This window comes from Streptomyces sp. NPDC050508, from assembly GCF_040655155.1.
GTDB lineage: Bacteria > Actinomycetota > Actinomycetes > Streptomycetales > Streptomycetaceae > Streptomyces.
Genome location: NZ_JBFAJJ010000005.1, coordinates 114,115 through 169,760, shown reverse-complemented (window position 1 = coordinate 169,760; position 55,646 = coordinate 114,115). Strand labels below are relative to the sequence as shown.

The following is a 55,646-nucleotide window of genomic DNA, read 5'->3' as shown; positions in this document are numbered from 1 at the left end:
ACCCGCGCACGAGGGCAACGGTCCCCAGGGGAGCAGCGAGCGGCACCTCCTGGCCTGTGCGACGTTCACGCGCGGAAAGAAGTGGATCCCGTGGGGCACCCGTTCGCCTGTGGACGCCCACGTCCGGTTGCCGCTCGTCGTCGCCCCCGAGGAACTCACGCACTCAGCCCCGGCACAATGTTCCCCATGTCCCGATCCACCACCTGCCCCTGCGGCCTCCCCGACCCCTACGACAACTGCTGCGGCCGCTACCACTCCGGCACCACCCCCGCTCCCACCGCCGAGGCACTGATGCGCTCCCGCTACAGCGCCTTCGTGCGGTTGGACGCGCCCTACCTCCTGCGCACGTGGCATCCGCGGACGCGGCCCGCCGAGCCCCTCGACCTCGACCCGGGGATGCGGTGGACCGGGCTGGAGGTCCTGGAGACGAGTGGCGGGTCGGCGTTCCACTCCGCGGGGACCGTGACGTTCCGGGCCTCGTACCGGGGCGGCGCGGTCCATGAGCGGAGCCGGTTCGAGCGGGTCGACGGGGCGTGGGTGTACCTCGACGGGGAGTTCATCGAGGACTGAGGTGCTACGGCGCCAGGATGTCCAGTTCCTGGAGGGCGCCCACCGTGATCTCCCGGGTCAGCGTCTCCGCGCGGACCGCGTCGCCCTCGCGGACCGCCTCCGCCACCTGGACGTGCAGGGTGACGGCGGCCGGGTCGGGGTCCTCGAACATGACCTCGTGGTGGGTGCGGCCGGCCAGAACCTCGGTGACGACGTCGCCGAGACGGGCGAACATCTCGTTGCCCGAGGCGGCGAGGATCACCCGGTGGAAGGCCACGTCGTGGACGAGGTAGGCCTCCAGTTTGTGGCCGCGTGAGTTGGCGACCATGCCGATCGCGCACTCGGTGAGTTCCGCGCACTGCTCCGCCGTGGCGAACTTGGCGGCGAGGCCCGCGGCGATCGGTTCGACCGCGGAGCGCAGCACCGTGAGTGAGCGCAGTTGCTGCGGGCGGTCGGCGCCGGCCAGACGCCAGCGGATGACCTGGGGGTCGTAGACATTCCACTCGGACTTCGGCCGTACGGTGACGCCCACGCGGCGGCGGGACTCGACCAGGTGCATGGATTCGAGGACGCGGACCGCCTCGCGCATCACGGAGCGGGAGACCTCGAAGTCCTTGGCGAGCTCGTCCGTGCGCAGGACGCTGCCCGGTGGGTACTCGCCCGCGGTGATGGCGGGGCCGAGGGAGTCGAGTACGCGGCCGTGCAGGCCGCGGCCCGGAGTGGTCATGCACTCAGCGTACGGGGCGCGTCACGGAACCAAAAAGTCAGACTTATATGTCACAGACTCTTGAATTCGTCGTACCTAATCGGTTTCAGTGGGTTCGACATCAGGTGTCGACCGAGACAGTGAGGCAGCGATGCGTACCCCCCATGTCGTCGTGGTCATGGGCGTAGCGGGCACCGGGAAGACCACCATCGGTCCCCTGCTCGCGGCCCGGCTCAGCGTTCCGTACGCCGAGGGCGACGACTTCCACCCGCAGGCCAACATCGCCAAGATGTCGGCCGGGCACCCGCTGACGGACGAGGACCGGTGGCCCTGGCTGGACGCCATCGGTTCCTGGGCGCACGGGCGTGCGGGGCTCGGCGGGGTCGTCAGCTGCTCGGCGCTGAAGCGGTCGTACCGCGACCGGTTGCGGGCCGCGGCTCCCGGGGTCGTCTTCGTCCACCTCACCGGTGACCGCACGCTCATCGAGGACCGGATGGCGCATCGGCACGGGCACTTCATGCCGACCGCGCTGCTCGACTCGCAGTTCGCCACGCTCCAGCCACTGGAGGCCGACGAGGCCGGAGTCGCCGTGGACGTCAGCGGCAGTCCGGAGCAGATCGCCGAGCGGGCCACGGCCGCGCTCGCGCAGGTTCCCGAGCCGACCTCCTAGTACCTCCTAGTACCGCTTGTCACCCCAACTCCCCGTATCCGCAAGGAATCCACCGTGACCAGACTCAGCGTCGAGATGCTGGCAGCGGACCCCGTCGAGCCCATCACCTCGGCCGGCCACGCTCAGCTGGGCATCGCCGTACTGGCGGGCATCGCCGTCATCGTCCTGCTCATCACCAAGTTCAAGATGCACGCCTTCCTGGCGCTGACCATCGGCTCGCTCGCGCTCGGCGCGTTCGCCGGGGCGCCGCTGGACAAGGTCATCACCAGCTTCACCGGCGGGCTCGGTTCGACCGTCGCCGGTGTGGGCGTACTGATCGCGCTGGGCGCGATCCTCGGCAAGCTGCTCGCCGACTCGGGCGGCGCGGACCAGATCGTCGACACGATCCTCGCGAAGGCGAGTCCCCGGTCGATGCCGTGGGCGATGGTGCTGATCGCCTCCGTGATCGGGCTGCCGCTGTTCTTCGAGGTCGGCATCGTGCTGCTGATCCCGGTCGTGCTGATGGTCGCCAAGCGCGGCAACTACTCGCTCATGCGGATCGGCATCCCGGCGCTGGCGGGCCTGTCGGTCATGCACGGCCTCATTCCGCCGCACCCCGGGCCGCTGGTCGCCGTGGACGCGGTCAAGGCCAACCTCGGTCTGACACTGGCGCTGGGCGTGCTGGTCGCCATCCCGACCGTCATCATCGCGGGCCCGCTGTTCTCGAAGGTCGCCGCCCGCTGGGTGGACGTCCAGGCGCCGGACCGCATGATCCCGCAGCGCCCCTCCGAGGACCTGGAGAACCGCCCCGGCTTCGGCGCGACCCTCGCCACGATCCTGCTGCCGGTTGTGCTCATGCTCTCCAAGGCGCTGGTGGACATCGTCGTGGACGACCCCACGCACACCGTCCAGCGCGTCTTCGACGTCATCGGGTCGCCGCTGATCGCACTGCTCGCGGCCGTCATCGTGGGCATGTTCACGCTCGGCCGCCCGGCCGGCTTCACCAAGGAGCGGCTGTCCTCGACCGTCGAGAAGGGGCTGATGCCGATCGCGGGCATCCTGCTCATCGTCGGCGCGGGCGGCGGCTTCAAGCAGACGCTGATCGACTCCGGTGTCGGCCAGATGATCCTGGACATCTCCAAGGACTGGTCGATCCCGGCGCTGCTGCTGGCCTGGCTGATCGCGGTGGCGATCCGTCTCGCGACCGGTTCGGCGACGGTGGCCACGATCTCGGCGGCCGGTCTGGTCGCCCCGCTGGCCGCCGACATGTCGAGCACCCACACCGCCCTGCTGGTGCTGGCGATCGGCGCGGGCTCGGTCTTCTTCAGCCATGTCAACGACGCCGGGTTCTGGCTGGTGAAGGAGTACTTCGGCCTGAGCGTCGGCCAGACCCTCAAGACCTGGTCCGTCATGGAGACGATCATCTCGGTGGTCGCCGGCGGGCTGGTCCTCCTCCTCTCGCTGATCATCTAGGGGTACGGGAATGAGTCATCCTCTGTTCGACATCAGTGGCCGTACGGCCCTGGTCACCGGTTCCAGCCGGGGCATCGGACTCGCCCTCGCCCGGGGCCTGTTGGAGGCGGGCTGCACGGTCGTCCTGAACGGACGGGACGGCGAACGGCTCACCAAGGCCGCCGCCGAGCTGTCCGGCGATGTCCACACCGCCGCCTTCGACGTGACCGACGGTCCGTCAGTGGCCGCCGGTATCGCGGATGTTGAGGACCGGATCGGACCGCTGGACATCCTGGTCAACAACGCGGGCATGCAACTGCGCGCCCCGCTCCTGGAGTTCACCGACTCCGACTGGCACCGCATCATCGACACCAACCTCACCAGCGCGTTCCTGGTCGGCCGTGAGACGGCCCGCCGGATGACGGAACGCGGCCACGGGAAGATCATCAACATCTGCTCGTTGCAGAGCGAGGTGGTCCGCCCCGGCATCGCGCCGTACGCGGCCACCAAGGGCGCCCTGAAGATGCTCACCAAGGGCATGTGCGCGGACTGGGGTCCGTCCGGAGTGCAGGTCAACGGTCTGGGGCCGGGCTACATCGAGACGGAACTGACCCAACCCCTCGTCGCGGACGAGGAGTTCAGCGCCTGGGTGCGCAAGCGGACCCCGGCCGGCCGCTGGGGCACCACGGACGACCTGGTCGGCGGAGTGCTGTTCCTGGCCTCGCCCGCCGCGGACTTCGTGAGCGGACAGGTGCTGTATGTCGACGGCGGCATGACGAGCGTGCTGTAGAAAAAGGGAGTCCGGACATGCTGGGTTGTGTGATTCACGGTCAGGACGACCTCCGGGTCGAGGAGTTGACGGTCCCGGAGCCCGGCCCCGGCCAGGCCCTCGTCGCCGTCCGCTACGGCGGCGTCTGCGGCTCCGACCTCCACTACTGGCGCCACGGCGGGGTGGGCGACTTCCGCCTCAAGGAACCGATGCTGCTGGGCCACGAGGTCGTCGGCACGGTCGTGTCCTACGGCCCCGGGGCCACAGGTCCCGTCGCCGGTACGGCGGTTGCGGTGCACCCGGCGACTCCGTGCGGGGTGTGCCCCGAGTGCGTGGACGGTCGGCGCAACGTGTGCCGGGACACCGCCTATCTGGGCAGCGCGGCCCGCTTCCCGCACGTACAGGGCGGATTCGCGGCCCAAGTCGTCGTCCCCGCCGAGCAGTTGAGGCCGGTCCCGGCGGGCCTGGAGCTGCGCCGGGCGGCCCTCGCCGAACCGCTCTCCGTCGCCCTGCACGCCGTGCGGCGAGCCGGGGACGTGACCGGACGCCATGTGCTGGTCACCGGCGCGGGTCCCATCGGCTGCCTGGTCGTCGCGGCGGCGAAGGCGGCCGGCGCGGCACGCGTGACGGTCACGGACCTGCTCCCGGCGGCCCTGCGCTACGCCACCGCGGCCGGCGCCGACACCGTCGTACGGGCCGATGACCTGGACGACTCCGGGTGGCCGTCCGAGGTCGACGTGGCCATCGAGGCGTCCGGGGTGGCAGCCGGGCTCGACACCTGTCTGCGGCTTGTGCGGCGGGGCGGGGTCGTCGTGCAACTCGGGATGTTGCCGCCGGGGCAGAGTCCCTTCGCGGGGAACCTGGTCGTCAGCCGGGAGATCGAGCTGCGGGGCGCGTTCCGTTTCGACACGGAGTTCAACGACGCGCTCCAACTCCTCGCCGTGGAGCCGTCGTTCGACGCTCTGGTCAGTGCGGTGGTGCCGGTGCGGGAGGCGGCGTCGGCGTTCGCGCTGGCGGCTGACCGGAGCCGGTCGTGCAAGGTGTTGCTGGACTTCGGGGGCTGAGCACGGCGACCGGCACTTCGACGAAAGCTTGCAACAACTACGGCTTCCACAGCGGGTGTTCGCGCTTCGCCCAGTCCCGGCTCACCGAACCCGTGCGCAGCCCCGCCCTCGCCTCCGGGTCCCCCAGCGCCATGCCGATGTGGCCGCCGAGGACGATGCCGATCGTGAGGGCCAGCCAGTCGTGGACGAAGGTCGCGCTGGTGCGCCACTGGATCGGGGTGAGGTGGGTGAACCACATGATCAGGCCCGTGCCGAGCATCACCAGCGTGGCACCGGCGATCCAGTTGGCGTAGATCTTCTGGCCGGCGTTGAACTTGCCTGCCGGGCGGGCCGATCGGCGTTTGTCGCGCATCACGGCACCGCGCAGCCAGACCCGGTCGTGCGGGCCGAAGCGGTTGAGGAAGCCGAGGTTGACGCGGAAGCCGCGGGAGACGAGGCCGATCAGGACGGGCACGGGGAGGGCGAGTCCCGCGCACTCGTGGATGCGGACGACCAGGGCGCGGCGGCCGACCAGTACCGCGAACTCCGGGATGTACAGGACCGCCGCCGTCGCCACGCAGACGCCCATCAGCGCGGCCGTGGTCCGGTGCACCCAGCGCTCGGTGCGGCCGAAGCGGCGGACGCGGGCCGACGGCTCCGTCTGCGGGGCGTGGGCTTCAGCTCGTAGGGTCATCGCCGCGTCCGTTCGACTTGCCGACCCAGGCGTCGACGTCGTAGCCCCGGTCCTCCCAGTAGCCGGGCTTCACATGCTCGGTGACGGTGATGCCGGAGAGCCACTTGGCGGACTTGTAGAAGTACATGGGGGCGACGTAGAGGCGTACCGGGCCGCCGTGGTCGTGGCTCACGGGCTTGTCCTGCATGCGCAGTGCGACCAGGATGTCCGAGCGCCGGGCCTGCTCGATGGTGAGGCTCTCCGTGTAGGCGCCGTCGAAGCAGGTGAAGCGCACCGCCCCGGCCTTGGCACGCACTCCCGCGGCGTCCAGGAGCCGGGACAGGCGCACCCCCTCGAAGGGGGTCCCGGGGACCCGCCAGCCGGTGACGCACTGGACGTCCTTGACCAGCCGGGTCTGCGGCAGGGCGCGCAGGTCGGCCAGGGTGTAGGACGTCGGCCTGTCGACCAGGCCGTCGACGGTCAGCCGGTAGTTCTCGGCGCTCTTGTGCGGCACGGACGCGGTGACCGAGTAGTAGCGGAAGCCGCCGCCGTTCGGGAGCAGTCCGGTCAGCCCGGTGGGGTCCTTGCCGGACAGGGCACCGAGGACACCGTCCATGCCTCTCTGCAGCACGGGCGCGGTGACGACGCCGAGGGCGCCCAGGCCGAGGGTGCCGAGAAGGACACGGCGGCCGAGTGGCCGGCCCTCCGCCTTCTCCGGAACCTCGGGCTCGGGTTGTTCAGGGTTCACGCAGTCATTCGAACACCCGCGACCCCGGCGCGACCAGAGATCGCGGGTGCCCGTCAGACTTCCGTAACCACTTCTTACGTGCTTCTCAGAGAGCGAGCGCCACCGACAAACAAGCGCGGGCTCGCTACGGCGTCTCCCCGGCCGCCTTCTCCAGCTGGAACGCCTCGTTGCCGAGCCCGATGCCGGCGTGCGCCTCGGGGTTGCGGGAGCGCAGGAGCAGGCCCTGGGCCAGGCCGACGAGGACGGCGAGGCCGATGATGCCGGGCAGGATCCAGCTCAGGGACGAGCCGGGGCCCGCGCCGACCAGGACGTCGAAGTCCTTGACCGTGTAGACGGCGATGACGACGAGCGCGACACCGGCCAGCGCGGAGGTGACCAGCCGCCAGGCCTGGGCGCCGGCGGCGCCGCGGCGGGCGAAGAAGACGATCACCGAGAGGGAGGCGGCGGCCATCAGCAGGATCACGCCGAGGGCGCCGATGTTGCCGAACCAGGTGAACAGGTGCAGGACCGGTTCGGTCGGGTCGCCGGTGGGCTTGTCGTCGACGACCGCGAAGACGATCACGATCACGGCGGACACCGCGGTCTGGAGCAGCGAGCCGGTGCCGGGGGCGCCGCTCGTGCTCGTCGTACGGCCGAAGGCCGACGGCAGCAGTCCCTCGCGGCCCATGGCGAAGGCGTACCGGGCGACGACGTTGTGGAAGCTGAGCATCGCCGCGAACATGCCGGTGACGAACAGGACGTGGAGCACGTCGGTGAAGGTGCCGCCGAGGCGGGACTCGGTGAGGTAGAAGAGCAGGCCGGCGCTCTGCTTCTGGGAGACGCCGATGATCTGCGAGGGCCCCGTGGCGACGGTGAGCGCCCAGCAGCTGAGCGCGAAGAAGACGGCGACGCCGCTCACGGCCAGGAACATCACGCGCGGCACAAGGATGTGCGGGCGGCTGGTCTCCTCGGCGTACACCGGGGCCTGTTCGAAGCCGAGGAAGGCGGCGATGCAGAAGCACAGGGCGGTGCCGACGCCGGCGCCGCTGAGGGTGTCCGGGTTGAAGGCGTGCAGGGACAGGCCCTCCTTGGCCGGGTCGGCGACGGCCGCGATGTCGAAGACGACGACGAGCGCGACCTCGATGACCAGCAGGACGCCGAGCACGCGCGCGTTGACGTCGATCTTCAGCCAGCCGAGCATGCCGACGACGAGCACGGCGGCCAGGGCCGGTATCCACCAGGCGACCTGGAGGTGGGCGTAGGTGGAGAACAGGCCGGAGACCTCGAAGCCGAAGATGCCGTAGATGCCGACCTGGAGGGCGTTGTACGCGACGAGCGCCACCATGGCCGCGCCGGCGCCCGCGGTGCCGCCGAGGCCGCGGGAGATGTAGGCGTAGAAGGCGCCCGCGTTGTGGACGTGCCGGCTCATCTCGGCGTAGCCGACGCTGAAGAGGACCAGGACGATGCCGAGGAGGACGAAGAGCAGGGGCTGCCCTTCGATGCCCATCACCGCGAATGTGGTGGGCATGACACCCGCGACCACCATGAGGGGCGCGGTCGCGGCGAGCACGGAGAGCAGCAGGCCCCCGGTGCCGAGGCGGTCGGCGCGCAGGGCGCGCTCCTGCCCCCTGAACGTGCTGATACCGCCGTCGTCCGCGGTGGCGCTGCTCGTGCTGGAACTGCCCGTCGTCATGGCGGGAACGTCCTTTCGGGGTCGCTACGGGGGCGTTACGACGTACCGAGCGCGCAGTCGCGTGCGGCACGGAAGGCGGTGAGCGGGTCTCGGTCCGGGTAGGACCACGGGGCCGGGGTCGGGTGCTCCCCGATGCGGTGGAACAGGGCGGCGGCCTCGGCGCCGCGCCCCTCGCAGGACTTGGCGTGGGCAAGGAAGTTGAGGTCGACCAGGCGGCGCGGATGGCCCTCGTGCTCCCACTCCAGCCACCAGTCGAAGGCGGCCTTCATCACCTGCCGGGCCCGGCGTCCGGCCCAGTGTCCGGAGGCGGCCGGGTCGGCGGGTTCCAGGCCGGCCGCGGCCAGCACGCGGTAGCGCTCGGCGTGCGCGACGACCGGCAGGATCGCGAGCGGGGAGTCGGCGGGGGCCTGTTCGGCGGCCCAGTAGGCGAAGTCGTAGACCTCGTGCAGCGGGTCGAGGCCCGCGGTGGCCCGGCGCTCCGCGAGCCGGGCGACCATCAGATGGTGGGCGTGGTGGTGGTCGGCGTGCCGGTGGCGGACCTCGTCGAAGAGCTGGACCACGCCCTCGTCGGTGCCGAGGCTGTGCTCCAGGAGGAGCAGTCCGAGCCACGGTGTCGGATCGTCGGGCAGGCGGGCCGACGCCGTACGGCAGGCCTCGCGGGCCCGGACCGGTTTCTCCTTGCCCGCCAGCGTGCGCTGGACCAGGGCCAGGGCGAGCAGGACGGAGGCGTCGCCGGACTCGGGTTCGGCGAGCAGCCAGTCGCGGGCCCAGGCGGTGGTGTACGACTCCAGGGCGAGGACGGTGACGCGGTGGGCGCGGGCGTCCCAGTCGTCGCCCGTCCGGGCGAGCAGAACACGCGCCGCCTGCCAGCGACCCTGGGCCAACGCGGCACGTGCGGCGACGAGTTCGTGGTCGTCGAGCGCCGCGTCGAATGCCTGGGACGCACGCTTGTGGCGGCGTCCGAGGGGTGGCGGGGGTGGGGACACCCGGGTATTCCTCACGTTCCTCACGCGACGCTGCGGGACATCGGCACGCTATCGGCCGATCACGCACAGCAAACCCTCCACCAATACTTCACGTCAAGTGCCGTACGGCTGTTACGCCTGTCAACTTCCGTTACGCAAAAGGCACTTGTGGCCATATCCCCTACCCGGGGCGGTACGCTCCCAAGCGTTCGCGGGTCATCGGTGTGGCGTACGCCATGGCGCTCGGGCGCGCGGCGGCGGACCATGGCAGCACGGTCCCGCCGCAGCCTCCGATCGTGCCCGAGGTCGTCGGAGCATCGTGACCGGATCGACCACCCGCTTCCGGGTACTCCCAGGGGCAAGCCGGGCCCTGGGGCGCTACAGTCGCCCAAACGCATCCCGTAGCCCGGCCTGACGATCGAGGTACGCAGCGTGTCCCTTCTGGTTCTGATGCTCGCCGTGAGTGCGGCCTGTTGCCTCGGCTTCGGGTTCGTGCTCCAGCAGAACGTGGCCCAGCAGGCACCCCTGAGCGACTTCCTCTCCCCCAGGCTGCTCCTCGACCTGATGCGGGTACCCCGCTGGCTCGGCGGCATCGGCCTGATGATCGCGGGCATGGTGCTCGGCGCGATAGCGCTCAGCAACGGCGAGGTCTCCCTCGTGGAACCCCTCCTCGCGACGAACCTCCTCTTCGCCCTGGCCCTCTCCCGCAAGCAGACCCGACAGCCCCTGGGCCGGCAGGGCTGGGCGGGCCTCGCACTCCTGGCGGGCGGCGTCACGACCTTCATCGTCGCGGGCGAACCACGGAGCGGCACAGCCGTCACCGACCCCTTCCGCCACTGGCTGATCATCGGCGTCATGGTGGGCCTGGCCCTCCTCCTCACGACGTACGCCAAACGCTCCCGCCTCAGCTCGGGCCCAGTCCTCCTGGCCCTGGCGGCAGGCCTCCTCTACGGCGTGCAGGACGCGCTCACCCGGGTCAGCGGCCAGCGCTTCACCGAGGGCGGCCTCACCGAACTGGTCACGGGCTGGCAGCCGTACGGCGTGCTGGCGCTCGGCGTGACCGGCCTGGTCCTCGTCCAGAGCGCCTTCGAGACGGCTCCCCTACGCATGTCCCTGCCGGCCCTCACCGCGGCCCAGCCACTCGCCGGGATCATCTGCGGGGTGGGCTTCCTGGGCGACCGCCTGCGCGCCGACACGGGTGCGCTGGCCTGGGAGGCGGTGGGCCTCGCCGGGATCGTCGTAGGCATCCTGCTCCTGGGCATGCACCCGGCGATGCCGCGCGGCACGACGAAGCCGAGGCCCGCACCGGCCCTCCAGCCGCACTGAGGCCCTCGGCCCCACCGCTCGCCGGCCCCTGTTTCATGGGGGCATGAATCCAGCTGACGAGATCCTCGACATCGTCGACGAGAACGACCGGGTCATCGGCCAGTCCCCCCGCGGCGAGGCCTACGCACAGGGCCTGCGCCACCGCGCCGTCTTCATCCAGGCCCGAGACGCCGCAGGCCGCCTCTTCGTCCACCGCCGCACCCCCACCAAACTCGTCTTCCCGTCCCTCTACGACATGTTCGTCGGCGGAGTGGTCGGCGCGGGCGAGTCCTACGACGAAGCGGCGCTGCGCGAGGCCGAGGAGGAACTCGGCGTCGACGGCCTGCCCCACCCCTCCTTCCTCTTCAAGTTCCTGTACGACGACGGCGCCGGGCAGACCTGGTGGTCGGCGGTGTACGAGGTCCGCTGCGAGCTTCCGGTCAGCCCGCAGGTCGAGGAGGTCGCGTGGCACGACTTCCTGGAGGAGCGGGAGATCGAGCGGCGGCTGAATGACTGGGAGTGGGTGCCGGACGGCGTGGCGGCCTACACCCGACTCAAGGCGCACCGGGAAGAAAGGGCCGGATAGGGTCCTGCCCGTGATCGATTTTGCACGGAACGTCCGACTGTGGTTCGCGCCCCAGGAGATCAGCGAGGAGGGCGCCACCCCCGACTACCGCTTCTCACTCGCCAACGAGCGCACCTTCCTGGCCTGGCTGCGCACCGCGCTGGCGCTGATCGGCGGGGGTTTCGCGGTGGACCAGTTCCTGCCGCACCTGCGCTGGGCCTGGCGGGCCGGTCTGGCGCTCGCGCTGCTCGCGGCGGGCGTGCTGTGCGCACTGCGCGCGGTCAACCACTGGGTGCGCTGCGAGCGGGCGATGCGCCGGGGCGAGGATCTGCCGGTGTCCCGCTTCCCGGCGCTCCTGAGCATCGCCGTAGCAGTGGTGGCCCTGGCGATGGTCGTCGTCGTACTCGCCGGATGGGCGGGATGACACGGCCCCCGGCCCAGGACCGCGACCCGGGCCTCCAGCCCGAACGCACCCGACTGGCCTGGCGGCGCACGACCCTGTCGAGCACGGTCGCCGCCGTACTGGCCGCGAAGGCCTCACTGCACAACGGCGTACAAGCCGAAGGCATCATCATCTGCGCCTTGTGCTGCGCACTCTGGCTGGCCTTCCTCACCGTGGCCCACCGCCGCATCCGCACCCTCGCGGCCGGCGACATCCCCCCGCCCCTGGCCCCCCGGCACGCCACCACGGCGGTGCTGTGCACGGCGGCCCTGGCGGTGTGCGCGGCGGTACTCGTGTATTGAGACGCGGAGCCAGAGCCTCGGGATGGACCACGCACCCGCACCCGCCAACGCACGGGAGCGGGTCGTGGCGGTACGGCGCAGCCCGCCGCGTAGCTGGTCCCCACCCCTTCAACTGTGACAACACCGGAGGGGCGCAACCAGCGGCGGGCTCGCCGTACCGCCACGACCCCGACCCCACCACACACCGCGGGCAAAGCACCTCCACCCCGCACCCGCACGCCACGCACCCCGGATCACCCGATATGGGCGATTCCCGTGGCAGCCTGTGCGTCGTCATCGCCCGCACTTCCGAAGGTGAGCACCATGACCACCCTTCACCTGGAGCACTCCTCCCACACCCACTCCCACGGCCCGGACTGCGGACACACCACGGTGCCGCACGGCGACCACGTCGACTACGCGCACGACGGTCATCTGCACCGCGAGCACGGCGGCCACTGGGACGAGTGCGAACCGGGCGGCCACGTCGCCCACCAGGAGCACGCGCACCAGCACGGCCAGGACTGCGGACACGAGAGCGTCCTGCACGGCGACCACGTCGACTACGTGCACGACGGCCACCGGCACGCCCAGCACGACGGCCACTGGGACGACCACTGAGCCGACACCCATGGCCCGGAACGGCCTGGACGCACTGACACACAGCTCCCCGTCGCCCGGCGCGGGGAGCTGTCGGCCTATGGTGGCCCCGGTCACGTTTCACTCCCCTACTGGACGACATACCGACCGGTCGGCATGATGGGTCGAGACGTGTTCCTCCATTCGTAGGAGTGATGTATGAGCCCCGACCACCCGCCCGGACTCGATCTCGACCGGCTGCGCGGTCTGCTCGACCGTGAGCGGCCCGGTCTGGTGAGCGGCGCCCTGTCCGGCCGGCTGATCGAGGGCGGACGGTCGAACCTCACCTACGCGGTCACGGACGGCACCGCGAAGTGGGTCGTACGGCGCCCCCCGCTGGGCCATGTGCTGGCGACCGCGCACGACATGAAGCGCGAGCACCGGGTGATCAACGCCCTGCACCCGACGAACGTGCCGGTACCGAGACCCATCCTCCTGTGCGAGGACGACGAGGTGCTCGGGGCGCCGTTCTACGTCATGGAGTTCGTGGAGGGCACGCCGTACCGCACCGCCGACGAGCTGGTCCCGCTGGGCCCGGAGCGCACCCGGGGCGCGGTGCTCGAACTCGTCGACACGCTGGTCGAGTTGCACGCGGTGGACCCCGCCGAGGTGGGCCTCGCCGACTTCGGCCGGCCCGCGGGTTTCCTGGACCGTCAACTCCGCCGCTGGGGCAAGCAGTTGGACGCCTCCCGCAACCGCGAGCTGGCAGGCGTCGAGGAGTTGCACGCGGCCCTCGGCCGCCGCCTCCCCACCTCCCCCGCACCGGCGGTCGTGCACGGCGACTACCGCCTGGACAACGTGCTCATCGGCGAGGACGACAAGATCAAGGCGATCCTCGACTGGGAGATGTCCACCCTCGGCGACCCGCTCACCGACCTGGGCCTCCTCGTCATGTACAGCATCCCGCTGAAGCTGCCCAACTCCCCCATTTCCACCACCGCTTCGGCCCCCGGCCACCCCGCACCGGCCGAGCTGATCGAGCGGTACGCCGCGCGCTCGGGGCGCGACGTGTCGTCGGTCGCCTGGTACACGGCGTTCGCGTGGTTCAAGCTCGCCGTGATCCTGGAGGGCATCCACTACCGCTACACCCTGGGCCAGACGGTCGGCCGCGGCTTCGACCGCATCGGCGAACTGGTTCCCGTCTTCATCGAGCACGGCCTGACCACCCTTCAGGAGGGCTGATCCACCATGGACTTCGCGTACGACGCACACACCGAGGAACTGCGCGCCAAGCTCCTGGCCTTCATGGACGAGTACGTCTATCCGGCCGAGCCCGTCGCCGAGGAACAGCGCGCCCAGCTCTCGTCCCCCTGGGACACCCCTGCGATCGTAGGGGAGTTGAAGGCAGAGGCCCGCAGGCAGGGCCTGTGGAACCTCTTCCTTCCCGACGCCGAGTACGGCGGCGGGCTCACCAACCTCCAGTACGCACCCCTCGCCGAAATCACCGGCCGCTCCCCGCACTTGGCGCCCACCGCGCTGAACTGCGCGGCGCCGGACACCGGCAACATGGAGGTGCTGTACCAGTTCGGCGACGAGCAGCAGAAGAAGCAGTGGCTGGAGCCGCTGCTGGCCGGTGAGATCCGCTCGGCGTTCGCGATGACCGAGCCGGAGGTGGCCTCGTCCGACGCCACCAACATCACCACGCTCATCGAGCGGGACGGCGACGACTACGTCATCACGGGCCGCAAGTGGTACATCTCCGGGGCGATGAACCCGGACTGCAAGATCTTCATCGTGATGGGCAAGACGGACCCGGACGGCGCCGACATCCGCCGCCAGCAGTCCATGATCCTGGTCCCCCGCGACACCCCGGGCGTCACCGTCAAGCGGGCGATGCAGGTCTTCGGCTACGAGGACCACTCCCACGGCGGCCACGCCGAGGTGATCTTCGACCACGCGCGCGTGCCGGTGACGAACCTGATCGGCGAGGAGGGCGGCGGCTTCGCCATCGCCCAGGCGCGGCTCGGTCCGGGCCGTATCCACCACTGCATGCGGCTGATCGGCATGGCGGAGCGGGCGATCGAGCTGATGTGCCAACGGGCCGTGTCCCGCGTCGCGTTCGGCAAGGCGCTGGCCCAACAGGGCGTGGTCCACAACTGGATCGCGGACGCGCGGGTCGCCGTGGAGCAGCTGCGGCTGCTGGTCCTGAAGACGGCCTGGATGATGGACACGGTCGGCAACAAGGGTGCCCACGCGGAGATCCAGGCCATCAAGATCGCCACCCCGCGCACGGTCGTCGGCATCCTCGACAAGGCGATCCAGCTGCACGGCGCGGGCGGCGTGAGCCAGGACTTCCCGCTGGCCGAGCTGTACGCGAGCGCCCGCACCCTGATGCTGGCCGACGGCCCGGACGAGGTGCACCAACGGTCGCTGGCGCGCCGGGAGTTGAAGAAGTACCTGTAGCACCACGAGGGGCTGGAAGGGTGGTCGCACCCTTCCAGCCCCCGTTTCCCCCGAGGTGAATGGTCAGTTGGGCGTGCTCGCCCTCAGCGTCCAGCCCTGGCGGCAGGTGTGGCCGAAGGTGCCGATGTCGCAGCCCTCGACGGTGAAGACGTAGGCGCCGGTGTTCCGCTCCAGCACCCGGATCCGGCCGGACACCCCGCCGCCGAACTCGCGCTGGGTGCCCCCGGGGTCGGAGGCGCTCGTCCAGCGGACCAGGAACGAGTCGTAACCGTGCTCCGGGGCCGTCGTGCCCCAGTTGAAGTAGGCGTAGCCGCGGTCCTGCCACGCGGCGACAACCATGTTCGAGCCCTGGCGCGGTGACCAGGTGGCGGTGCCGTAGGTGAAGTACTGGCGCTTCCCGGCGTACGCGTTGCCCAGGTACACGTCCCTGGTGCCGCTGGTCGGGCAGCCCAGCCAGCCGGAGGCTCCGCCGAGCGCGTTCCAACGCTGGTTGATGTGGGACTCGTTGACCGGGATGGAGCACGCGGCCCGGGCGGGTGTCTGCGCCGCGGCCGGCACCGCCGCCGTACCGCCGAGGACGAGTAGGGAGCCCAGGGCAACGCCGGTCAGGCGCCGCTTCGTTGACAGCATGGTGTTTCCCCCGTTGGTTCCTGTCGGTCGGTCCGGCGGTGTGCCCGCCGTTCCGCTGCTACGAGCATCACGGCGACGGGGGCCGGGAGTTGAGGGGAAGCCCTCGGGCGGCGCCGGGGACTTCTCCCGGGTGGACCGGGAAGCGTTCCCAGGACACCCGGGCGCCGCGCCCCCACGATGGAGTGCATGGACGACCGCGACGGGCGCACACCGCTACGCACGGCGGCGGCGTACGTGCTGCTGGGGCTGGCGGCACTCCAAGTGGCGGTCGGGGCGGTCGCGTTGGCGGCGGCCGGGGTCTCCGCCGCGGACGTGATCCACTACGACATGGTCGTCGACCTGGCGGTCGGTCTCGCCTACCCGGTCTGCGGCACGGTGATCGCGCTGCACCGGCCGCGCAATCCCATCGGCTGGCTGCTGATCGCCTACGGGCTGGGCCACGCGTTCACGGGTCTGTCGATCGGGCTGGCCGTCGAGGGCCTACGGCTGGGCTGGTCCCCGGAGTTGCTGCACGCGCTGACGACCGCCGGCCGTCACACCTGGATCCTCGGCAGCTCCACGGCGTTCGTCCTCGTGTTCTTCCTGTTCCCCGACGGCCGGCTGCCCGACCATCGCTGGCGCTGGGCCCTGGTCGCCCAACTCCTCTCCTCCCCGCTCGACTTCGCCATCTGGGCGCGGGACGACTGGGGGCTGTTCCGCGGCACACCGGCCCAGCCGTCGTACCTCCCGGTGCCGGACGGCTGGATGCCCGCCCTGCGGGACATCGAGACCGCCAAGGCCTGCCTGGTGCTGGCCGCCGTGTTCGCCGTCATGGCCGTGCGCCACCGGCGCGCCGGAGAGCAGGACCGCCGCCGGCTGCTGTGGCTGATCGCGGGAATGCTCCCGCTGGCGTTGAGCGTGGCCCTGCAGATCTTCGGCTTCCCGGCGGTCTACACGTCGTGCTGCACGCTGTTCCTGCCGACCGCCATCATGATCGCCGTGGTCCGCGAGGAACTGCTCGACATCCGTCTCGTCGTCTCCCGCAGCCTGCTCTACGGCGCGCTCACGGTCGGCGTGATCGTCGCCTACGTCGGCCTCGTCACCTCCGTCCAGTCCCTCCTCAACCCCGACCCCGCGCTGCTCGGCCCGGCACTGATCGCGGTCACCCTCGCCCTCGCCTTCGAACCCGCCCGCCGGCTCCTCCAACGCATGGTCGAGCGCGCCCTGTACGGCGACCGGCACGACCCGGTGCGCGCGGTCTCCCGCATCGGCGAACGGCTGGCCGGCACCGGCGTCGGCGCGGTCCCGGAGGCGGTGGGCGAGGCACTGCGACTGCCGTACGTGTGCGTGGAGTCGAAGTCGGGGGTGACGGACGGGAGTTGGGGCGAGCCGGGGGAACACATCCACGCCATACGGCTCGACTACGACGGCCGGACCGTCGGTGCGCTGGTGATCGGGCTGCGTCCCGGCGAACAACAGCCCGACACCGCCGACCTGGCGGTCCTGGAGCTGTTCGCCGTACCGCTGGCCGCCGCACTCCACGCCACCGACCTCACCCGGGAGTTGCAGCACTCCCGGGAGCGGATCGTGGCCGCGCGCGAGGAGGAACGGCGCCGGATCCGCCGCGATCTGCACGACGGGCTCGGGCCGACACTCGCCGGGGCGGCCTTCCAGGCGGACGCGGTACGCAACCTGCTGACGTTCGATCCGGAGCGGGCCGCGGAGCTGCTCACCGAGTTGCGGTCCGAGGTCGGGGGCGCGGTCGCGGAGGTGCGCCGACTGGTGGACGGGCTACGGCCGCCGGATCTGGACCAGTTGGGGCTGCTGGGCGCGTTGCGGGAGCGTGCGGTGCGGTTGTCCTGGCGGGCGGACGGCACCCCGATCCAGGTCCGGGTCCGGGCACCGGAGCGGTTGCCCGCGCTGCCCGCCGCCGTCGAGGTGGCCGCGTACCGCATCGCGATCGAGGCGCTGACGAACGCGGCCCGACACGCCCGCGCCTCGCATGTGGACCTGCGCATCGAGATCGGTGACGGGCTGCGCCTGGAGGTGTCCGACGACGGTTCGCCGACGGACGAGGAGACCGCGTGGACGCCGGGCGTGGGCATCACGTCGATGCAGGAGCGCGCGGCCGAACTGGGCGGCCGGTGTGTGGCGGGGCGCGGGCGGGTGGTGGCGACGCTGCCGTTGGGAGGGCCGATGTGATGGGGCGAGACCCTGTGACCGAAGTGGCCGAGGACGATGCGGACGCGCTACGGGTCGTCCTCGCCGACGATCACCCGGTGGTCCGTACCGGACTGGCCGCGCTCCTGGAGTCCGTACGGGACGGGACCCCGCGGGTGCGAGTAGTCGGGGTCGCCGCGAGCGGCCGGGAGGCGGTACGGGCGGCGGTGACCCTGCGTCCGCACGTGGTGGTGATGGACATCCGGATGCCCGATCTGAACGGCATCGAGGCGACGCGGGAGATCGGCCGGGTGGCGCCCCGGGTGGCCGTGCTGATGCTCACCATGGTCGAGGAGGACGACTCCGTGTTCGCCGCGATGCGGGCGGGCGCTATGGGCTACGTCCTCAAGGGTGCGGGCCAGGACGAGATCGTCCGGGCGATCCGCGCGGTGGCCGCCGGTGAGGCCATCTTCGGCCCCGGTGTCGCGAGGCGCGTGCTCGGGCAGCTCAGCAGGCCCCCGGACCGCCCTGACCCGTGCCCGACACTCACCCCGCGCGAACGGGACGTACTCGCCCTGATCGCCGACGGCCGGCCCAACTCGACGGTGGCCGCCCGGCTGGGGCTGTCCCCGAAGACGGTCAGCAACCACATGTCCGCGGTGCTCGCCAAACTGGGCGTCGCGGACCGCGCGGAGGCGGCGGCCTGGGCGCGGGAGGCGGGGCTCACCCCACCCCCGGACGCGTGAGGGCTACTACGGCCGCAGCGCCCGCAGCAGCAGATCCGCGAGGTGGTCGGCGACTTCCTGAGGGGTGAGCGGGCCGCCGGGGCGGTACCAGGTGGACAGGTGGTGGACCGAGCCGAAGTGGTAGTCCACGACGAGGTCCGCCGGGGTCGCGGTGGAGAACACGCCCTCGCGCTGGCCCTCTTCGACGAGCGCGCGGAAGCGTTCGTGGTAGCGCCGGCGTTCGGCGCGCACCTGCTTGTTCTTCTCCGGGCTGAGGTGGTGCATGGACCGGAAGAAGATCGACGCGTCGTCGAGGTTGTCGATCGTCGTCACGACGACGTCCGCGGCGGCGGCCCGCAGCCGCATCTCGACCGGCTCGTCGGCGTTCGCGAACACCTCCAGGCGCTCCTGCTGGACGCGCAGCACGCGCGCGTACACCTCGTGCAGGAGGTCGTCCTTGGAGCCGAAGTAGTGGTACAGCGCCCCCTTGGTGACGCCTGCGGCCTCGACGATCTCCTGCACCGAGGTGCGGTCGTAACCCTGCTCGGCGAAGAGCCGGGTGGCGGCGGCGAGGAGCCGCTGCGGGACGGGAGCCCCGTCTCCGTCGGTCGTCCTGGGCACTGCCGCCACCTGCCTTTCCTAGGTGTTCACTCGCTGTCGTACGACCGGGAACGCAGTTCCCGCCGGAGGATCTTCCCACTTGCCGTCTTCGGCAGGTCCGGCAGGATCTCCACCTGGCGCGGGTATTTGTAGGCGGCCAGTCTCTCCTTGCAGTACACGGCGAATTCATCGGGGTCGGTTTCGGCGCCCGGACGGAGACTGATGTACGCCTTCACGGTCTCGCCGCGATACCCGTCGGGCACCCCGACGACGGCCGCCTCGCGCACCGCCGGGTGGGTGTACAGCACGTCCTCGACCTCGCGCGGCCACACCTTGAAGCCGGACGCGTTGATCATGTCCTTCTTGCGGTCGACGACGTACAGCCAGCCCTGCGGGTCCATGAAGCCGATGTCACCGGTGCGCAGCTCGCCGTCCGGGAAGGTCTCGGCGGTGGCGTCGGGCCGCCGCCAGTACCCGGGCACGACCTGCGGCCCGCGCACGACGATCTCGCCCTGCTCACCGAACGGCACCTCGGCACCCAGGTCGTCGACGATCCGTACGACGGTGTCGGGCCCCGGCAACCCCACGGCCAGCGTCCCGGACGCCGGGTCGACGGGCGCCTCCAGGTCGGGCGGTACGGAGGCGCAGGGCGCGGTGCACTCGGTGAGGCCGTAGCCGTTGCGGATGTACGACCCGAAGCCGGCCCGGAACTTCTCCACCAGGGCGGGCGGCACCGGGGCGCCGCCGGAGGAGATGTTCCGGAAGGACGCGAAGTGGTCCGGGGTGACGCCCGGGTGCGCGGCGAGTGCCATGAAGGCGGTGGACGGGCCGACCGTGTACTGCGGCCTGTGCTCGGCGAAGGCGTCGAGCACGACCCCGCCCTCGAACCGGTACACCAGCACCAGCGAGCCCCCACTGACGAGACACGCGCCCAACTGGCACACCATCCCGGTGATGTGGAACAGCGGCGCCATCGCGAAGTACACCGGCGCGTCCGGCAGCCCGAGCCCGGTGCGCTGCCGTTCGGCGTTGTACAGGATGTTGGCGTGGGTGTTGGTGGCGCCCTTGGGGGCACCGCTCGTCCCCGAGGTGTAACTGATCAACGCGATGTCCGCAGGCGCCGGTTCACGCCCGCCGGGCGCCTTGTGCCCCGCCTTGGCGACGGCCACCAGGTCCTCGGCGTCGGCGGCCTGCGGGAGCCGCTCGAAGGTGAGCACGCGCGCGTCGTCGCGAGTCTGGAAATCCAGCTCGCACGCGGTGAGCACGATCCGCACGGGAGACCCGCTCTTCTCGACCGCCGTGGCCGTCTCGCGCAGATACGACTCCCAGGCCCGGTCGGTACAGATCAGCGCGGCCACCTCGCCGTCCCGCAGGACATGGGTGACCTCCCCCGACTTGTACATCGGGTTGACCGGCACGACGATCGCGCCGGCCTTCCAGGCGCCGAGCAGGGCGATCACGAAGTGCGGCGAGTTCTGCAGCAGGACGGCGACCCGGTCACCGCGCTCAAGACCCCGCGCGGCCAGATACCCGGCGACGGAGTCGCTCAGCTCGTCGAACTCGCGATAGCTGAGCCGGCCGTCGAAGTAGGTGAGGAAGGTGCGGTCAGGAGTCTCGCCCACAACCCGACGCAAGGCGTGCACCAGCGAGTCGTCCGGACGGATGGCCCCACGCTGGGCCTCGTTGAGCAGCGCCACCCAGGGCTTGGTGGCGTACAGGGAGTCGGTCACTCTCCGGCCTCCCACTTCTGCTGGATGTGGTTCATGGTGGTCAGCCAGCGGTCGGGTTCACCGGCCCTGGCCTGGTAGTACCCGGCGACCTCAGGATGCGGCAGAACCAGGAAGCGCTCCTCCTCGATCCCCTTCATCAGCGCGTCCGCGACCGCGTCGGGCTCGATGGCGGTCGGCTGGAGCACCAGGTCACCCGCGCTGCCGGTGGCGGCCAGCATGTCGGTGCGGACGCCCTGGGGACAGATCGCGTGGACCTTGATCCCCCGGTGCCGGTACGTCAGCGACAGCCACTCGGCGAAGGCGTACGCCCCGTGCTTGGTGACGCTGTAGGGCGCGGCCCCGATCATGGTGAGCAGCCCGGCCGCCGACACGGTGGACACGAACCGCCCGCCGCCCCGCTCCAGCCACCCCGGGATCAACGCCTCCGCGGCCCGCACATGAGCCATGACGTTCACGTCCCAGGCCAGCGCCCAGACGTCCTCCCCGGCCGCCTCCGACCCACCGGAACCGACCCCGGCATTGGCGCAGTAGATGTCGACGGTCCCACCGAGGGCGTCCCGGGCCGCACCGACGACGGCAGAGGCGTCCCCCGGCACGGCGATCGCCCCGATCTCATCGGCGACGGCTTTCGCACGATCGGCATCAAGGTCGTTCACAACGACCCGGGCCCCTTCGGCAGCGAACCGCCGCGCAAGCGCAGCCCCGATGCCACCCCCGGCCCCCGTGACGACTACCCCGGCACCCTGAACGGCTTCCACCATCGGTCTCCTTCGACTGCGGCTCCACTGCCCCACCAGACTAACCGGTCGGTATGTAACACCGAAAGACCAGATTGCCGTAGGGGCGCGGGGAACGGCGCGAGCAACCACGACCGAGTGGCACCCTACGAACCACCCGCGGCAGCCCATACCGTGCCGACATGCCCCTCACCAGACGAACCCTCCTGGCAGCAACCCCGGCGGCAACCCTCACCCCAGCAACCACCAAACCCCGCACCCTACGCACCGGCTTCGAACAACTGGCCGCACACGACTACGCCCAGCTCAGCGGCCAGCGAACCGGCATTGTCACCAACCCCACCGGCATCACAAGAGACGCCCACCACATCGTCGACGTCATGCACACGAGCCCCCACGTGAACCTCACCGCGGTCTTCGGCCCCGAACACGGCTTCCGAGGCACCGCACAAGCAGGCGGCTCCGAGGGCCACTACACCGACCCGGCAACCAAACTCCCCGTCTACGACACGTACTTGAAGAGCGGTCAGCCACTCGCCGACATCTTCGAGACCGCCGCCGTGGACACCGTCGTCTTCGACATCCAGGACGTGGGCGCCCGCTTCTACACGTACATCTGGACCCTGTACGACTGCATGGAGGCGGCCCAGCTCGCCGGCAAACGCTTCGTGGTGCTCGACCGCCCGAACCCGGTGACCGGCCGCGCCGCCCAAGGTCCGGTCCTGCACCGGGAGTTCGCGACATTCGTCGGCCGGCAGCCGATCGCGCAGGCGCACGGCATGACGGTCGCGGAGCTGGCCCGGCTGTTCAACGGGGAGTTCCTGACAGCACCCGTGCCGCTGGAGACCGTACTGATGACGGGCTGGAAGCGGTCGGAGTTCTACGACGCCCGGTCGCTCCCCTGGGTGCCGCCCAGCCCCAACATGCCGACGCCGGACACCGCACTCGTGTACTCGGGGACGTGTCTCTTCGAGGGCACGAACCTGTCCGAGGGCCGCGGCACCACCCGCCCCTTCGAACTGCTCGGCGCGGAAGGGATCGACGGGCGTTGGGCCGCCGAGGTGAATCAACTCGGGCTGCCCGGCGTGCACTTCAGGGAGGCGTACTTCGCGCCCACCTTCTCCAAGTTCCAGGGCAAGACCGTCGGCGGGGTCCAGATCCACCTCCACGACCGGGCCGCGTACGACCCCGTGCGCACCGGTATCGCGCTGCTGGTGACCGCCAAGAAGGTCTGGAGCGGCTTCAGTTGGCGTTCCGACAACTGGATCGACAAGCTCACGGGGTCGGCCCGGGTGCGTACGGCGATCGATTCGGGCGCGGGCACCGACGAGGTGGTGGCGGGCTGGGAGGAGGAGTTGAGGGCCTTCCGGCGGGTTCGAACTGAATACCTCCTCTACAAGTGAGTCGTGACGTATGGCCAATCTTCACCGGTAGCGGGACGATGCGCCCACATCGCACCACTACGGGGGACGAGGAGGCCGGTCATGGCGGATCCGGCGATGAGCGTGAGCCCTTACTGGGAGCTGACCTTCGACGCCGACGGGGACGTCGACCAGGGTGAACGCGACCGGCTGCTGCACGAGGTGCGGCAGCGCGGGGTCGGTGACCTGATCGTCTTCTCGCACGGGTGGAACAGCCAACGCGCCGGCGCGACCCGGCTCTACAGCCGCTTCTTCGCCCCGATTCCGCACCTCGCGCAGAAGGCGAAGATCGGGTACGTGGGCGTGATCTGGCCATCCATGGAGTTCCCGGACCAGCCGATTCCGAACTTCCCGCGAACGGCCGTAGCCGTGGCCGAACCCGTGACGCCTCCGGCACTCGACGGCGACACCCGGCACGCGCTCCTCGACACCTTCCCCGGCAAGGCGACGGTGATCGACCAGATCGCCCGGATGCTGGACCAACGGCCGTCCCAGGACGCCGAGTTGGAGGAGTTCGGGCGGCTGGTGCGCACGCTGGTGGAGGTGGTGCCGCCCGGGCCGCAGGCGCTGTTCGGCGCGGACACGCTGGCGGAGGGAGTACCGCAGAGCGAGCCGCGGATGCTCGCCGTCGGCTGCACGGCCGAGGTCTGCGACGAGTTCGCGCAGGCGCTGGCGCATCTCACGGCCCCTCAATCTCCGGGCCCTGTAACGGAGTTGGCGCTGCCCGACCCGTGGAAGGGGGCGCGTGAACTGCTGCGGCAGGCGGCCTACTACGCGATGAAGAGACGCGCGGGCACGGTCGGCGAGCGTGGTCTCGGTCCGGTGGTCGGGCAGCTCGCGGCGGTGGCGCCGGAGGTGCGGGTGCATCTGGTGGGGCACAGTTTCGGCGGGCGGCTGGTGTCGTTCGCGCTACGGGGTCTGCCCGAGGGAGTGCGCTCGGTCAAGTCGGTGACGCTGCTCCAAGGGGCCTTCTCCCACTACGCGTTCGCGGCCCGGCTGCCGGACGACCCGCGTACCGGCGGTGTCCTGCAGGGCCAGCAGAACCGTGTCGACGGTCCGCTGGTGTGCTGCTACTCGCACTTCGACTCGGCTCTCGCCACGATCTACCCGCTGGCCTCGCGGATGGCGGACGACGACCGCTCGTTCTCCCCCTTCGACATCGGCCGGGTGCTGGGCGCCAGGTGGGGCGCGATGGGCCACGACGGGGTGCAGGCGGTGCCGGGGACCCGCTCGCTGAGCCTGGCCGACGCCCTGAACTCCCCGCTGCCGACGTCGGGTTGTGTGAACGTCGACGCCTGTGCGGTGGTGTGCCACGGCGATCCGCCGACGGGGGCGCACAGCGACATCGTGCACCCCGAACTCGCCCGGGTGGTGCTGGCGGCGGGCCGGATCGTCCGGCCCGCCGCCGCGCCGGCGTCACCGGTGTGACGTGTACTCCACCACTTGCTGGAAGGTGGGCCGGTTCTGCCAACTGATGTTGTAGTGCTTGATGCCGCCGAGGGTCCGCTGGACGATCGAGTCGGCGCACCACTGGTCGCCCGCCGAGCACAGGGTGTCCCCGGGGTAGACCGTGGACGCGCTCGTGCCCGCCGCGGTCTTCAGGGTGCTGATCAGGATGTCCCGGCAGGCGCTGAGGCTGCCGCCGCCGCAGTATTCCTGGTCGAGGCCGCCCTTCACGGTCTGCCCGAGCACCGCCCGGATGTCCTTGTCGACGTAACTCCACCAGCCGTACTGGAAGGAGCTGCCGGCATGGGCGCCGGTCGGCCCGTGTGCGGCCGACGGTGTCTCGTCGATGTACAGGTTGTTGGTGAAGGCCGTGTACAGGTCGGTGCCGAGGCCCGGTTGGAACTCGGCCTGCACCAGCGCCGGCCACCAGGCGTCCAGGATGCGGATCGCGTCGGCGTTGGCGTAGGTCTTCGAACCGGCCGACGTCTCGGTGCGTTTGGCACCGGCCGTCACCCACGCGGACAGCTTGCTGACCGCCGCGGCTGCCGTGGTGTCGGTCACCGTCGAGCTGTTGATGACCTGGAGCAGTTTGGGCAGGACGTCCTCGGCCCGCAGATCCTCAAGAGAGGCGTCCGACATCGCCTTCACCAGCGCGGTTCTGGTGACACCGCCCGCCGCGACCAGTTTCTTGACGCGGTCTTCCAGCAGATTGCCGCGGTGGACCGAACCGTCGCCCCAGGAGGCGGTGGTGTAGTCGTCGGCCTGTTTGTTGTTCCAGGAGATGTAGTAGTCCTGGTCGATGGAGTTGGGGTGTTCGGACGCCGGTGTGTAGTCGGCGGTGTTGGTGGTCGGGTCCCAGTTCTTCCACTCGTAGGCCGACTGCCCCCACACCGGGAACTCGGCGTCGACGCCGCTCGCGCGGACCGGGTTGTCACCGCTGTTGTAGTACGCGGTGTGCTGGGAGTCGGCGTAGAACCAGTTGAACGTGAAGTTGATGTGCTGGGCCGCGGTCTGGAAGGTCTGCGGACTCTTCACGTAGTCCGGGTCGTTGAGCATCTGGAAGCCGATGATCGAGTCGGCCTCGTGCATGTAGGACGATCTCAGGGTTGTGTAGGCGACCTTTTTCCCGCCGACCGTCGCTCTGTATTCGACCGGCCCGTACTTCGTTTTCCAGACCTTCATCGTGTACGACCCCGCCGCGGTGCCGTCGGCGGTGGTGGGCGTCCAGGCGTTGGCCTGCTGGACCTCGTCCATCGCGGTGCAGGTGCCGTGGAAGAGGTAGTGGTAGTCGTCCGTGCACAGTTCGACGGCGTAGGTGTCGATGATGTCCTGGCCGGACGTGGTCGCGCTCCACGAGTAGTCCTGGCCGCGGCCGAGTTCGACGTACATGCTCAGGCCCGCGAAGGAGGCGCCGCGGGCGCTGATGCCCGGGCCCTGGATCTCCTGGAGCATGAGCAACTGCGGTGCGAAGTAACCGGTTTGCGGGCCGAAGACGGCGATCGGGTGGCCGCTCGCCGTGTATTTGCCGCTCACCACAAGGGCGTTGGACATGCCGCGCTTGGCCGAGCTGAGGGCGGTGGTGGCCGCCGCCTTGGACGCGGCGGTCGCGCTCGCGCTGGCTCCGGTGCCGGTGGCGTCGTAGACGAGTGGCTGCTGGACCACGGAGCCCGCGTCCGGCATGGCCTCGCCCACGGCGGTGGTGGGCTTGGTGGCGTAGGGGAAGCTCTCGCCGTTGTGGACGGTGACCACGGCCTCGGGGTCGTTGCGTTCGCGGAACGACTCCCAGACCTTGGTGCCCTCCTCCACCCCGTACTTGGACTGGGCGGCGATCAGCGACAGGGCGTTGTTGACCTCGCCGCCGCCGCCGGAGCCGAAGAGGGTGCCGATGACGGAGGCCAGCGCGACCAGGTCGGTGATCTTGAAGTGGTCGATCGTGCCGGCGTTGGTGATCGAGTCCTTGTGACCGGTGAGGACGTACTCGCCGGGGAAGTAACGACCGCTGTCCGAGGCGTCGATGTAGGCGTTGATGCCGGCCAGATAGGCGTTGGCGTCGGCGAGGGCCTGCTGGCCGCGGGCGCCGTTGTTGGCGACGGCGTTGTCGATCTGGGACTGCAGATCGGCCTCGGTGTAGGGGGCGTTGCGGTAGAACTCCTGCTCAAGTCCCTGGTTGGAGGCCGCGCCGCCCGCGAAGGTGGTCAGCTGGCCGCGTCCGACGTGCCGGAAGACGTCCATCAGCCACAGCCGGTCCTCGGCGGCTGCGTACCCGGCGCCGTACTCGGTGCCGTAGCGCGTGGTGCCTGTGATGTGCGGCACACCGGTCGCCTTGTCCCGGACGATCGTCACGTCGGTGCGACCACTCGGGCTCTCGGTCGAGGCGACGTTGGCGGCGGGGACCCCGAACGAGGCGTCGTTGAAGAAGGTGTTGATCTTCGCGTCGGTCAGCGTGGAGGCGCCCGTGGCCAGGTTGGCGTAGGGGCCGAGTTGGTCCTCGGCGTGTGCGGGTTCCACTCCGAAGGCCTGGTTGAGGAGGATCTGGGCGAGGGTCGCGTTGCCGTTCTCCCCGGCCGGGAGGATGTCCGAGCACTGGCCGCCGCAGTAGTCGTTCGAGGCGGTCGCCGCCGCGGCCGTCCCCTGGGCAAGGGGAGACAAAAGGGCGGCAATGAGGGCGCATACGGATGCGGCCTTCAGGAACCCGGGGAATCTGCCGGGAGTTCTCAGTCTGTCGAGCAAGTTACGCGGGGTGCGCCGTGGCATGGCAGCTCCTACCGACGAGGGTGTTGCCGGACGTTACCGCCGGTATCCCCGGGATTGAAGATGAACATGCGTCAAGTTTTGGATCGGCACGAGCGGCTTATGGGGGTCATCGGAAATCGGATGGAGCCAAATCGCTTGTCGATACGTCTATTCGGCGACGTCCGTACGACGACGCCGAGGTGACCGAAGTACAGGTGCAGGTGTGACGGAGGTGCAGGGCGATGGCCGGTTTCCGGAGTCTGGCGAGACAGGTGCGAGACCCTCGGTGCGATCTGGCGCTACGGCGCTACTCGCTGCGCAAGTGCCTTGAGCGGTTCGCCCCTTATGGGCACAGGGCTACGTGGGACCACTTGAGCTCCCGGGCCGGTTTCGGACCCGAGGACCGCTCCCCCGACCCGGCGCGGCTCGTGGCCGCACTGGACGAGCTGGAGGAAGCGCGCAAGGTCTGGCTCGCCTACGAGGTCGGGTTCGCCGAACGCCGCAAGAAGGAGAAGCACGACGGGCTGCGCCGCCCGGGCAGCGTGGACGACTGGCACCGGCTGACCTGGGGCGGCTTCGGGGTCGCCTGGTGCGACGACCCACGCCTCCACCCCCATGAACCACTGGCCGAGGTGCTGCGACGGCTGATCGCCGCCCTGGAGCGCGAACCGGGTTCCGTGTGCCCGGTGTGCGCCGGGGAGCGCCTCCTGTGGAAGTACGACCTGGCCCACGAACCCTCCTCGGGCCCGGTCTGCACGGACTGCGGAATCGTCGTACCGCGTCCGGTGCTCACGCCCGAGGCCCTGGCCTACGCCAGGCGCGGACGGCTGCTGATGTCGGCCTGAACCGGGGCAATCGAAGAAGGGCGCCAGGGGTGCGCCGGGGATGCCGCACCCCCTCCATGACATGTGCGTTCACGATTGCCGCCGCAACGGCCGGGGCTGCCGACGGCACTCCGTCGACAGCCCCGGGGATCTACGCGTCAGCGCTCAGCTGGCCTTCCAGACGTCGGAGAAGCTGCCGCCGGAAATCGAGCCCGGCTGGGCCCGAACCGTCGAGCTGCTGCTCTTCGTCATGACGATCTCGGTCGGCGAGTAGGTGTCCAGGTTGCTGCCGTTGGCCTTGGCGCCGGTGAAGTTCACGGTGCCGAAATTGGCGAGGCTCGCGACCGAGCCGCCGACCTCGGGGGCCTCGGCGACGACCTCGGCGGAGGCGTTCTTGAAGCCGGAGGAGCCGGCGTGCGTGGTGGTCTTCGTCCAGCCCTGGGTGGAGTCGGCGAGGGTCATGGTGAAGGTGGACCCGGTGTAGGTCACCGTCGCGGTGAACTTGTCGCCGCCCTTGACCGTGACGCCGGAGTACGCGCTCTCGGAGGCGGGGAGCACCTCCCACCAGGCGCCGTAGGTGGCCGTGCCGCCGATGCAGTCGGCTTCCGTACCGGTCTGCTCCAGCGCGGAGTTGCTGTAGCCGTCCAGGCCGACCCAGAACGAGGAGTACGTGGTGGCCGAGCCGCAGCTGACGGTCGGCTGGGTCCAGGACGTGGTCACCGATGTGTACGCGCCGGACGAGCCCGTGGCCGCGTAGCCGGACCAGTTGGTGGACGAGACGGTGGCGTTGACCTTGCCGGGCTTGGCAAGCCCGTGCAGCGGGTGACTCTCGTGGCTCGCTATGGCCTGGGTGAGCTGGGCCGGAGTGTGCGCGGCGGCGCTCGGGGCGGCGGCGAGCGCGGGGGTGGCGAGGGCCGCGGTGAGGGCGGCGGCGGTGACGAGAACGAACCCGGCGGAAGATCTCGGGGACATGACTCTCCGTCATTCGAGGGGGTGGGGGGACTGCCGTGACGGCAGTGCACAGCAGCTTCCGCTCGTCTTCATGGGCATGGCAAGACGGACAAGCGCCTTCAGTCTTGAGGGAATTGGCGGCGCAACACCCGAGAAATCTGACAGGTTCATTCAAGATTGATCAATCGCCGGGAAAGACTGACCAAACTTCAGGGCTGCGGTCTTCCGCCCCACGACGGCCCTGACTTGAGCTGGAGTACGTGACTTCCAGATCCGAGACGATGCCGTTCCACGAGGCGCTGCGCGCGGCCATCGCGGCCAGCGGGCTGAGCCTGGACCGGATCCAGGACCGGCTGCTGCGCCGCGGGACACCGGTGGCGTCGGCGACGCTCAGCTCCTGGCAGTCCGGGCGCTACCAGCCCGAACGACAACGGTCGTTGGCAGCGCTGACCGTACTGGAGGACGTCCTACGGCTGCCGCCCGGCGCGCTCACCGGACTGCTCGGCCCGCCCCGGCCACGGGGGCGCTGGCTCCCACCGGACACCGACCGCCCCGGCCTCGCCCAGGCCTGGTCGGACCACCGCGACCTCACCACCGCCTTCGCCGCGCTCGACACCCGCTGGGACGACAGCCTGACCCGGCTCAGCTGCCACAACCGCGTCGACGTGGACGCCGACCGCAGCATCCGCTCGATGACCAGCCGCCGCCTGCTGCGCGCCGAGGCCGACGGCGCGGACCGCTGGATCGCCCTGTACCGCCTCGACACACCCGGCCCGTTGCCCCACTTCCGCGTGGCGGCACCGGCGCGACTCGGCACGCTCATCGAACTCCCCGCCGAGGGCCTGGTCGCCGCCGAGCTGCTCTTCGACCGCCGACTGACACGCGGCGAGACCGTGATCGTCGACTACACGGTCGAGCACCGGGACCCACACCCGTACTCCCAGCGCGCCGAGACCACCATCCACGTCCCGATGCGCGAACACCTCCTGGAGGTCCGCTTCGCGAAGGGTTCACTGCCCCGCACGTGCTACTCCTTCCGCACGGCGGGACTCACCCCGCACCCCAACACCCCACGCCCCCGGGAACAACGGCTCCGACTGGACGCATCGGGGACGGTGCATGCGGTGGCGCTGGGGGCGGGGCCCTGTCGACTTGGGATTCGGTGGGTTTGGGGGTGAGGGGTGGATCGGCCGGGGGGCTGAGGGGATTGGCCTTCGTCATCGGCTGCGGCGCTTCCGCGCGGCCGGGGCCGCTCCGGCTCGGGGATCGGCGAATCTGAGGGGGAGAGGCGGGCCAGCGGGGGGGGGCTGAGGGGAGGGGGCCGTCGTCCTCGGTGGCTGGCGCCTCCGCTCGGCCAAGGCCGCTCCGGCTCGGGAATTGGCGGATCTGAGGGTGAGAGGCGGACCGGACCGGGGCTGAGGGGAACGGCCGTCGTCACCGGCGGCAGGCACCTCCGCCCGACCGGCGGCGCTTCGGTTCGGGAATCGGCGGATCTGAGGGTGAGGAGCGGACCGGCCGAGGGCTGACGGGAACGGCCGTCGTCACCGGCGACAGGCACCTCCGCCCGACCGGGGCCACTCCGGCTCGGGAATCGGCAGGTCTGAGGGTGAGAGGCGGGCCAACTGGGGGGCCGAGGAGAGGGGGCCGTCGTCCTCGGTGGCTGGCGCCTCCGCTCGGCCAGGGTCCCTGTGGTTCGGGAATCGGTGGGTGGGGGCGTATGCGGGGGCTCCGGGCGGCGGCCGACGCGAGGGGCTGCCGTCGGCGGCGGGCGGCCCCGCCCGATACCAACCCGGGCGCCGCTGGTGGGCGGTGGTCAGTGGTGGCTTCGGCCTTTGTGCGGCCGGGGCGGATCCCGGGGTGGGTGGGAGTGGGTGCGGACGGTCGTCGGGGCACGGGGCGTTGTCAGTGGGGGGTGGCACCATCGAGGCATGGTGCAGGTCTGTCTCAACGGGGCCCGTGGGGCCGTCGACGGCTGGATGGTGCCGGTCTCGCCGGGGGCGTTGGCCGATGCCGCGGTCGAGGCTGTCGCGGCGGGGGCCACTGATGTACACCTTCATCCCAAGTCCCCTTGCGGGCATGACACGTTGTCGCCGCGCGTCCTCGCGGTGACCCTCGACGCGATACGGGCGAGGGTGTCCGTGCCGGTCGGTGTGACCACGGGCGCCTGGGCCGAACCGGAGCCGGCGGCACGGGTGGAGCGGGTACGTGGGTGGACGGTGCTGCCCGACCACGCCTCGGTCAACTGGCACGAGCCGGGTGCCGAGGAGGTCGCGGCGGCGTTGCTGGACCAGGGCGTCGGTGTGGAGGCGGGCATCTGGTCGGGGACGGACGGGGCCGCCCGGTTCGCCGTGTCGCCGCTCCGCGCCAAAGTGCTGCGTGTCCTGGCGGAGGTGACGGATCCGGATGCGGACACGGCCGAGGCGTCCGCGCGTGCGCTTCTCACCGACCTCCACACAGGTCACGGCCGCCCTGTGTTGCTGCACGGCGAGGACGGCGGTGCCTGGCCGGTACTCCGGCTCGCGGGGCGACTGGGGCTCGCGACCCGAATAGGCCTGGAGGACACGTTGCTCCTGCCGGACGGGCAACGGGCTTTGTCCAACGCTCAGTTGGTCGCCGAGGCGCTCGTCCAGTACGGGTGGGCCCAGCGCTCGTCGTAGGGCAGGGCGAGGAGTTCGGCGCGGGTGGCGAGGTCGGGTTGGCCGTGGGCGCGGAGGCGTGCGGCGCCGGGACCGGCCAGCCACGCGCACAGGTCCGCGACACCGGTGTCCTCGCTGTCGTCGTACCACCAGGTGAACGGGGAGGCATCGGACATCAGGTCGTCGAGCCAGGTGTCGGTGCAGGCGGCGAGGTGCGTGTCGGCGACGGGGCCCTGGACCCATCCGTTCAGGAAGGGGGTCACCGTGCGGGCGATCGTGGCACAGGTCTCGAAGGTGTCGCGGATGCCGTAGGGCGGCCCGGGAGTCGTGAGGGCGTCCTGCCACCAGGTGTGGAGAAAGGCCTCGATCGCGGTGGCCTGGTCGGCCGGCCAGGAACGCCAGTCCACCCAGCTCAACCCATGGGCTCCATGGCCGACCGTACCCAGGGTGCCCTCGGCCATCGCCCGTGCGGCCTGCGGCAGCAGGCGTCGCAGCACGGCCGGGTGGTCGTCGAAGTGGTCGGGCACCTCGAAGAGGTAGTACCGCACCACGTCCAGGGGCACGCGGGTGTACGGCGTGCGCAGATACGCGGTCTCCTCGGGCGCGTGGCAGAAGCCGCAACCCGTCTCGCCGGGGCTGGCGAAGCCGTTGAAGACCGTGTCGATATCCGCGAGGGCGGTGGTGAGCGCCGGCGACAGGGGCATGGATCCCGAAGCTAGCAGCCGCATAATCGGTCGCTCCACCCCTTTCGGACCAGGACAGTTGGGGGCGATGAAACACCGTTGAGGAACCCGAGGAGTCCCGATGTCGACGCTGCGCGTCACCGCCGAAGTGCTGACCGTCCACGAACACCCGAACGCCGACGCCCTCGAACTGGCCCAGGTCGGCCTGTACCGGGCCGTCGTCGCCAAGGGCGCGTACCGCACCGGTGAGACCGCCGTCTACATCCCCGAGCAGTCCGTGCTCCCGGCCGACCTGATCGAGGAGTTGGGGCTGACCGGACGCCTCGCGGGGAGCAAGGCCGACCGGGTCAGGGCGGTGCGGCTGCGTGGTGAGCTGTCGCAGGGCATCGTGTGCCGGCCGAAGGCCCTCGCGGACGTCGATCTGGCCCAAGCCGCCCTGGACGGCACCGACTTCGCGGAGCGGCTCGGCATCGTCAAGTGGGTGCCACCGATCCCGCCCACGATGAACGGTGACGTGGAGTCCGCGCCCGATCTGCTGCCCTGGGTCGACATCGAGAACATCCAGCGGTTTCCCGGCATATTCGAACCGGGCGAGGCTGTGGTCCTGACCGAGAAACTGCACGGCTCGGCCTGCCTGCTGACCTACTTCGCCGAGGACGGCCGCGTACAGGTCTCCTCGAAGGGTTTCGGCGCCAAGTCCCTTGCCCTGAAGGAGGATCCGCGCAACCTGTACTGGCGGGCGGTGCGCGGCCACGGCGTCCCCGAAGCCGCCGCCCGCCTCGCCGAACGACTCGGCGCGCGCCGAGTGGGCATCTTCAGCGAGGTGTTCGGCGCGGGCGTACAGGACCTGACGTACGGCGCCGACGGGCGACACGACACGCTCGGGTACGCCGTGTTCGACGTGTCCGCCGAGATCGACGGCACGGTGCGGTGGCTGGACGCGGCCGAACTACTGGACGGGGAACTGCCGTTGGTGCCGAGGCTGCACGAGGGGCCGTACGACATCGAGCGGGTGCTGGAGCTCGCGAGCGGACGGGAGAGTGTGTCGGGGCGGGGGCTGCATTTGAGGGAGGGGGTCGTGATCCGTCCGGCGACGGAGCGGTACAGCGCCGTGACCGGGGGAAGGGCGGTCGCGAAGGCCGTCAGCCCGGCGTATCTGACGCGCAAGGGCGGCACCGAGTACGAGTGACACGCCGGGTGCCGAGCTCTCAGCCGCACCTTTCGGGACCGGGATCCGAGCCCCGGTCCCGAGGGGTGCGGCCCTTCCGGCGTTCTCCCGGTTCCGTCATCAGCCGTGAACCCGCGCCCCGTTCGCCGACCACGTCGTCCGGGTTGGAGAGGACACAGGTCGCCAGGGACAGGCAGCCGCAGGCGATGCAGTCGGTGAGGTGGTCGCGGAGGCGGTTGAGCTGCTTGATGCGTTCGTCGAGTTCGGAGCGCCAGGTCTCGGAGAGGTGGGCCCAGTCCTCGCGGGTGGGGGTCCGTTCCTCGGGGAGTTCGGCGAGCGCCTCGCGGATGGTGGCCAGCGGGATGCCGACGCGCTGGGCGGCCCGCACGAAGGCGACCCGGCGCAGGGTGTCACGGGTGTACCGGCGCTGGTTGCCCGTGGTGCGGCGGCTGCTGATCAGACCCTTGGCCTCGTAGAAGTGCAGGGCGGAGACGGCGGCGCCGCTGCGGGCGGCGAGCTGTCCCACCGTGAGCTCGTGGATCTTCTCGGGAATCTGGGGCACCCCTCGAACCCTACCCATCCGTCAGCGCCGGTGTTCCGTTGACAGAGGCCCCGTATCCGACCATGCTAAGCAGTTGCTTAGACATAACCAGCCAGCCATGTGGTGCTGGATGACGTGAGAGGCCGGGACATGGCAGAGCCGAGGATCTTCACCTCCGTCGACGACCTGCGGGCGGCGGTCGGTGAGCAGTTGGGGCACACCGACTGGCTGGAGATCGACCAGAAGCGGATCGATCTGTTCGCGGACGCGACGGGCGACCACCAGTGGATCCACGTGGACCCGGAGAAGGCGGCGGAAGGCCCCTTCAAGACGACCATCGCGCACGGCTACCTCACCCTGTCGCTGCTCCCGCTCTTCGGACCGCAGCTGATCAAGGTCGAGGGCGTGAAGATGGGCGTCAACTACGGGACGAACAAGGTCCGTTTCCCCGCGCCGGTGCCGGTCGGCTCCCGGCTGCGCGCCACCGCGGCGATCACCGGCGTCGACGACGTACCGGGCGGCGTCCAGGTGACCGTCGCGTTCACCGTGGAGCGCGAGGGCGGCGACAAGCCAGTGTGCGTGGCCGAGTCGGTGTCCCGCTACTACCTCTGACCAACACCCTTGGCAGGGCGACTACTTGGACCCCACCATCCGCAGTACGAGGTCGGCGTAGAGCGCGCCGACCTCGTCGGGCGTCCGGGGGCCGTCGAGACTGAACCAACGGGCCACGTCGATGCACAGCGACAGGATCGCGAGGGTGGTGCCCTTCACGTCCGGCACGTCGAAGGAGCCGTCCGCCACCCCGTCCTCGACGATCCCGCGCACCTCGGCGTCGACCTGCCGGCGCAGCGCGAGGATCTCGGCGCGGGCGTCCGGGCCGAGCGAGTCGAGTTCGTACTGCACGACCCGCGCGGTGGTGCGTCCACCCGCGTGCCAGCGCACGAAGGAGCTCACGGCGTCGGCGAGCCGCTCGGCGGCACTGCCCTCGCGCCCCGCCGCCGTACGCAGGATGTCGAGGGCCTTCTCGTGGCCGATCCTGCTGATGCGGTGGAGCAGCTCTTCCTTTGTCTTGTAGTGGATGTAGAGCGCGGCCGGGCTCATGCCGGCGCGGCCTGCGATGTCCCGGGTGGTCGTCGCGTGGTAGCCGCGCTCGGCGAAGGCCTCCACGGCGGCGATCAGCAGTCGCCGGGCCGCGTCGGGCGTGACCTCTGCCCAGGCCTGCGGGTCGCCCGCGGTCGTCTCCTCCGCCGTACTCATCGCTCGTGAACCCCTCTCGATGACCCTTGATGACAAGAGCTCCACCATACCGCCGAAGGTGAGCGAGCGCTTAGTCTGCCCGCTCAGAGCTTTTCGAACGGGTTGTAGGTGCCGCGCGCCCCGTCCTGCCGGTCCCTGATCACCTTGGCGAGGGTGAAGGAGGAGGTGACCAGATACAGGACGGCGATCGCGAGGAAGGCCCGCACCCAGGCGTCGGCGTGCAGCTTGAAGATGCCGATGGCGGTCGCCGCGATGGCGACGGAGAAGGACGCGACGGCCTGGCCGTAGAAGGCGGCCGTGTTCTGCGGTTTGCCCGATGCTTCGCTCATGGGGACAAGCGTCCGCTCCTACGGCCGCCACCACATCCGTCCGCGTACTCAGCTGACGTACTCAGAACGCCGAAACCCCCGTCAGCGCACGCCCGATGAGCAGTTTCTGGATCTGGCTGGTGCCCTCGTAGAGGGTCATCACGCGGGCGTCGCGCAGCAGCTTTCCGGCCGGGTACTCGTCGATGTAGCCGTAGCCGCCGAAGACCTGGAGCGCGTTGTTGGCGGCGCGGACGGCGGCCTCCGAGGCGAAGAGCTTGGCTTTGGAGGACTCGGTGGCGAAGGGCAGGCCCCGGTCGATCAGGTCGGCGACCCGCCAGGTCAGCAGTCGGGCCGCGTCCACGTCGACGGCGATGTCGCTGATCAGTTCCTGGACGAGCTGGTGGTGTGCGATGGGCTTCCCGAACTGCTCGCGCTCACCGGCGTACCGGACGGCCACGTCCAGCGCGGCCTGGGCGATGCCGACGCAGCCCGCCGCGACCGACATCCGCCCCTTCGCCAGCGCCGACATGGCGACCGAGAAGCCCTTGCCCTCGGGGGCGAGCATCGTGGAGGCGGGGACACGCACGTCTTCGAGGACGAGTTCGGCGGTGGCCTGGCCGCGCAGGCCGAGCTTGCCGTGGATGGTGCGGCGGGTCAGGCCGGGGGCGTCGGTCGGTACGAGGAAGGCGGAGACGCCCTTGTGTCCCGGGGCGTCGGTCGAGCGCGCGAAGAGGAGTACGACATCGGCCCAAGTCCCGTTCGTGATGAACATCTTGGTGCCGTTGATGACGTAGTCGTCGCCGTCGCGGACCGCCCGGGTGGTGAGGTTTCCCGCGTCGGAGCCGGTGCCGGGCTCGGTGAGGCCGAAGCAGCCGACGTACTCGCCGGAGGTGAGCCCCGGCAGCCAGCGCCGCTTCTGTTCCTCGCTCCCCCAGCCGGCGATCGACTTCGCGACCAGCCCCAGCGACACGGAGACGATCCCGCGCACGGAGGAGTCCCCGCGTCCGAGTTCCTCGGTGACGAGGCAGTACGCGAGATGGTCGCCGCCCGAGCCGCCGTACTCCTCGTCGACGGTCAGCCCCAGGAAGCCGACGCCGCCGAGCTTCTTCACGATCGACCGGTCGACCTCCTCGGCGCGGTCCCAGGCGATGACGTGCGGGGCGATCTCGCGGTCCACGAAGTCCTTGGCGAGCCGCCGTACGGCCTCCTGCTCCTCGCTCAGTCCCAGGTTCATCGCGCGTCACCCCAAGTGAAAGGCCGTACATCGACTGCTGCACATTTAAATTAGCACTGCTAGTTTGACTCTCGCAGCCCTACTATGTGCGCCATGGCCCGACCGCGCAAGCCCCTCCTCAGCACCGACCGGATCGTCGAGACGGCCCGCGTGCTGGTGGACGCGGAGGGCCTCGCGGCCGTCTCCACGCGTCGGCTCGCGGCCGAGCTGGGGGTGAGTGGGCCCTCGCTGTACAACCACTTCCGCACGAAGGACCAGATTCTGGAGGCGGTCGCGGACTCGGTGAGCGCGCAGGTCGATCTGTCGATGTTCTCGGACGGGCGGGACTGGCGTACGGCGCTGCATGACTGGGCCGTGTCCTATCGGTCCGCGCTGCGTGACCATCCGAACATCGTGCCTGTGCTCGCGACCGGGCCTGGGCGGCGGCCGGCGGGGTTGCGGCTTGCGGACGCGGTGTATGGGGCGATGGTTGATGCGGGGTGGCCGCCGGCCCAGGCCACGTCCATCGGGGCGTTGATGCGGTACTTCATCATGGGGTCCGCGTTGGGGTCGTTCGCTGGGGGGTTCGTGGACGACGAGAGTGCGTATGACCCGGCCGACTATCCGCATCTTGGGCAGGCTCATCTTCTTGCTGAGCAGCAGGAGAAGGTGGATGAGCGGGCTTTTGAGGTGGGGTTGGCTGCGTTGCTGGAGGGGTTGGCGGGGCAGTTCTCGGAAGTTGCCGGTCGGTAGGGCGGCTATGGGGGGGTGGGGGCCTCTGTGGTGTGCCGCGTGCAGGTGCGTTGTGGCTGGTCGCGCAGTTCCCCGCGCCCCTACGAGACGCCCCCATGCTTTCAAAGGGACCGGAGGATCGCCTTGGGTAGGTGGGCCGTGACTATCCAGTTGGGGGCGTCTACCACCTCTGTGATTCTCAGGTCTACGGCGACGCTGCACAGGACGTAGGCGTCGATCGGGGCCAGGCCGTAGTGGGCGCCCAGGTGGTCGATCATTGCTCGGGTTGCGTCCTGGGCCGCGCGCATCAGGTCGGGGGCTACGCCCATCGTGGCGTAGTGACCCGCTCGGTCGGTGTCCGTGCGGAGGGGGCCCGTTGTTTCGAACTGGGGGGCCGGTATTCGTCGGCCCTTGTGCAGGCGGATCCTTGCCGCGCCCGAGAGGGACGCCTCGATCGCGCTCACGCACAACTCCCCGTCGCCCTGGGCGGCATGGGGATCGCCGAGGCTGAGGCGGGCGCCGGGGACCTGGACCGGGAGGTAGAGCTTTGTGCCGACCACCAGGTCCTTGCAGTCCACGTTGCCGCCGAAGTGGCCCGGGGGCAGGACGCTTTGGGGTTCGGTGACGTCGGGGCAGACCCCAACTACCCCGCAGAAAGGGCGGATTGGGATGTCCGCCACGTCCAGGAAGTTGGCCGTGTCTCCGGTGGTCAGATCCCACAGGTGGAGGTGCGCGTCGGGGAAGTCCTCGGTGAGCAGACCGAGTCCGGGGAGTACGGCCGTCCAGCCCCAGTCGACCGACCGGAGCTCCAGGAACTCCACCTCCAGGACATCGCCCGGCTCGGCGTCCTTGACCATGATCGGGCCGGCGAGCGGATAGACGCGGTCCCAGTCGAATCCGGCTACCGCCCCGACGGTCGACGTCACGTCGAACTGTCCGTCTGTGGCCTCCGTGAGGTCGAACGCCACGGTGTCGCCGTCCTCGACCTCCAGCACGGGCTCGTGCTCCAACGACCACAGGCGGTGCACGCGCTTCGGTATGGAGTGGTGGCTCATCGGACCGTCCTCACCTGTCGACCTGTTGAGCTGTCGGCACCTGTGCCGGACTCTGCCCTTCCGACCGAGCCGACGTCAAGCCTCATTGGCAATGAATTTAACCCCATAGGCATCTTGCCGGCACCCCGAACGTGGCGTCCGATTTCCGCTGGCTCCGCACACCCGTCGCCGCCTAGCCTCGGGACATGACGAAACCCCTCCTCCGTACCGAACGGGCAGCCGCCGCAGCCGCTGTCGTCACCGTCCTGCTGTGGGCGTCCGCGTTCGTGTCCATCCGGAGTGCGGGGTCCGCCTACTCGCCGGGGGCCCTGGCGCTGGGGCGGCTGGCGAGCGGGGCGCTGGCGCTGGGCGTGATCTCTCTCGTACGGCGGGAAGGGGTGCCGCCGCGGTCCGCCTGGCGGGGGATCGCCATCTCGGGCGTGCTGTGGTTCGGCTTCTACATGGTCGTCCTGAACTGGGGCGAGCAGCAGGTCGACGCCGGTACGGCCGCTCTCGTCGTGAACATCGGGCCGATCCTCATCGCGCTGCTCGGCTCACGGCTGCTCGGTGACGCGATGCCGCCGCGGTTGTTGGCCGGGATGGCGGTGTCGTTCGCCGGTGCGGTGACCGTGGGGCTGTCGATGTCGGGCGGCGGCGGATCGTCCGTGCTCGGTGTGGTGCTGTGTCTGCTCGCGGCGGTCGCGTACGCCGGTGGAGTCGTCGCCCAGAAACCGGCCCTCGCACGGGCGAGCGCGCTCCAGGTGACGACGTTCGGGTGTCTCGTCGGGGCCGTGATGTGCCTGCCGTTCGCCGGGCAGCTCGTCCACCAGGCGGCCGACGCGCCCGTCTCCGCCACGCTCAACATGGTCTATCTGGGCGTCTTCCCGACCGCGCTCGCCTTCACGACGTGGGCGTACGCCCTGGCCCGGACGACCGCGAGCAAGATGGGCGCGACCACCTACGCCGTGCCCGCGCTGGTCGTCCTGATGTCGTGGCTGGCGCTCGGCGAGGTGCCGGGGCTGCTCACGCTGGCGGGCGGGGTGCTGTGCCTGGCGGGCGTGGCGGTGTCGCGGTCCCGGCCGGGCGCGAGGGCGAGGCGGGCTGCGGCGGTGGAAGAGCCGCAGCCCGAACAGGTGCCGTAGCCAAGGGGGTTCAGAACACGACCAGTGCCCGTCCGCCCTTCCCCGCCACCATGTTCTCGAACGCCGCCGGAATCCCGTCCAGTGCGATGCGTTCCGTCACCAGCGCGCCCAGGTCCAGGCGTCCGGCCCGGACGTGTTCGGCGAGCACCGGCAGGTCCTTCGCCGGGTCGGAGTTGCCGTAGACGCAGCCGCTCAACGTCCGTCCCCAGTGGAAGAGTTCGAGGGCGTTGAAGGTGACCTGCTGGTCCTTGCCGCCGATGCCGACGACCGTGGTGCGTCCGCCGCGGCGGGTGGACTCCCAGGCGGTGCGGATGGTGACCGCCCGGCCGACGCATTCGACGGCGACATCCACACCCTGTTTTCCGGTGAGGGTGCGGATCTCCCGGGCCGTGTTCTCGGAGGCGACCACGTAGTCGGTGGCTCCGGCCGCGCGTGCCAACTCCTCCTTCTCCGGGGAGACATCGACGGCGACGATCTTCGTGGCGCCCGCGATCCGGGCCGACTGGAGGGTGGCGAGTCCTACTCCGCCGACGCCGAAGACCGCTACTGTCTCGCCCTCCCGTACCCGCGCCGAGTGGTGGACGGCGCCGTAGCCGGTGAGGACTGCGCAGCCGAGGAGGGCCGCGTCGGTCAGGGGGATGCCCTCCGGGAGGGGCAGGACACAGGACGCCGATACGACCGTCTCCTCGGCGAACGCCGCCACGTTCAGGCCGGGGTGGAGGTCGCTGCCGTCGGCGGTGCGGTGGGCGTAGACGTCGGCGGCGCCGTTGAGGGCGTTGGCGCAGAGCCAGACCTCGCCCAGCGTGCAGGTGTGGCAAGTGCCGCAGGACGGGGCCCAGTTGAGGATGACCGAGGCGCCGGGTGAGACGTGGGTGACGCCCTTCCCCACGGCTACGACCGTGCCCGCGCCCTCGTGGCCGAGGACCGCCGGCACCGGCACGCGCATCGTGCCGTTGGTGAGGGACAGGTCGGAGTGGCAGACCCCGGCGGCGGCGAGGCGGATGCGGACCTGGCCGGGGCCGGGGTCCGGGAGGTCGATCTCGGCGATCTCCAACGGAGCGCCCACGGCTGGCAGTACGGCGGCGCGAACCATGCGAGGCCTCCTGACGGGTCTAGAACTGAAGGGACTTGGTCTGGAGGTACTCGGACAGCCCGTGCGCGCCGAGTTCCCGGCCCACGCCCGACTGCTTGTAACCCCCGAACGGGGCACGGGGGTTGAAGCGTCCGCCGTTGATGTCCACCTGCCCGGTCTCCAACCTCCGTGCGAACGCGACCGCTTCCGCCTCGTCACCGGCCCAGACGGCGCCAGCGAGGCCGTAGACCGTGCCGTTGGCGATGCGCACGGCGTCGTCCTCGTCGTCGTAGCGGAGGATCGAGAGGACCGGGCCGAAGATCTCCTCCTGGGCGATCGTCATGTCGGGGGTGACGTCGGCGAAGACTGTCGGGCTGATGAAGTAGCCCTGCTTGGACGGGGATTCGGGGCCGCCCGCCACCAGCCTCGCGCCCTCCGCGACCCCCTTCTCGATGTAACTGCGCACCCTTGCCTGTTGTTTGGCGTTCACGACCGGGCCGATGCGGTCGCCGTACTTGGCGGCGGCCGTTGCCGCCAGCTCCACCGCCTCGTCGTACTGGTCGCGGTGGACGAGCATGCGGGTCCAAGCGCTGCATGTCTGGCCGGAGTTGGACATCACGTTGCCCACGCCGACGTTGACGGCCTTGGCGAGGTCGGCGCTCGGGAGGATGACGTTGGCGGACTTGCCGCCGAGTTCCAGGGCGACCTTCTTGACGGCGGCACCGGCCGTGGCACCGATCTGCCGGCCCACCGCCGTAGAGCCGGTGAAGGAGACCAGGTCGACGCCCGGGTGCTCGGCGAGGGCCTGGCCTGCGATCGGGCCGAGGCCGGTGACGAGGTTGAAGACACCGGCCGGGATGCCCGCCTCGTCGATCGCCTCGGCGAACAACTGGGCGGTGAGCGGGGTGTCTTCGGCGGGCTTCAGCACCACCGTGCAGCCCGCGGCGAGGGCGGGGGCGACCTTGGCGACGATCTGGTGGAGGGGGTAGTTCCAGGGGGTGATCGCGCCGACCACGCCGATGGGCTCCTGGTAGACCGTCGAGTTGCCGACCTTCTCCTCGAAGGCGTGGGTCGCGGCCAGTTGGGCGTACGAGCCCGCGACCGCGATCGGTACGCCCGCGTGGACAGCCTGCGAGAAGGCGAGCGGTGAGCCCAGTTCGGCGGTGACCGTCTCGGCGATCTCGACCTTGCGGGCCACGAGGACGTCCCGCAGGGCCGCCAGGCGTGCGGCGCGTTCGGCGGGCGGGGTCGCGGCCCAGCCCGGGAGTGCGGCACGGGCGGCCCGTACGGCGGCGTCGACGTCCTCGGCGGTACCGGCCGGGACACGGTCGATCACCTGCTCGTCGACCGGGTTCACCACGTCGATGGTCTCCCCGCTCGCGGCGGGGCGCCAAGCGCCGTCGATGTACATGCCGTCGTGTGCCTTCATCGTGCTGCCTCCCGGGCGTGGCTGCGTCGTCCGCCCCACAAACTAGCGATGTTAGTTTTCCGGCGCCAGAGACCCCGGGTCACAGACGCGCGGAGACCGCACAAGCCGGGGCGCGGACACCTCAGAAATCAGCCAGGGTCCGGTCGTCCACCCGGCCCGCCGCCTCCTGCGGGCCGGCGATGGCGAGGACTGCCCGGTTTCGGGTGAAATGAAAGTTCATGCACCTATCCGTACCGGGCGTCACTCCTCCAGGTCGGGCAGCCGCGCCGGGGCCGGGGAGATCCGTTCGCCGTGCTGGTCGAAGACGAACAGGTGGGCGATGTCGACGAGGAGCGGGACCTGCATGCCGTAGCGGAGTTCGATGTCGGGGGTGGTGCGGACGACGAGGTCGCCGGGGAGGCGGCCCTCGGGTGGCACGGGGTCGGTCTCCGCGTCCGCCGCGTGGTCCAGGACGACCACCGGACCGGCGCGCAGCACGCCCGCGCGTTCCCGCAGCCGGCCCAGGACGCCGCCCTCGCGTCGGCGGCGCCGGACCGGGCGGGCGAGGCGCGGGGCCTCCAACTCCGGTACGACGGCGGGCCGGGAGCCGGTGTTGAAGTGGACGAGGACCTCGTGGCCCTGGAATTCGACGTGCTCGACGAGGCCGCTGATCGCCACCTCTCCGGGGCGGGCGGCGGCGGGCTTGGCGATGCGTACGGCTTCGGAGCGCAGGCCGACGATGACCTCGCGGCCCTGCTGCACACGGAGCAACTGGTGGTCCAGGCACAGGGGTTCGGGCAGCCGGAGGTACTGCTTGCCGAGGCTGATGGTCATCGCACCGTCCAACGGGGCCCGGACCAGGCCGCGCAGGAGGTTGATGCGCGGGGTGCCGATGAAGGCGGCGACGAACACGTTGCGGGGCAGGGCGTACACCGAGCGCGGGGTGCCGACCTGCTGGAGGACTCCGCCGCGCAGCACGGCGACCCGGTCGCCGAGCGACATGGCCTCGGCCTGGTCGTGGGTGACGTAGACCGTGGTGACGCCCAACTTGCGGGTGAGGGAGGAGATTTCGGCGCGGAGGTGATTGCGGAGTTTGGCGTCGAGGTTGGAGAGCGGCTCGTCCATGAGGAACGCGGAGGGGTGGCGGGCTATGGCGCGGCCCATGGCGACGCGCTGGCGTTCGCCGCCGGAGAGCTGGCTGGGGAAGCGTTCGAGGAGGTCCTCTATGCCCAGCATGCGGGCGGTGGCGTCCACGCGGGCGCGCGGGTCCTCGCCGGGGGTCTCGATGCGCAGCGGGAAGCCGATGTTGTCGCGGCTGGTCATGCTCGGGTAGAGGGCGAAGTTCTGGAACACCATCGCCATGTCCCGTTCGGAGGGGGCGAGTTCGTTGGCGTACTCGCCGTCGAGTCTCAGTTCTCCCTCGGTGATCCCCTCAAGGCCCGCGATCATTCTCAGCACGGTCGACTTGCCGCACCCCGACGGCCCGAGCAGGACGAGGAACTCCCCCGGCGCGATGTCCAGCGACAGCCGGTCCACCACACGGGCGCCTCGCGCATAGGTCTTGCTCACATCGTGCAGGGAGATGGCGCGTGTCATGACGAGTGCCCCCGGGGGCTCACTTGGGCGACGGTGCTCCGCGGTCCGATCGCCTCGCACGGGCCGTACGAGGCTTGTGAGTCACGGAAGCTAACGGAATGTGCGCACCCGGGGGAAGAGACCGGACGGGATCGGGCGTGTCGGTCCGGGTGGTGAGAAAACGGACGGTCATCTTCAGCCGGTTCGGGCACGCTCACGGGTCGCGGTGAGGTGGGCGAAGACGACGGTGTTGCCCGCGTAGCCGGTCCTGCGGTCGTAACTGCCGCCGCAGGTGATCAGACGCAACTCCGGGCGCCCGCGGGCTCCGTAGACCTCCCGGTCGGGGAAGTGCGCCTTCTCGTACGTCCGTACCGCGTCGACCGTGTAGACGGCGGTCCGTCCGTCGGCGCGCCGGACCTCGATCAGGTGGTCGGGCTTGAGTTCGCCGAGGCCGGCGAAGACGGCGGGGCCGGTCATGGTGTCGAGGTGGCCGACGGCGACGGCGGTGCCCTGCTCGCCCGGGGAGGGCCCGTCCGCGTACCAGCCCACCCGCTTCGGATCGTCGTCCGGCGGTGCGGACATGCGGTGGCCGCGGTCGAGCCGGAGGGACATGACCGGAGCGTCGACGTCGAGGTAGGGGATGGCGAGGGCGGTCGCGCGGGAGCGTGGGAGGGGGCGGGGTGCGGGTGCCGGGCGGTCGGGGTGCGCCGAGGGCGGGGGTGGCGGTCCGCCGCGGCGGGTCACGGGGCGTGCCGGGGACGGCTGTTGGCCGCCGCGCGCGTCCGTGCGGACGTCCGGGGCCGACGGAGCCGCCGGGGTCGGTCCGGAGGGGTCCGCGCCTCCGGCGCACCGGGCACCGCCGACCATCACCACGACGGTCAGCACGACGGTCCGCGTGAGCCGGTAGGCGCGCGTCCGGTACCAGGGCGGGCGGCGCCGCACCATGCGGGTGGTGGTGCGGCTGGGCGCCTCGCGGCAGTTGCGACCAGCGGGCCGTTGACCGTCCGTGGGCGGTCGCGACCCGTGGCGCAGGCGCACGGTGTCAGCGCCCCGCGCCCCCGTGGGGCGCGGGGCGGTGCTGGAGTTCATCGCATCCGCTCAGGACGCGCCATGGGGACGGCGACGCAGCCGGAACCAGACCACCCCGCCGACCGCGGTCAGGCCCACCGCGGCGGCACCCGCGAGCGGGGACAGGGCCGCGTCCCGGGCCAGCCCGCCGCCACCGGCGGGCGGACCGCCGTTGGGACCGCCCGTGCCGCCGCCCGTGCCGCCCGTGCCGCCCGTGCCTCCGCCGGTGCCGCCTGTGGTGCCGCCGGGCGGCGGCGACGGGCAGTCGACCTGGAAGACCTTGTGCTTGCCCGCGCCGTTCTCGCCGGCGAAGGTCCAGGTCAGCTTGTACATGCCGTTCGGCAGGGTCGCGACGGGCATGGTGTGGCCGGTGCCGGTCGTGAGCGTGATGGAACCGGAACGGGTCGCGCCGCCCGGCATCGACGGCTGGGTCTCGATGGACCAGGTGACCTGTTGGACCGTGTCGAAGTTGAACGCGTCGAGGTAGAAGTCGCAGACCTTCGGCTGGTCGCGCTCGTCGGTGAAGGGCGTGCCCACCTCGTGGATCTTGACGTCGCCGTTGTCACCGGGGGCGGCGACGGCGACGGGCGCACCGAAGGCGACGATTGCCGCGGCGGCGAGAACCGTCCCGGTGGCGGCTCGACGGGGCAGGAATGAGGTCGGCATGAACAGCCCTCCGAATCAGGGGATTATCGTACGAATTGCTCCTTGACCTGATTCCTTGTCACGTTCGACTCGGCGAACGTGGGCGCAGCGCCGTACACACCGTCAGATATCGCTAGATATCGCTCTTCCGGCTCAATGGCGGCCCGGTCCGCCGCACCCCGCCGGAAGCTGCACGCTCCTCGGACGATCGGCCCGGTGAGCGCAGCGCGACCCCGGCCGACAGGATCAGCAGCGCGCCGAGCATCACGAACGGCGCCGCCACACCCGCGACCCCGGCGACGAGACCCGCGGTGGCGGGCGCGGCGACCTGGCCGAGGCGGTTGCCGGTGAGCCGTAGGGCGAGGGCGGTGGAGCGGGCGCCGTCGGGGGCGGCCTGGACGACCGTCGTCATGGAGAGGGGTTGGCCGACGCCGAGGCAGAAGCCGAGGACGGCGAGCATCAGGCCGATGGCCCAGACGGGGACCGGTAGTGCGATGCCCGCGCACAGGACGCCCGCCAGGAGGCAGGTCGCGGTCAACAGTGCTGCCCTGCCCAGTAGTTGGAGCAGTGGGGTCAGGACGAGTCGGCACGCGATGGTGGCCGCCGCGCGGATGCTCAGCAGGACGCCGATCACGGAGGGTGCGATGCCCCGGTGCTCGCCGACCACCGGGAGGTAGGCGGTGAGGATGTCGGTCGCGGACAGCACGGAGAGGCTGACGAAGATGCCCGCGGGTACGCCCCGGGCGCCCAGGATGCTGCGCATGGGCACGCGGTCGCCTTGCTCCGTACGGGACTTGACGGTCGTACGGTCCTCGATGCGCCACAGCGACGTGAACGACACGGCGGCGCCCGCGCCCGCGACGAGGAGGGCGAGCGCGCTGGTGCCGGCCATGTCGGAGCCGCCGATCAGGGCGCCCGCGGCGATGGGGCCGATGAGCTGGCCGAGGGAGGCGCCGATGGTGAAGTGGCCGAAGTTGCGGTCCTGTTCGTGCGGGGCGGACTGGCGGGCGACGAGCGACTGGGCGCCGATCACGAAGCAGAGGTGGCCGAGGCCCATCACGCCGCTCCACATCGCCATCGCCCAGAGGGAGTTGGCGAGTCCGCTCAGTGCGCAGCCGCCGGAGATCAGGACCACGCCGACGGGCAGCAGCGGTGCGCAGCGGCCGTGGTCGGTGCGGCGGCCGAGCGGTACGGCGGCGAACAGCGGGAGCAGCGCGTACACGCCCGCGATGACGCCGATCGCCCGCTCGTCGGCGCCGAGCGCGAGGGCCCGGTAGGAGACGGCGGGGCGAGCCATCGACACCGCCCCCTGCGTGAAGCTGAAGGCGATGACGAGGCGGAGCAGCCAGCCGCGGTTCCTGCCGGGCGCCATGGTGAAGTCCCTTGCCACGTGGGTCAGATGATGCCGAACAGGATTCCTGCCCCGAGGACGACGAGCGATGTCAGGGCCGCCCACTTGACGACGAACCTGGTGTGGTCGCCGAACTCGACCTTGGCCATGCCGACCAGGACGTACACGGCGGGCACGAGCGGGCTCGACATGTGCAGCGGCTGGCCGACGAGGGAGGCGCGGGCGATCTCCAGGGAGGAGACGCCGTGTGCCTGGCCGGCCTCGGCGAGCACGGGGAGGATGCCGAAGTAGAAGCCGTCGTTCGACATGAAGTACGTGAGCGGGATGCTGAGCACGCCGGTGACGAAGGCCATGTGCGGGCCCATGCCGTCGGGGATGTTGTCGACCAGCCAGGTCGCCATGTGGTCGACCATGCCGGTGCCCTGGAGGACGCCGGTGAAGACGGCGGCGGCGAAGACCATGCCGGAGACGTTGAGGACGTTCTCGGCGTGGGCGCCGAGGCGGGCCTTCTGGTCGGGCATGTGGGGGAAGTTGACGGTCAGGGCGAGGGCGGCGCCGAGCAGGAAGAGGACCGGGATCGGCAGCCACTCCATGATCATGGCGGTGAGCAGGGTGACCGTGAGCAGCGCGTTGAACCAGTAGAGCTTGGGGCGCAGGGTCGCGCGGTGGGGGTCGAGGCCCTGGAAGCCCTCGTCGTCCTCCTCGTCGGGCAGTTCGGCGTCCGTGCCGGAACCCGAACCGCCGTTCCGGACCTGCTTGTTGCCCTCACCGCCGCCGGCACCCACGAGCACCGTCTCGGTCTCCGGCTCCTCCACGAGCACCTCGTCAAGCGTCAGCACACCGAGCCGCTTGCGCTCGCGGCGGCCGAGAACGTACGAGAGGACGAAGACACCCAGCAGGCCCACGGCGAGGGCGGGGATCATCGGGACGAAGATGTCGCTGGCGTTGAGCTTGAGGGCGGTCGCGGCGCGGGCGGTCGGGCCGCCCCAAGGGAGCGTGTTCATCACGCCGTTGGCCATCGCGGCGACACCGGTCATCACGACGAGGCTCATCTTCAGGCGTTTGTACAGCGGGTACATCGCCGAGACCGTGATCATGAAGGTGGTCGAGCCGTCGCCGTCCAGGGAGACGATCGCGGCGAGAACCGCCGTGCCGACCACGATGCGCAGCGGATCCGCCTTGCAGAACTTGAGGATCCCTCGCACGATCGGGTCGAAGAGACCCACGTCGATCATCACACCGAAGTAGACGATCGCGAACATGAGCATCGCCGCGGTGGGCGCCAGGCTGGTGACGCCGTCGATGACGTAGTCGCCGAGCTTGCCGCCCTTTCCGACGAAGACGCAGAACAGCGCCGGTATCAGGACGAGCGCCGCGATCGGCGACATCTTCTTCAGCATGATCAGGACCAGGAAGGTCGCGATCATGGTGAAGCCGAGGATGGTCAGCATGAGTGGAACACCTAACGTTCGCCTTTGAACTCCCACCAGGGACGGCAGTCCGATGACGTTAGGTCGCGCAAAGCTGCGTTAACAAGATGTTGACGCGCGAGCAATAAGCGCAAAACTCCAGGTCACAGCGGTGCGGTGAGTGCGGCGACCTCCACGGGCACTCCATTGAGCACCGCGTTGCCCGACAGCGGGTCGAGCTGGCTGCCGTCGAGCAGCTGGTTCACGTTGACGCCCGGATCGGCTGCGGCGTGGTTGAGCCGGGTGCCGGGACGGTCGTGGCCCCAGCCGTGCGGGAGGCTCACCACACCCCGGCGCAGGGCGTCCGTGATCTCGGCGGGCGCGGTCACCTCTCCCCCGGCGCCCTTCACCCGGACCTGCGCCCCGTCGACCACGCCCAGCCGCTCGGCGTCCTCGGGGTGGATGTGCAGGGTGCAGCGGTTGGTGCCGCCGGTGAGGGCGGGCACGTTGTGCATCCAGCTGTTGTTGGAGCGCAGGTGGCGACGGCCGACGAGGACGAGTCCGTCCGCGCGCTCGCTCATGGCCTGCCGGAGCCGGGGCAGGTCGTCGACGATCGGCTGCGGCAGCAGTTCGACCTTGCCGCTGCGGGTCTTGAGCGGTTGCGGCAGGCGGGAGGCGAGCGGGCCCAGGTCGATGCCGTGCGGGTGCGCGAGGAGTTTCTCCAACGACAGCCCGTCCGGTCGTACGCCGAAGCCGTCGCCGTAGGGGCCCAGGCGCAGCATCATGTCCAGCCGTCGCTCGGGGCCGGTGTCGCCGACGAGTTGGGCGGTGACCTCCTGCGGATCGCGGCCGTGGACGGGCGAGTTGGGATCCTTGACGGCCTTGCCGAGGGTCTGGTCGATGACCATCGTGTCGACGGCGGCCGGGTCGGCGCCGTGCATGCCGGTCGCGGCGAGGATCAGCCGGGCGAAGATCTCGGTCTCGGCCATCCGGCCGGGCTCCAGGGGGATCGCGGGGCGGGTATAGCGGACCTGGTTGCGGACGGCGAGGGTGTTGAACGCGAAGTCGTGGTGCGGGCTTTGGGACGGCGGGGGCGGCGGCAGCACCACGTCGGCGTGGCGCGCGGTCTCGTTCAGGTACGGGTCGACGCTGACCATGAAGTCCAGTGAGTCGAGGGCCTTGTCGAGGCGGGCGCCGTCCGGTGCGGACAGCACGGGGTTGGCGGCGACGGCGATGAGCGCGCGGATCGGTTCGCCCTCGGCGGTCGCGGTGTCGATCTCCTCGGCGAGCGCGGACAGCGGCAACTCCCCTTTCGCCTCCGGGTATTGACTCACCCGCGAGTGCCAGCGCCCGAGCGCGAAGCCGCGGCCGGGTCCGGCGGGCCGGGGTGTCCGGTCGGTGGCGGCCTGCGGGAAGAGGGCACCGCCGGGCCGGTCGAGGTTCCCGGTGAGGATGTTGAGGACGTCGACGAGCCAGCTGGCCAGGGTGCCGTGCGGGACCGTGCAGCTGCCGATACGGCCGTACACGGCGGCAGTCGGTGCGGCGGCGAGTTCGCGGGCGAGGGCGCGGATCTCGTCGGCGTCCACGTCACAGGCGTCGGCCACGGCTTCCGGGGTGAAGTCCCGTACGGCCGCGCGGAGTTCCTCGACCCCTGCCACATGCGGGGCCAACTCTCCCAGCTCCACAAGGTGTTCGTCGAAGAGGACATACGTCATCGCGGCGAGCAGCAGGGCGTCGGTGCCGGGGCGGACCGCGACGTGCCGGTCGGCGAGCTTGGCGGTGCGGGTGCGGCGCGGGTCGATGACGGTGAGGGTGCCGCCGCGGGCCTTGAGGGCCTTGAGCTTGCCGGGGAAGTCGGCGGCGGTGCACAGACTTCCGTTGGACTCAAGGGGGTTGGCACCGATGAGGAGCAGGTGGTCGGTGTGGTCGAGGTCCGGCACCGGGATCGCGTTGGCGTCGCCGTACAGCAGGCCGCAGGAGACGTGTTTGGGCATCTGGTCAACCGTGGACGCGGTGAAGACGCTGCGGGTGCCGAGGGCGCCGAGCAGGACGGTCGGGTAGAGAGCGCCGGCCATGGTGTGCACGTTGGGGTTGCCGAGGACGACACCGACGGCGTTCGGGCCGTACCGCTCGACGAGTGGGCGCAGGCCGGCCGCGACCGCGTCGAAGGCCTCCTCCCAGGTGGCCTCGCGCAGTTCGCCGTCCCTGCGCACGAGGGGGCCGCGCAGCCGGTCGGGGTCGCCGTCCACGGCGCCGAAGGACGCGCCCTTGGGGCAGATGAACCCCCGGCTGAACACGTCGTCGCGATCACCTCGGGCGCCGGTCACCCGGGTGCCCTCGATGGTGAGGGTCAGCCCGCAGGTGGCTTCACACAGGGGGCAGATGCGCAGGGCGGTGCGGGACACGGGGCCTCCCAAGGGCTTCGTTGCCTCTTGGCGGCGAGCATACCGACCGGTATGGACGGTGGCGAGGGGGTGCCGGGGGTGACGTCGGAAACTCGCGGCACGTGGACGCCGGGCCGCCGGTCAGTCCAGCACCCGGGCCAGATACGCCCGGAGCAGCTCCCGCGTCTCCCCTATGACCTTCTCGTCGCCCTCCGGAGCGACCCGGAAGGCCAGGTGAACGAGGGCGTCGGCGGTCTCCACGGCGATCAGGAAGACGCGCCGGAGATCTTCGTCGGGCTCGCGGGCGAGGTAGCCGGAGAGGAGGTCGGTGAGGCGGTCGGCGACGCGGGTGTTGGGTTCCGCGTGGCCCGAGCCGATGGGGATCTGGTTGCCGAAGTCGACGAGGGAGAAGCCGGGCGCGGTGCGCTTCATGGCGAGGTACTCGTCCAGAACGGCGTCCACCGCCGCCCGCCAGCCCCCCTCACCCGTCTCCTTCAGGCGCTCGGTGACGCGCTCCGTGTAGCGCTCCAGGTTGCGCTGGGCGAGGGCGTCGGCCATCGCGCGCTTGTTCCCGAAGAAGCGGTAGACCGAGCCGATGGGGACACCGGCGCGCAGGGCCACGGCCCGGGTGCTCAGCGCGTCGTAGCCGACCTCGTCGAGGAGGTCGGCGCAGGCGTCGAGAATCCTGGTCAGCCGTTCGGCGCTCCGCCGCTGCACGGGCGCACGCCGGAGCGATGTCGTGTGGGGCACGGGCCTCATCATGCCTTTCCGCCGCAATCAGGTGAAGCTCGCACCTCAGTACGGATTTGAGTGTCCCTAGCACTCATTCCGGACCCGGTCCGGGCGCCCGTGACACGCGTTCCGGCGGCGCGGCGGATGCCGGTGACGGTGGCGTCCGACGTTCCGATCCCGCTGTCCGTCACTCCGGTACCGCTGTTGGTCGCTCCGGTGCTGCTGCCGTCGGGCGTGGCCTGGGTCGCCGACGCCGTGATGTCCGCCGTGCTCTCCACCGGTTTGCCGTGTACGGCCCACACGGTGCCGTCGTCGGCGTACAGGCGCGCGGTGACGTGATGGGTGCCGTGCGGGACGAGGTCGGCCGCGAGGCGGTACTCGGGGATGCGGAGCCGCGCGACGGTGCGGCCGTCCACGAGGAGGCGGACGGTGCCACGGCCCGCGACCGCGACCGGCTTCACGCCGACGGGCGAGAAACGGAAGTCGTGGACCGTCAGCGTGACGTCCCAGCCGTCGTCGGCGGCGTCGGGCTCCACCTCGATGCCGACCTCCGGGGCGCCCTTCTTGCCCACTTCGCGGTAGTGCCGGCCCTGCTCGTCCGTGTCGTCGAGCACCTTGCCGACCGGTGACGGCGACACCCGGTCGCCCTTCCGCGCATGGGCATCACCGGAGCCGCAGCCCGCCGATCCGGCCAGCAGCAGGGCACAGACCGCGAGCGCGGTGAGAAGTGCGCGCGACCACGACATGCCGGGGAGACTAGAACACCGGTCTGACAGCCGGATCCCCCTGGAGGCTGGTTCTTCGTCTCCCCGAGTCGGATTTTTCGTCTCCGTGGGCCGGATTTTCGGCCGCTCACTCCCCTTCCCCTTGCGCCCGCGAAACCGCAATCCTACGGTGATGCATAGGAATCAGCTGGCTAGGGAGCAGGCATGAGCGGGGACCTACGCAAGACCGCCGAGGGACTGACCTACCTCACCGGTTTCGGCAACGAACACAGCTCGGAGGCGGTGCCGGGCGCCCTGCCCGAGGGCCGCAACGCCCCGCAGCGCGCACCGCTCGGCCTCTACGCCGAGCAGCTCAGCGGTACGGCGTTCACCGAGCCGAGGGCACACAACCGCCGCTCGTGGCTCTACCGCATCCACCCCTCGGCCGCGCATCCGGCGTTCACCCGCGCGGAAAACGGCGGCATCCGTACGGCGCCCTTCACCGAGACGGTGCCCGACCCGAACCGCCTGCGCTGGAACCCGCTCCCCGACCCCACCCCCGGCACCGACTTCCTGGCCGGCCTGTGGACCCTGGGCGGCAACGGCGACGCGACCCAGCGCACCGGCATGGCCGTGCACCTCTACCACGCCGACGCCTCCATGGACCGTGTCTTCAGCGACGCGGACGGCGAGCTGCTGATCGTGCCGGAGCGCGGCGGGCTGCTGCTGCGCACGGAGTTCGGGCTCCTCCATGTGGAGCCGGGACATGTGGCGTTGATCCCTCGTGGGGTGCGCTTGCGTGTGGAGCTGCTGGATGCTTCAGCCCGCGGATATGTGTGCGAGAACTATGGGGCGCCCTTCCAACTCCCCGACCTCGGCCCGATCGGCGCCAACGGCCTCGCCAACGCCCGGGACTTCCGCGCGCCGGTCGCCGCGTACGAGGACGTGGAGGGCCCGGTCGAGGTGGTGAACAAGTTCTGCGGCAACCTCTGGACGGCGACCTACGACCACTCGCCCCTCGATGTCGTCGCCTGGCACGGCAACCATGTGCCCTACGCCTATGACCTGCGCCGGTTCAATGTGCTCGGCTCCATCTCGTACGACCACCCCGATCCGTCGATCTTCACCGTGCTGACGTCCCCGTCGGACACCCCGGGCCTGGCCGGTGTGGACTTCGTCGTGTTCGCCCCGCGCTGGCTGGTGGGCGAGGACACGTTCCGGCCGCCGTACTTCCACCGGAACGTGATGAGCGAGTACATGGGGCTCATCGAGGGCGCCTACGACGCGAAGGCCGAGGGGTTCGTGCCGGGCGGCGGTTCGCTGCACAACATGATGTCGGCGCACGGCCCCGACCGTGAGACCTACGACCGCGCCAGCGCCGCCGAGTTGCGCCCGCAGAAGATCGACGACGGGTTGGCGTTCATGTTCGAGACACGGTGGCCGGTGACGGCGACGACCCAGGCGGCGACCGCCGAGCACCTCCAGCAGGGCTACGACGGCGTGTGGCAGGGCCTGCAGCGGCACTTCCGCCCCTCGCACTGACCCTTCCCCACCGGTTTACGGCCCTTGCACTGATCCCTCCCTACCGGTACGGATGGCCCCGTGACCTCCTTCGCCCCGGACTCGATCGTCCTGAACCGCAAGCTGCCGCTCTGGTACCAGGTGTCGCAGTCCCTGCGCGCCTCGATACTCGGCCGCTCACCCCGGGACCCACTGCGGCTGCCCACGGAGGAGCAACTCGCGGGGCACTACGGCGTCAGCGTGCTCACCATGCGGCAGGCGCTGAAGGAGTTGGAGGACGAAGGCCTGATCACCCGGCACCGCAGGCGCGGCACGTTCATCGAGCCGGACGTCCAGCGGGCCACGCCGGTACGGCTGTTGGGCTCAGTGGACGCGATCGTCGCCCAGCAGTCCGGCATGACGACGGAACTCCTCGACCACGGACCGGTGACCGTGCCGCCCGAACTGGTCGAGTACTTCCCGGACTTGACCGAGGTGGCGGCGTACCACCGCCTCCGCAGCGACGAGAAGACGGGCGAGCCCACCAACCACGCCCGCAACCACATCCGCCCCGAACTGGCCGCCCTCCTCGACCTGGACGACCTGGTCCGCTGGCCGATGACCAAGGTGCTGCGGGATGTCGTCGGCGCGGACATCAGCCGCATCACGGACACCGTGGAGGCCCGCCTCGCCGACCCGGAGACCGCGCGCCTCCTCCAAGTACCGCTCCTCAGCCCGATCCTGCACTACACGGGCATCACCTACGACACACAGGGCAGGGTGCTGGACGTGGCAGTCATCCACTACCGGGGCGACCGTTTCTCCTTCTCGGTCACCCTGGACGCGGCGAACTGACGTCGTCGTACGATGCCCAGCGTGACGCACGACGACGCTCCGCTGCTCGCGGACCTCATGCCGTGGTCCGTCGCACCGATCCGGCTCGGCCGGGGGTGGCCGACGGCACCCGACGCGGCAACCCTGAAAACCCGCTGGGACACCCTGGTGAAGGCCGAAGTCCCGGACCGGGAAGCCCTGTTCGAACCGACGCGCTCACGCACTCTGCACTCGGCGGTGCCCCAGCTCCCCGGCCAGCCGAGCGGCACGGAGAAACTGATCCGGGCCACGGGCCCCTGCCCGGAACCGATCCGCGTCCTGCACGCCCCCTTCGACGAGCAGTGGCTGATCCCCGACCACCGCCTGATCGACGTGGCCAGGCCGGAGTTGTGGCGGGTGGCGGACGAGCGCCAGATCTTCCTGGTGGAAACCCCGGTGGTGGCGGGCACCACCGGCCCACTCCTACTCGCCTCCTCAGTCCTCCCCCTGCTCCGCCCTGGCCGCGTCCGCCCCCTCTACCGCCGCCCCGCGGCCGAGGAACCGAACCTGGCGCCGGGCCTGTTGGACCACCTCGCCACGCACCTCGGCCACTCCCCCACCCCGGCGGACGTCCTGGCCTGGACGGTGGCGACGGCCCGCCCCGGACCTGCCGTACCCCTCACTCGGGACCCCGAACTCTGGTCACGCGGAGTCGAGTTGGGCCACCGCTTCCTCTGGCTGATGCGCCGCAACGGCGACCGCCCGAAACTCCCCGGCGGCCGACGCCCGTACGTCCGCGCCCCGTTGCCACCCCTCCCCCTCACCCTCCACTACGACCGCGACGAGGAGACCCTCCACCTCGACGAGGGCCGCATCTCCCCGGTACCGCCCGAGTCCTGGGACTTCGAGGTGAGCGGGGTGCGGGTACTGGAGCAGTGGTTCACGTCCCGGACGGCGGAGGCGGAGCCGGGCACGCTGGCGGCGATCCGCCCGGGGACCTGGCAGCAGACGTGGACGTCGGAACTCCTGGAGCTGATCACCGTACTGGCACTACTGGCGGAACTACGGCCCCAGCAGGAGGAGTTGGAGGTGACGGATCAGATCACGGCGGCGGAACTGCGCAAGGCAGGCGTCCTTCCGGCACCAGAATGGACTCGCCACCCCGCATCGGTCCTGGACCACCACGAAGAGGGCCCAGAAGGCCAGTTCGCTTTGATCTGACGGCACCTGCAACCCCCCAGGGGCGCGGGGAACTGCGCGCCCAGCCACAACGAGCCCCGCACCCGCCTACGCCCCATCCCCCCGCGGCGCAAACGCGTCCAAAACCTTCCCCAGCGCCATATCAAACACCGCGTCCAGATCAATAGGCCCCGGATCCTCCATGAACGCCGCAGCCATCCGCGGATAAGCCCCACCGGCGATCTGACTCCCGAAGTACGCGATCCGCACCGCGTTCTCCTGCTCCTCGGACCAC

General features: G+C 70.6%; 55 protein-coding genes (2 of these 55 only partly in view). 27 read left to right on the top strand and 28 right to left on the bottom strand.

Annotation, left to right across the window (positions count from 1 at the left end):
- A protein-coding gene (locus AB0I69_RS16305; protein ID WP_363096302.1) for a hypothetical protein crosses the window boundary here: on the top strand, positions 1-292 show its 3' portion. The gene continues 581 nt to the left of window position 1, outside the view; the window shows 292 of its 873 coding nt (coding positions 582-873); its start codon lies off the left edge, out of view; the stop codon is at positions 290-292.
- Positions 187-570 (top strand): YchJ family metal-binding protein, encoded by a 384-nt coding sequence (locus AB0I69_RS16300; protein ID WP_363096301.1) that lies wholly within the window; start codon positions 187-189, stop codon positions 568-570. Before AB0I69_RS16305 ends, AB0I69_RS16300 begins: the two co-directional genes overlap by 106 nt.
- A gap of 4 nt (positions 571-574) precedes the next feature.
- Here the strand turns inward: AB0I69_RS16300 and AB0I69_RS16295 are convergent, their stop codons facing one another.
- The gene (locus AB0I69_RS16295; RefSeq protein WP_363096300.1) at positions 575-1,276 is read right to left on the bottom strand and encodes a FadR/GntR family transcriptional regulator; all 702 of its coding nucleotides are present in this window, start codon (positions 1,274-1,276) and stop codon (positions 575-577) included.
- Positions 1,277-1,406: 130 nt separating this feature from the next.
- On the opposite strand from AB0I69_RS16295, the gene AB0I69_RS16290 reads away from it, so the two are divergent.
- From AB0I69_RS16290 to AB0I69_RS16275, 4 genes are read left to right on the top strand one after another with little or no spacing between them, the layout of a single operon-like run.
- A complete protein-coding gene (locus tag AB0I69_RS16290; RefSeq protein ID WP_363096299.1) occupies positions 1,407-1,925 on the top strand; it encodes a gluconokinase in 519 nt (172 codons plus the stop codon).
- A gap of 54 nt (positions 1,926-1,979) precedes the next feature.
- The gene (locus tag AB0I69_RS16285) at positions 1,980-3,377 is read left to right on the top strand and encodes a gluconate:H+ symporter (RefSeq protein WP_363096298.1); all 1,398 of its coding nucleotides are present in this window, start codon (positions 1,980-1,982) and stop codon (positions 3,375-3,377) included.
- A 10-nt stretch (positions 3,378-3,387) separates the two neighbouring features.
- Positions 3,388-4,146 (top strand): SDR family oxidoreductase, encoded by a 759-nt coding sequence (locus AB0I69_RS16280; protein WP_363096297.1) that lies wholly within the window; start codon positions 3,388-3,390, stop codon positions 4,144-4,146.
- Between the two features lie 17 nt (positions 4,147-4,163).
- Positions 4,164-5,189, top strand: a complete 1,026-nt coding sequence (locus AB0I69_RS16275) for an L-idonate 5-dehydrogenase (protein ID WP_363096296.1) — start codon at positions 4,164-4,166, stop codon at positions 5,187-5,189.
- Positions 5,190-5,226: 37 nt separating this feature from the next.
- Here AB0I69_RS16275 and AB0I69_RS16270 read toward each other — a convergent pair whose 3' ends face one another.
- The 4 genes from AB0I69_RS16270 to AB0I69_RS16255 form a co-directional block, all read right to left on the bottom strand.
- Complete coding sequence (locus AB0I69_RS16270) at positions 5,227-5,862, bottom strand: cytochrome b/b6 domain-containing protein (RefSeq protein WP_363096295.1); 636 nt, start codon at positions 5,860-5,862, stop codon at positions 5,227-5,229.
- Positions 5,846-6,589: a molybdopterin-dependent oxidoreductase gene (locus AB0I69_RS16265; RefSeq protein ID WP_363096294.1), complete on the bottom strand. Its 744-nt coding sequence runs from the start codon at positions 6,587-6,589 to the stop codon at positions 5,846-5,848. The genes AB0I69_RS16270 and AB0I69_RS16265 overlap by 17 nt, the downstream gene beginning before the upstream one ends.
- 124 nt (positions 6,590-6,713) lie before the next feature.
- Positions 6,714-8,261 carry an APC family permease gene (locus tag AB0I69_RS16260; protein WP_363096293.1) on the bottom strand — a complete coding sequence of 516 codons (1,548 nt, stop codon included), beginning with the start codon at positions 8,259-8,261 and terminating at the stop codon, positions 6,714-6,716.
- A 35-nt stretch (positions 8,262-8,296) separates the two neighbouring features.
- Positions 8,297-9,247: a hypothetical protein gene (locus AB0I69_RS16255; protein WP_363096292.1), complete on the bottom strand. Its 951-nt coding sequence runs from the start codon at positions 9,245-9,247 to the stop codon at positions 8,297-8,299.
- Positions 9,248-9,658: 411 nt separating this feature from the next.
- On the opposite strand from AB0I69_RS16255, the gene AB0I69_RS16250 reads away from it, so the two are divergent.
- The 7 genes from AB0I69_RS16250 (at position 9,659) to AB0I69_RS16220 (ending at position 14,861) form a co-directional block, all read left to right on the top strand.
- Positions 9,659-10,552 (top strand): DMT family transporter, encoded by an 894-nt coding sequence (locus AB0I69_RS16250; protein WP_363096291.1) that lies wholly within the window; start codon positions 9,659-9,661, stop codon positions 10,550-10,552.
- Positions 10,553-10,595: 43 nt separating this feature from the next.
- Complete coding sequence (locus AB0I69_RS16245; RefSeq protein WP_363096290.1) at positions 10,596-11,117, top strand: NUDIX domain-containing protein; 522 nt, start codon at positions 10,596-10,598, stop codon at positions 11,115-11,117.
- A 10-nt stretch (positions 11,118-11,127) separates the two neighbouring features.
- Complete coding sequence (locus AB0I69_RS16240) at positions 11,128-11,520, top strand: DUF202 domain-containing protein (protein WP_363096289.1); 393 nt, start codon at positions 11,128-11,130, stop codon at positions 11,518-11,520.
- Positions 11,517-11,840, top strand: a complete 324-nt coding sequence (locus tag AB0I69_RS16235) for a DUF202 domain-containing protein (protein WP_363096288.1) — start codon at positions 11,517-11,519, stop codon at positions 11,838-11,840. Before AB0I69_RS16240 ends, AB0I69_RS16235 begins: the two co-directional genes overlap by 4 nt.
- A 303-nt stretch (positions 11,841-12,143) precedes the next feature.
- Positions 12,144-12,440 carry a hypothetical protein gene (locus AB0I69_RS16230; protein ID WP_363096287.1) on the top strand — a complete coding sequence of 99 codons (297 nt, stop codon included), beginning with the start codon at positions 12,144-12,146 and terminating at the stop codon, positions 12,438-12,440.
- A gap of 177 nt (positions 12,441-12,617) precedes the next feature.
- The gene (locus AB0I69_RS16225) at positions 12,618-13,640 is read left to right on the top strand and encodes a phosphotransferase family protein (RefSeq protein ID WP_363096286.1); all 1,023 of its coding nucleotides are present in this window, start codon (positions 12,618-12,620) and stop codon (positions 13,638-13,640) included.
- Positions 13,641-13,646: 6 nt separating this feature from the next.
- Complete coding sequence (locus AB0I69_RS16220; RefSeq protein ID WP_363096285.1) at positions 13,647-14,861, top strand: acyl-CoA dehydrogenase family protein; 1,215 nt, start codon at positions 13,647-13,649, stop codon at positions 14,859-14,861.
- Positions 14,862-14,924: 63 nt separating this feature from the next.
- Here AB0I69_RS16220 and AB0I69_RS16215 read toward each other — a convergent pair whose 3' ends face one another.
- A complete protein-coding gene (locus AB0I69_RS16215) occupies positions 14,925-15,491 on the bottom strand; it encodes a hypothetical protein (protein WP_363096284.1) in 567 nt (188 codons plus the stop codon).
- 186 nt (positions 15,492-15,677) lie between these two features.
- Between AB0I69_RS16215 and AB0I69_RS16210 the strand changes: the two genes are divergently transcribed.
- Both AB0I69_RS16210 and AB0I69_RS16205 read left to right on the top strand, forming a co-directional pair.
- Complete coding sequence (locus tag AB0I69_RS16210; RefSeq protein WP_363096283.1) at positions 15,678-17,672, top strand: histidine kinase; 1,995 nt, start codon at positions 15,678-15,680, stop codon at positions 17,670-17,672.
- A gap of 14 nt (positions 17,673-17,686) precedes the next feature.
- Positions 17,687-18,376, top strand: coding sequence for a response regulator transcription factor (locus AB0I69_RS16205; protein WP_363096282.1), 690 nt, complete (start codon positions 17,687-17,689; stop codon positions 18,374-18,376).
- A 6-nt stretch (positions 18,377-18,382) separates the two neighbouring features.
- On the opposite strand, the gene AB0I69_RS16200 is transcribed toward AB0I69_RS16205, so the two are convergent.
- From AB0I69_RS16200 to AB0I69_RS16190, 3 genes are read right to left on the bottom strand one after another with little or no spacing between them, the layout of a single operon-like run.
- A complete protein-coding gene (locus AB0I69_RS16200) occupies positions 18,383-18,976 on the bottom strand; it encodes a TetR/AcrR family transcriptional regulator (RefSeq protein WP_363096281.1) in 594 nt (197 codons plus the stop codon).
- A gap of 26 nt (positions 18,977-19,002) precedes the next feature.
- Positions 19,003-20,685 carry an AMP-binding protein gene (locus AB0I69_RS16195; RefSeq protein WP_363096280.1) on the bottom strand — a complete coding sequence of 561 codons (1,683 nt, stop codon included), beginning with the start codon at positions 20,683-20,685 and terminating at the stop codon, positions 19,003-19,005.
- Positions 20,682-21,446: an SDR family oxidoreductase gene (locus tag AB0I69_RS16190; protein WP_363096279.1), complete on the bottom strand. Its 765-nt coding sequence runs from the start codon at positions 21,444-21,446 to the stop codon at positions 20,682-20,684. Before AB0I69_RS16190 ends, AB0I69_RS16195 begins: the two co-directional genes overlap by 4 nt.
- Before the next feature lie 158 nt (positions 21,447-21,604).
- On the opposite strand from AB0I69_RS16190, the gene AB0I69_RS16185 reads away from it, so the two are divergent.
- Both AB0I69_RS16185 and AB0I69_RS16180 read left to right on the top strand, forming a co-directional pair.
- Positions 21,605-22,825 carry a DUF1343 domain-containing protein gene (locus AB0I69_RS16185; RefSeq protein WP_363096278.1) on the top strand — a complete coding sequence of 407 codons (1,221 nt, stop codon included), beginning with the start codon at positions 21,605-21,607 and terminating at the stop codon, positions 22,823-22,825.
- Positions 22,826-22,906: 81 nt separating this feature from the next.
- Positions 22,907-24,271, top strand: a complete 1,365-nt coding sequence (locus AB0I69_RS16180; protein WP_363096277.1) for a serine-threonine protein kinase — start codon at positions 22,907-22,909, stop codon at positions 24,269-24,271.
- On the opposite strand, the gene AB0I69_RS16175 is transcribed toward AB0I69_RS16180, so the two are convergent.
- The gene (locus AB0I69_RS16175; RefSeq protein ID WP_363096276.1) at positions 24,260-27,043 is read right to left on the bottom strand and encodes a penicillin acylase family protein; all 2,784 of its coding nucleotides are present in this window, start codon (positions 27,041-27,043) and stop codon (positions 24,260-24,262) included. The genes AB0I69_RS16180 and AB0I69_RS16175 overlap by 12 nt on opposite strands.
- A 221-nt stretch (positions 27,044-27,264) precedes the next feature.
- Between AB0I69_RS16175 and AB0I69_RS16170 the strand changes: the two genes are divergently transcribed.
- Positions 27,265-27,867, top strand: a complete 603-nt coding sequence (locus tag AB0I69_RS16170) for a hypothetical protein (protein ID WP_043681476.1) — start codon at positions 27,265-27,267, stop codon at positions 27,865-27,867.
- Between the two features lie 144 nt (positions 27,868-28,011).
- Here AB0I69_RS16170 and AB0I69_RS16165 read toward each other — a convergent pair whose 3' ends face one another.
- The gene (locus AB0I69_RS16165) at positions 28,012-28,818 is read right to left on the bottom strand and encodes a G1 family glutamic endopeptidase (protein WP_363096275.1); all 807 of its coding nucleotides are present in this window, start codon (positions 28,816-28,818) and stop codon (positions 28,012-28,014) included.
- A 239-nt stretch (positions 28,819-29,057) separates the two neighbouring features.
- Between AB0I69_RS16165 and AB0I69_RS16160 the strand changes: the two genes are divergently transcribed.
- Both AB0I69_RS16160 and AB0I69_RS16155 read left to right on the top strand, forming a co-directional pair.
- A complete protein-coding gene (locus AB0I69_RS16160) occupies positions 29,058-29,975 on the top strand; it encodes a hypothetical protein (RefSeq protein ID WP_363096274.1) in 918 nt (305 codons plus the stop codon).
- A gap of 750 nt (positions 29,976-30,725) precedes the next feature.
- The gene (locus AB0I69_RS16155; protein WP_363096273.1) at positions 30,726-31,454 is read left to right on the top strand and encodes a 3-keto-5-aminohexanoate cleavage protein; all 729 of its coding nucleotides are present in this window, start codon (positions 30,726-30,728) and stop codon (positions 31,452-31,454) included.
- Here the strand turns inward: AB0I69_RS16155 and AB0I69_RS16150 are convergent.
- Entirely contained in the window at positions 31,400-32,137 is a 738-nt protein-coding gene (locus tag AB0I69_RS16150; protein WP_363096272.1) for a hypothetical protein, read from the bottom strand. The genes AB0I69_RS16155 and AB0I69_RS16150 overlap by 55 nt on opposite strands.
- A 100-nt stretch (positions 32,138-32,237) precedes the next feature.
- On the opposite strand from AB0I69_RS16150, the gene AB0I69_RS16145 reads away from it, so the two are divergent.
- Positions 32,238-33,305, top strand: a complete 1,068-nt coding sequence (locus AB0I69_RS16145; protein ID WP_363096271.1) for an RNA ligase (ATP) — start codon at positions 32,238-32,240, stop codon at positions 33,303-33,305.
- A 19-nt stretch (positions 33,306-33,324) separates the two neighbouring features.
- Here AB0I69_RS16145 and soxR read toward each other — a convergent pair whose 3' ends face one another.
- Complete coding sequence (gene soxR / locus AB0I69_RS16140; RefSeq protein ID WP_363096270.1) at positions 33,325-33,846, bottom strand: redox-sensitive transcriptional activator SoxR; 522 nt, start codon at positions 33,844-33,846, stop codon at positions 33,325-33,327.
- A 129-nt stretch (positions 33,847-33,975) separates the two neighbouring features.
- Between soxR and AB0I69_RS16135 the strand changes: the two genes are divergently transcribed.
- Entirely contained in the window at positions 33,976-34,437 is a 462-nt protein-coding gene (locus AB0I69_RS16135; protein WP_363096269.1) for a MaoC family dehydratase, read from the top strand.
- Positions 34,438-34,458: 21 nt separating this feature from the next.
- Here the strand turns inward: AB0I69_RS16135 and AB0I69_RS16130 are convergent, their stop codons facing one another.
- The 3 genes from AB0I69_RS16130 to AB0I69_RS16120 form a co-directional block, all read right to left on the bottom strand.
- A complete protein-coding gene (locus AB0I69_RS16130) occupies positions 34,459-35,082 on the bottom strand; it encodes a TetR/AcrR family transcriptional regulator (protein WP_043681459.1) in 624 nt (207 codons plus the stop codon).
- 83 nt (positions 35,083-35,165) lie between these two features.
- Entirely contained in the window at positions 35,166-35,411 is a 246-nt protein-coding gene (locus AB0I69_RS16125; RefSeq protein ID WP_363096268.1) for a YiaA/YiaB family inner membrane protein, read from the bottom strand.
- Between the two features lie 61 nt (positions 35,412-35,472).
- On the bottom strand, positions 35,473-36,624 hold the full coding sequence (locus AB0I69_RS16120; RefSeq protein ID WP_363096267.1) for an acyl-CoA dehydrogenase family protein: 1,152 nt from the start codon (positions 36,622-36,624) through the stop codon (positions 35,473-35,475).
- 93 nt (positions 36,625-36,717) lie between these two features.
- On the opposite strand from AB0I69_RS16120, the gene AB0I69_RS16115 reads away from it, so the two are divergent.
- Positions 36,718-37,356, top strand: coding sequence for a TetR/AcrR family transcriptional regulator (locus tag AB0I69_RS16115; RefSeq protein WP_363096266.1), 639 nt, complete (start codon positions 36,718-36,720; stop codon positions 37,354-37,356).
- Between the two features lie 101 nt (positions 37,357-37,457).
- Here AB0I69_RS16115 and AB0I69_RS16110 read toward each other — a convergent pair whose 3' ends face one another.
- Positions 37,458-38,390 carry an acetamidase/formamidase family protein gene (locus tag AB0I69_RS16110; protein WP_363096265.1) on the bottom strand — a complete coding sequence of 311 codons (933 nt, stop codon included), beginning with the start codon at positions 38,388-38,390 and terminating at the stop codon, positions 37,458-37,460.
- Positions 38,391-38,575: 185 nt separating this feature from the next.
- Between AB0I69_RS16110 and AB0I69_RS16105 the strand changes: the two genes are divergently transcribed.
- Entirely contained in the window at positions 38,576-39,511 is a 936-nt protein-coding gene (locus AB0I69_RS16105) for a DMT family transporter (RefSeq protein WP_363096264.1), read from the top strand.
- Between the two features lie 10 nt (positions 39,512-39,521).
- Here AB0I69_RS16105 and AB0I69_RS16100 read toward each other — a convergent pair whose 3' ends face one another.
- The 10 genes from AB0I69_RS16100 to AB0I69_RS16055 all read right to left on the bottom strand — a co-directional run bounded on the left by AB0I69_RS16100 (position 39,522) and on the right by AB0I69_RS16055 (position 51,901).
- Positions 39,522-40,604 carry a Zn-dependent alcohol dehydrogenase gene (locus AB0I69_RS16100; protein WP_363096263.1) on the bottom strand — a complete coding sequence of 361 codons (1,083 nt, stop codon included), beginning with the start codon at positions 40,602-40,604 and terminating at the stop codon, positions 39,522-39,524.
- A 19-nt stretch (positions 40,605-40,623) separates the two neighbouring features.
- Positions 40,624-42,012, bottom strand: a complete 1,389-nt coding sequence (locus AB0I69_RS16095) for an aldehyde dehydrogenase family protein (protein ID WP_363096262.1) — start codon at positions 42,010-42,012, stop codon at positions 40,624-40,626.
- Between the two features lie 240 nt (positions 42,013-42,252).
- A complete protein-coding gene (locus AB0I69_RS16090) occupies positions 42,253-43,587 on the bottom strand; it encodes an ABC transporter ATP-binding protein (protein WP_363096261.1) in 1,335 nt (444 codons plus the stop codon).
- Between the two features lie 174 nt (positions 43,588-43,761).
- Positions 43,762-44,655, bottom strand: a complete 894-nt coding sequence (locus AB0I69_RS16085) for a class F sortase (RefSeq protein WP_363096260.1) — start codon at positions 44,653-44,655, stop codon at positions 43,762-43,764.
- Positions 44,656-44,664: 9 nt separating this feature from the next.
- The gene (locus tag AB0I69_RS16080; protein WP_363096259.1) at positions 44,665-45,300 is read right to left on the bottom strand and encodes a hypothetical protein; all 636 of its coding nucleotides are present in this window, start codon (positions 45,298-45,300) and stop codon (positions 44,665-44,667) included.
- A 112-nt stretch (positions 45,301-45,412) separates the two neighbouring features.
- A complete protein-coding gene (locus AB0I69_RS16075; RefSeq protein ID WP_363096258.1) occupies positions 45,413-46,651 on the bottom strand; it encodes an MFS transporter in 1,239 nt (412 codons plus the stop codon).
- Between the two features lie 23 nt (positions 46,652-46,674).
- Positions 46,675-48,081 (bottom strand): citrate:proton symporter, encoded by a 1,407-nt coding sequence (locus AB0I69_RS16070; RefSeq protein ID WP_363096257.1) that lies wholly within the window; start codon positions 48,079-48,081, stop codon positions 46,675-46,677.
- A gap of 122 nt (positions 48,082-48,203) precedes the next feature.
- Entirely contained in the window at positions 48,204-50,444 is a 2,241-nt protein-coding gene (locus AB0I69_RS16065) for a molybdopterin oxidoreductase family protein (RefSeq protein ID WP_363096256.1), read from the bottom strand.
- Positions 50,445-50,564: 120 nt separating this feature from the next.
- The gene (locus AB0I69_RS16060; protein ID WP_363096653.1) at positions 50,565-51,182 is read right to left on the bottom strand and encodes a TetR/AcrR family transcriptional regulator; all 618 of its coding nucleotides are present in this window, start codon (positions 51,180-51,182) and stop codon (positions 50,565-50,567) included.
- Positions 51,182-51,901, bottom strand: a complete 720-nt coding sequence (locus AB0I69_RS16055) for a hypothetical protein (RefSeq protein WP_363096255.1) — start codon at positions 51,899-51,901, stop codon at positions 51,182-51,184. Before AB0I69_RS16055 ends, AB0I69_RS16060 begins: the two co-directional genes overlap by 1 nt.
- 183 nt (positions 51,902-52,084) lie before the next feature.
- On the opposite strand from AB0I69_RS16055, the gene hmgA reads away from it, so the two are divergent.
- Genes hmgA through AB0I69_RS16040 form a run of 3 tightly spaced genes read left to right on the top strand, consistent with a single transcriptional unit; the run spans position 52,085 to position 55,393 of the window.
- Entirely contained in the window at positions 52,085-53,401 is a 1,317-nt protein-coding gene (hmgA, locus tag AB0I69_RS16050; protein ID WP_363096254.1) for a homogentisate 1,2-dioxygenase, read from the top strand.
- A gap of 60 nt (positions 53,402-53,461) precedes the next feature.
- Positions 53,462-54,214 (top strand): GntR family transcriptional regulator, encoded by a 753-nt coding sequence (locus AB0I69_RS16045; RefSeq protein WP_363096253.1) that lies wholly within the window; start codon positions 53,462-53,464, stop codon positions 54,212-54,214.
- 12 nt (positions 54,215-54,226) lie between these two features.
- Positions 54,227-55,393: a type ISP restriction/modification enzyme gene (locus AB0I69_RS16040; protein ID WP_363096252.1), complete on the top strand. Its 1,167-nt coding sequence runs from the start codon at positions 54,227-54,229 to the stop codon at positions 55,391-55,393.
- 66 nt (positions 55,394-55,459) lie between these two features.
- Here the strand turns inward: AB0I69_RS16040 and AB0I69_RS16035 are convergent, their stop codons facing one another.
- Positions 55,460-55,646 carry the end of a TetR/AcrR family transcriptional regulator gene (locus AB0I69_RS16035; RefSeq protein ID WP_363096251.1) on the bottom strand. The gene runs 536 nt beyond the window's last position, so only the last 187 of its 723 coding nucleotides appear in the window; its start codon lies beyond the right edge, outside the window — the gene reads right to left on this strand; it ends in the stop codon at positions 55,460-55,462.

Coding starts and splice junctions, on each gene's coding strand:
- AB0I69_RS16180 (WP_363096277.1), top strand. CDS start 22,907: ATGGCGGATCCGGCGATGAGCGTGAGCCCTTACTGGGAGCTGACCTTC.
- AB0I69_RS16300 (WP_363096301.1), top strand. CDS start 187: ATGTCCCGATCCACCACCTGCCCCTGCGGCCTCCCCGACCCCTACGAC.
- AB0I69_RS16190 (WP_363096279.1), bottom strand. CDS start 21,446: ATGGTGGAAGCCGTTCAGGGTGCCGGGGTAGTCGTCACGGGGGCCGGG.
- AB0I69_RS16280 (WP_363096297.1), top strand. CDS start 3,388: ATGAGTCATCCTCTGTTCGACATCAGTGGCCGTACGGCCCTGGTCACC.
- AB0I69_RS16120 (WP_363096267.1), bottom strand. CDS start 36,624: ATGAACCTGGGACTGAGCGAGGAGCAGGAGGCCGTACGGCGGCTCGCC.
- AB0I69_RS16175 (WP_363096276.1), bottom strand. CDS start 27,043: ATGCCACGGCGCACCCCGCGTAACTTGCTCGACAGACTGAGAACTCCC.
- AB0I69_RS16095 (WP_363096262.1), bottom strand. CDS start 42,012: ATGAAGGCACACGACGGCATGTACATCGACGGCGCTTGGCGCCCCGCC.
- AB0I69_RS16130 (WP_043681459.1), bottom strand. CDS start 35,082: ATGAGTACGGCGGAGGAGACGACCGCGGGCGACCCGCAGGCCTGGGCA.
- AB0I69_RS16295 (WP_363096300.1), bottom strand. CDS start 1,276: ATGACCACTCCGGGCCGCGGCCTGCACGGCCGCGTACTCGACTCCCTC.
- AB0I69_RS16185 (WP_363096278.1), top strand. CDS start 21,605: ATGCCCCTCACCAGACGAACCCTCCTGGCAGCAACCCCGGCGGCAACC.
- AB0I69_RS16290 (WP_363096299.1), top strand. CDS start 1,407: ATGCGTACCCCCCATGTCGTCGTGGTCATGGGCGTAGCGGGCACCGGG.
- AB0I69_RS16270 (WP_363096295.1), bottom strand. CDS start 5,862: ATGACCCTACGAGCTGAAGCCCACGCCCCGCAGACGGAGCCGTCGGCC.
- AB0I69_RS16100 (WP_363096263.1), bottom strand. CDS start 40,604: ATGGTTCGCGCCGCCGTACTGCCAGCCGTGGGCGCTCCGTTGGAGATC.
- AB0I69_RS16230 (WP_363096287.1), top strand. CDS start 12,144: ATGACCACCCTTCACCTGGAGCACTCCTCCCACACCCACTCCCACGGC.
- AB0I69_RS16165 (WP_363096275.1), bottom strand. CDS start 28,818: ATGTCCCCGAGATCTTCCGCCGGGTTCGTTCTCGTCACCGCCGCCGCC.
- AB0I69_RS16080 (WP_363096259.1), bottom strand. CDS start 45,300: ATGCCGACCTCATTCCTGCCCCGTCGAGCCGCCACCGGGACGGTTCTC.
- AB0I69_RS16170 (WP_043681476.1), top strand. CDS start 27,265: ATGGCCGGTTTCCGGAGTCTGGCGAGACAGGTGCGAGACCCTCGGTGC.
- AB0I69_RS16225 (WP_363096286.1), top strand. CDS start 12,618: ATGAGCCCCGACCACCCGCCCGGACTCGATCTCGACCGGCTGCGCGGT.
- AB0I69_RS16055 (WP_363096255.1), bottom strand. CDS start 51,901: ATGTCGTGGTCGCGCGCACTTCTCACCGCGCTCGCGGTCTGTGCCCTG.
- AB0I69_RS16275 (WP_363096296.1), top strand. CDS start 4,164: ATGCTGGGTTGTGTGATTCACGGTCAGGACGACCTCCGGGTCGAGGAG.
- AB0I69_RS16145 (WP_363096271.1), top strand. CDS start 32,238: ATGTCGACGCTGCGCGTCACCGCCGAAGTGCTGACCGTCCACGAACAC.
- AB0I69_RS16150 (WP_363096272.1), bottom strand. CDS start 32,137: ATGCCCCTGTCGCCGGCGCTCACCACCGCCCTCGCGGATATCGACACG.
- AB0I69_RS16070 (WP_363096257.1), bottom strand. CDS start 48,081: ATGCTGACCATCCTCGGCTTCACCATGATCGCGACCTTCCTGGTCCTG.
- AB0I69_RS16085 (WP_363096260.1), bottom strand. CDS start 44,655: ATGAACTCCAGCACCGCCCCGCGCCCCACGGGGGCGCGGGGCGCTGAC.
- AB0I69_RS16215 (WP_363096284.1), bottom strand. CDS start 15,491: ATGCTGTCAACGAAGCGGCGCCTGACCGGCGTTGCCCTGGGCTCCCTA.
- AB0I69_RS16105 (WP_363096264.1), top strand. CDS start 38,576: ATGACGAAACCCCTCCTCCGTACCGAACGGGCAGCCGCCGCAGCCGCT.
- AB0I69_RS16115 (WP_363096266.1), top strand. CDS start 36,718: ATGGCCCGACCGCGCAAGCCCCTCCTCAGCACCGACCGGATCGTCGAG.
- AB0I69_RS16135 (WP_363096269.1), top strand. CDS start 33,976: ATGGCAGAGCCGAGGATCTTCACCTCCGTCGACGACCTGCGGGCGGCG.
- AB0I69_RS16075 (WP_363096258.1), bottom strand. CDS start 46,651: ATGGCGCCCGGCAGGAACCGCGGCTGGCTGCTCCGCCTCGTCATCGCC.
- AB0I69_RS16235 (WP_363096288.1), top strand. CDS start 11,517: ATGACACGGCCCCCGGCCCAGGACCGCGACCCGGGCCTCCAGCCCGAA.
- AB0I69_RS16125 (WP_363096268.1), bottom strand. CDS start 35,411: ATGAGCGAAGCATCGGGCAAACCGCAGAACACGGCCGCCTTCTACGGC.
- hmgA (WP_363096254.1), top strand. CDS start 52,085: ATGAGCGGGGACCTACGCAAGACCGCCGAGGGACTGACCTACCTCACC.
- AB0I69_RS16210 (WP_363096283.1), top strand. CDS start 15,678: ATGGACGACCGCGACGGGCGCACACCGCTACGCACGGCGGCGGCGTAC.
- AB0I69_RS16090 (WP_363096261.1), bottom strand. CDS start 43,587: ATGACACGCGCCATCTCCCTGCACGATGTGAGCAAGACCTATGCGCGA.
- AB0I69_RS16040 (WP_363096252.1), top strand. CDS start 54,227: ATGCCCAGCGTGACGCACGACGACGCTCCGCTGCTCGCGGACCTCATG.
- AB0I69_RS16155 (WP_363096273.1), top strand. CDS start 30,726: ATGGTGCAGGTCTGTCTCAACGGGGCCCGTGGGGCCGTCGACGGCTGG.
- AB0I69_RS16260 (WP_363096293.1), bottom strand. CDS start 8,261: ATGACGACGGGCAGTTCCAGCACGAGCAGCGCCACCGCGGACGACGGC.
- AB0I69_RS16060 (WP_363096653.1), bottom strand. CDS start 51,182: ATGAGGCCCGTGCCCCACACGACATCGCTCCGGCGTGCGCCCGTGCAG.
- AB0I69_RS16110 (WP_363096265.1), bottom strand. CDS start 38,390: ATGAGCCACCACTCCATACCGAAGCGCGTGCACCGCCTGTGGTCGTTG.
- AB0I69_RS16220 (WP_363096285.1), top strand. CDS start 13,647: ATGGACTTCGCGTACGACGCACACACCGAGGAACTGCGCGCCAAGCTC.
- AB0I69_RS16245 (WP_363096290.1), top strand. CDS start 10,596: ATGAATCCAGCTGACGAGATCCTCGACATCGTCGACGAGAACGACCGG.